Source organism: Nostoc sp. UIC 10890, from assembly GCF_054786515.1.
This window is the reverse complement of record NZ_JBSGKF010000001.1, coordinates 7105773-7163443: the sequence shown is the minus strand read 5'-3', so window position 1 is coordinate 7163443 and position 57671 is coordinate 7105773. Positions and strand designations below refer to the sequence as shown.

At 43.1% G+C, this 57671-nt stretch carries 51 protein-coding genes and 5 pseudogenes (1 of these 56 only partly in view); 15 read left to right on the top strand and 41 right to left on the bottom strand.

Translation table 11 applies throughout. The features are described 5' to 3' along the window. Window positions 1-1441, top strand: partial view of an ATP-binding protein gene (locus ACWATR_RS29735; RefSeq protein ID WP_460339967.1) — the 3' portion only. 242 nt of this gene lie to the left of the window's left edge; 1441 of the gene's 1683 nt are visible here — the last part of the coding sequence; its start codon lies beyond the left edge, outside the window; it ends in the stop codon at window positions 1439-1441. Window positions 1442-1606: 165 nt separating this feature from the next. Then, window positions 1607-4654 (top strand): CHAT domain-containing protein, encoded by a 3048-nt coding sequence (locus ACWATR_RS29730; RefSeq protein WP_460339964.1) that lies wholly within the window; start codon window positions 1607-1609, stop codon window positions 4652-4654. A 441-nt stretch (window positions 4655-5095) separates the two neighbouring features. On the opposite strand, the gene ACWATR_RS29725 is transcribed toward ACWATR_RS29730, so the two are convergent. Then, a complete protein-coding gene (locus tag ACWATR_RS29725) occupies window positions 5096-8728 on the bottom strand; it encodes a WD40 repeat domain-containing protein (RefSeq protein WP_460339961.1) in 3633 nt (1210 codons plus the stop codon). 830 nt (window positions 8729-9558) lie between these two features. On the opposite strand from ACWATR_RS29725, the gene ACWATR_RS29720 reads away from it, so the two are divergent. The 4 genes and pseudogenes from ACWATR_RS29720 to ACWATR_RS29705 form a co-directional block, all read left to right on the top strand. Continuing rightward, on the top strand, window positions 9559-12684 hold the full coding sequence (locus ACWATR_RS29720; protein ID WP_460339958.1) for a dynamin family protein: 3126 nt from the start codon (window positions 9559-9561) through the stop codon (window positions 12682-12684). A gap of 76 nt (window positions 12685-12760) precedes the next feature. Beyond that, window positions 12761-16459, top strand: coding sequence for a molecular chaperone (locus ACWATR_RS29715; RefSeq protein ID WP_460339955.1), 3699 nt, complete (start codon window positions 12761-12763; stop codon window positions 16457-16459). Window positions 16460-16849: 390 nt separating this feature from the next. Continuing rightward, the gene (locus tag ACWATR_RS29710; protein WP_460339952.1) at window positions 16850-18025 is read left to right on the top strand and encodes a hypothetical protein; all 1176 of its coding nucleotides are present in this window, start codon (window positions 16850-16852) and stop codon (window positions 18023-18025) included. 257 nt (window positions 18026-18282) lie between these two features. Then, window positions 18283-18444: pseudogene (locus ACWATR_RS29705) on the top strand (IS66 family transposase); the annotation flags it as partial. A 221-nt stretch (window positions 18445-18665) separates the two neighbouring features. Here the strand turns inward: ACWATR_RS29705 and ACWATR_RS29700 are convergent. Continuing rightward, window positions 18666-19574 (bottom strand): SDR family oxidoreductase, encoded by a 909-nt coding sequence (locus ACWATR_RS29700; protein WP_460339949.1) that lies wholly within the window; start codon window positions 19572-19574, stop codon window positions 18666-18668. 147 nt (window positions 19575-19721) lie between these two features. On the opposite strand from ACWATR_RS29700, the gene ACWATR_RS29695 reads away from it, so the two are divergent. The 3 genes from ACWATR_RS29695 to ACWATR_RS29685 all read left to right on the top strand — a co-directional run bounded on the left by ACWATR_RS29695 (window position 19722) and on the right by ACWATR_RS29685 (window position 21574). Beyond that, window positions 19722-20684 (top strand): helix-turn-helix transcriptional regulator, encoded by a 963-nt coding sequence (locus tag ACWATR_RS29695; protein WP_460339946.1) that lies wholly within the window; start codon window positions 19722-19724, stop codon window positions 20682-20684. Window positions 20685-20761: 77 nt separating this feature from the next. Then, the gene (locus ACWATR_RS29690; protein ID WP_460339943.1) at window positions 20762-20995 is read left to right on the top strand and encodes a hypothetical protein; all 234 of its coding nucleotides are present in this window, start codon (window positions 20762-20764) and stop codon (window positions 20993-20995) included. 261 nt (window positions 20996-21256) lie between these two features. Further along, the gene (locus tag ACWATR_RS29685; protein WP_460339940.1) at window positions 21257-21574 is read left to right on the top strand and encodes a LysR substrate-binding domain-containing protein; all 318 of its coding nucleotides are present in this window, start codon (window positions 21257-21259) and stop codon (window positions 21572-21574) included. 176 nt (window positions 21575-21750) lie between these two features. Here ACWATR_RS29685 and ACWATR_RS29680 read toward each other — a convergent pair whose 3' ends face one another. Further along, window positions 21751-22026, bottom strand: coding sequence for an HU family DNA-binding protein (locus ACWATR_RS29680; protein WP_460339938.1), 276 nt, complete (start codon window positions 22024-22026; stop codon window positions 21751-21753). A gap of 168 nt (window positions 22027-22194) precedes the next feature. On the opposite strand from ACWATR_RS29680, the gene ACWATR_RS29675 reads away from it, so the two are divergent. Next, entirely contained in the window at window positions 22195-22575 is a 381-nt protein-coding gene (locus ACWATR_RS29675; RefSeq protein ID WP_460339935.1) for a hypothetical protein, read from the top strand. Between the two features lie 154 nt (window positions 22576-22729). Here the strand turns inward: ACWATR_RS29675 and ACWATR_RS29670 are convergent, their stop codons facing one another. From ACWATR_RS29670 to ACWATR_RS29545, 26 genes and pseudogenes are all read right to left on the bottom strand, one after another. Next, the gene (locus ACWATR_RS29670; protein WP_460339932.1) at window positions 22730-23302 is read right to left on the bottom strand and encodes an antibiotic biosynthesis monooxygenase; all 573 of its coding nucleotides are present in this window, start codon (window positions 23300-23302) and stop codon (window positions 22730-22732) included. A 69-nt stretch (window positions 23303-23371) separates the two neighbouring features. After that, the gene (locus ACWATR_RS29665; protein ID WP_460339929.1) at window positions 23372-24955 is read right to left on the bottom strand and encodes an iron uptake porin; all 1584 of its coding nucleotides are present in this window, start codon (window positions 24953-24955) and stop codon (window positions 23372-23374) included. Between the two features lie 146 nt (window positions 24956-25101). Continuing rightward, window positions 25102-25743, bottom strand: a complete 642-nt coding sequence (gene ycaC, locus ACWATR_RS29660; protein ID WP_460339926.1) for an isochorismate family cysteine hydrolase YcaC — start codon at window positions 25741-25743, stop codon at window positions 25102-25104. 105 nt (window positions 25744-25848) lie between these two features. Beyond that, window positions 25849-25962: pseudogene (locus ACWATR_RS29655) on the bottom strand (prolyl oligopeptidase family serine peptidase); the annotation flags it as partial. A gap of 114 nt (window positions 25963-26076) precedes the next feature. Next, on the bottom strand, window positions 26077-26370 hold the full coding sequence (locus ACWATR_RS29650) for a hypothetical protein (RefSeq protein WP_460339923.1): 294 nt from the start codon (window positions 26368-26370) through the stop codon (window positions 26077-26079). A 17-nt stretch (window positions 26371-26387) separates the two neighbouring features. Next, window positions 26388-26831, bottom strand: a complete 444-nt coding sequence (locus ACWATR_RS29645; RefSeq protein WP_460339920.1) for a peptidoglycan-binding domain-containing protein — start codon at window positions 26829-26831, stop codon at window positions 26388-26390. 360 nt (window positions 26832-27191) lie between these two features. Beyond that, window positions 27192-27593, bottom strand: a complete 402-nt coding sequence (locus ACWATR_RS29640) for a RidA family protein (protein ID WP_163927113.1) — start codon at window positions 27591-27593, stop codon at window positions 27192-27194. A 78-nt stretch (window positions 27594-27671) separates the two neighbouring features. Then, window positions 27672-28049, bottom strand: a complete 378-nt coding sequence (locus ACWATR_RS29635) for a hypothetical protein (RefSeq protein WP_460339916.1) — start codon at window positions 28047-28049, stop codon at window positions 27672-27674. A 21-nt stretch (window positions 28050-28070) separates the two neighbouring features. Further along, entirely contained in the window at window positions 28071-28358 is a 288-nt protein-coding gene (locus ACWATR_RS29630) for a hypothetical protein (RefSeq protein WP_460339912.1), read from the bottom strand. Window positions 28359-28486: 128 nt separating this feature from the next. Further along, window positions 28487-29278 carry a CPBP family intramembrane glutamic endopeptidase gene (locus ACWATR_RS29625; protein ID WP_460339909.1) on the bottom strand — a complete coding sequence of 264 codons (792 nt, stop codon included), beginning with the start codon at window positions 29276-29278 and terminating at the stop codon, window positions 28487-28489. A 28-nt stretch (window positions 29279-29306) separates the two neighbouring features. Further along, on the bottom strand, window positions 29307-29450 hold the full coding sequence (locus ACWATR_RS29620) for a CPBP family glutamic-type intramembrane protease (RefSeq protein WP_414574147.1): 144 nt from the start codon (window positions 29448-29450) through the stop codon (window positions 29307-29309). A gap of 569 nt (window positions 29451-30019) precedes the next feature. Beyond that, entirely contained in the window at window positions 30020-31069 is a 1050-nt protein-coding gene (locus ACWATR_RS29615; protein WP_460339906.1) for an SGNH/GDSL hydrolase family protein, read from the bottom strand. 223 nt (window positions 31070-31292) lie between these two features. Next, a complete protein-coding gene (locus ACWATR_RS29610) occupies window positions 31293-31670 on the bottom strand; it encodes a nuclear transport factor 2 family protein (RefSeq protein ID WP_460339903.1) in 378 nt (125 codons plus the stop codon). A 65-nt stretch (window positions 31671-31735) separates the two neighbouring features. Next, window positions 31736-32674, bottom strand: coding sequence for a DUF5996 family protein (locus ACWATR_RS29605; protein WP_460339900.1), 939 nt, complete (start codon window positions 32672-32674; stop codon window positions 31736-31738). A 70-nt stretch (window positions 32675-32744) separates the two neighbouring features. Next, window positions 32745-33020 carry a UBP-type zinc finger domain-containing protein gene (locus tag ACWATR_RS29600; RefSeq protein ID WP_096553044.1) on the bottom strand — a complete coding sequence of 92 codons (276 nt, stop codon included), beginning with the start codon at window positions 33018-33020 and terminating at the stop codon, window positions 32745-32747. A 189-nt stretch (window positions 33021-33209) separates the two neighbouring features. Further along, window positions 33210-33578 carry a cupin domain-containing protein gene (locus ACWATR_RS29595; protein ID WP_460339896.1) on the bottom strand — a complete coding sequence of 123 codons (369 nt, stop codon included), beginning with the start codon at window positions 33576-33578 and terminating at the stop codon, window positions 33210-33212. Window positions 33579-33613: 35 nt separating this feature from the next. Continuing rightward, on the bottom strand, window positions 33614-33811 hold the full coding sequence (locus ACWATR_RS29590) for an AraC family transcriptional regulator (protein ID WP_460339893.1): 198 nt from the start codon (window positions 33809-33811) through the stop codon (window positions 33614-33616). 11 nt (window positions 33812-33822) lie between these two features. Continuing rightward, entirely contained in the window at window positions 33823-33948 is a 126-nt protein-coding gene (locus tag ACWATR_RS29585; RefSeq protein WP_460339891.1) for a hypothetical protein, read from the bottom strand. Further along, the gene (locus ACWATR_RS29580) at window positions 33941-34834 is read right to left on the bottom strand and encodes a pirin family protein (protein ID WP_460339889.1); all 894 of its coding nucleotides are present in this window, start codon (window positions 34832-34834) and stop codon (window positions 33941-33943) included. The genes ACWATR_RS29585 and ACWATR_RS29580 overlap by 8 nt, the downstream gene beginning before the upstream one ends. A gap of 353 nt (window positions 34835-35187) precedes the next feature. Continuing rightward, the gene (locus tag ACWATR_RS29575) at window positions 35188-35670 is read right to left on the bottom strand and encodes a lipocalin-like domain-containing protein (RefSeq protein WP_460339887.1); all 483 of its coding nucleotides are present in this window, start codon (window positions 35668-35670) and stop codon (window positions 35188-35190) included. A 30-nt stretch (window positions 35671-35700) separates the two neighbouring features. Further along, on the bottom strand, window positions 35701-36564 hold the full coding sequence (locus ACWATR_RS29570; protein ID WP_460339885.1) for a dioxygenase family protein: 864 nt from the start codon (window positions 36562-36564) through the stop codon (window positions 35701-35703). 145 nt (window positions 36565-36709) lie between these two features. Next, complete coding sequence (locus ACWATR_RS29565; RefSeq protein ID WP_460339883.1) at window positions 36710-37465, bottom strand: SDR family oxidoreductase; 756 nt, start codon at window positions 37463-37465, stop codon at window positions 36710-36712. Between the two features lie 89 nt (window positions 37466-37554). Further along, window positions 37555-38523, bottom strand: coding sequence for a zinc-dependent alcohol dehydrogenase family protein (locus ACWATR_RS29560; protein WP_460339881.1), 969 nt, complete (start codon window positions 38521-38523; stop codon window positions 37555-37557). Window positions 38524-38854: 331 nt separating this feature from the next. Continuing rightward, a pseudogene (locus tag ACWATR_RS29555) lies at window positions 38855-38998 on the bottom strand (SDR family NAD(P)-dependent oxidoreductase); the annotation flags it as partial. Between the two features lie 50 nt (window positions 38999-39048). Next, on the bottom strand, window positions 39049-39774 hold the full coding sequence (locus tag ACWATR_RS29550) for an alpha/beta fold hydrolase (protein WP_460339879.1): 726 nt from the start codon (window positions 39772-39774) through the stop codon (window positions 39049-39051). Between the two features lie 126 nt (window positions 39775-39900). Continuing rightward, a complete protein-coding gene (locus ACWATR_RS29545) occupies window positions 39901-40671 on the bottom strand; it encodes an SDR family oxidoreductase (protein ID WP_460339877.1) in 771 nt (256 codons plus the stop codon). A 163-nt stretch (window positions 40672-40834) separates the two neighbouring features. Between ACWATR_RS29545 and ACWATR_RS29540 the strand changes: the two genes are divergently transcribed. Further along, complete coding sequence (locus tag ACWATR_RS29540; protein ID WP_460339875.1) at window positions 40835-40957, top strand: hypothetical protein; 123 nt, start codon at window positions 40835-40837, stop codon at window positions 40955-40957. Here ACWATR_RS29540 and ACWATR_RS29535 read toward each other — a convergent pair. The 9 genes and pseudogenes from ACWATR_RS29535 to ACWATR_RS29495 form a co-directional block, all read right to left on the bottom strand. After that, window positions 40940-41521 (bottom strand): ester cyclase, encoded by a 582-nt coding sequence (locus ACWATR_RS29535; RefSeq protein ID WP_460339873.1) that lies wholly within the window; start codon window positions 41519-41521, stop codon window positions 40940-40942. The two genes, ACWATR_RS29540 and ACWATR_RS29535, sit on opposite strands and share 18 nt — an antisense overlap. 117 nt (window positions 41522-41638) lie before the next feature. After that, window positions 41639-41836, bottom strand: a pseudogene (locus tag ACWATR_RS29530) (SDR family NAD(P)-dependent oxidoreductase); the annotation flags it as partial. After that, on the bottom strand, window positions 41833-42015 hold the full coding sequence (locus tag ACWATR_RS29525) for a hypothetical protein (RefSeq protein WP_460339871.1): 183 nt from the start codon (window positions 42013-42015) through the stop codon (window positions 41833-41835). The gene ACWATR_RS29525 and the pseudogene ACWATR_RS29530, both read right to left, overlap by 4 nt. A gap of 202 nt (window positions 42016-42217) precedes the next feature. Beyond that, window positions 42218-42775: a DsbA family protein gene (locus tag ACWATR_RS29520; RefSeq protein ID WP_460339869.1), complete on the bottom strand. Its 558-nt coding sequence runs from the start codon at window positions 42773-42775 to the stop codon at window positions 42218-42220. Window positions 42776-42996: 221 nt separating this feature from the next. Next, window positions 42997-43098: pseudogene (locus ACWATR_RS29515) on the bottom strand (LuxR C-terminal-related transcriptional regulator); the annotation flags it as partial. A 194-nt stretch (window positions 43099-43292) separates the two neighbouring features. Further along, window positions 43293-43970 carry an isochorismatase family protein gene (locus ACWATR_RS29510; protein WP_460339867.1) on the bottom strand — a complete coding sequence of 226 codons (678 nt, stop codon included), beginning with the start codon at window positions 43968-43970 and terminating at the stop codon, window positions 43293-43295. A gap of 242 nt (window positions 43971-44212) precedes the next feature. Further along, window positions 44213-44842, bottom strand: a complete 630-nt coding sequence (locus ACWATR_RS29505) for a response regulator (RefSeq protein WP_460339866.1) — start codon at window positions 44840-44842, stop codon at window positions 44213-44215. A gap of 12 nt (window positions 44843-44854) precedes the next feature. Next, entirely contained in the window at window positions 44855-51946 is a 7092-nt protein-coding gene (locus tag ACWATR_RS29500; RefSeq protein WP_460339864.1) for a PAS domain S-box protein, read from the bottom strand. Between the two features lie 1037 nt (window positions 51947-52983). Beyond that, a complete protein-coding gene (locus ACWATR_RS29495; protein ID WP_460339862.1) occupies window positions 52984-53514 on the bottom strand; it encodes a type IV pilin-like G/H family protein in 531 nt (176 codons plus the stop codon). Window positions 53515-53856: 342 nt separating this feature from the next. On the opposite strand from ACWATR_RS29495, the gene ACWATR_RS29490 reads away from it, so the two are divergent. The 3 genes from ACWATR_RS29490 to ACWATR_RS29480 all read left to right on the top strand — a co-directional run bounded on the left by ACWATR_RS29490 (window position 53857) and on the right by ACWATR_RS29480 (window position 55239). After that, complete coding sequence (locus ACWATR_RS29490) at window positions 53857-54078, top strand: hypothetical protein (protein WP_460339860.1); 222 nt, start codon at window positions 53857-53859, stop codon at window positions 54076-54078. 39 nt (window positions 54079-54117) lie between these two features. Then, window positions 54118-54330 carry a hypothetical protein gene (locus ACWATR_RS29485; RefSeq protein WP_460339858.1) on the top strand — a complete coding sequence of 71 codons (213 nt, stop codon included), beginning with the start codon at window positions 54118-54120 and terminating at the stop codon, window positions 54328-54330. 471 nt (window positions 54331-54801) lie between these two features. Beyond that, entirely contained in the window at window positions 54802-55239 is a 438-nt protein-coding gene (locus ACWATR_RS29480) for a hypothetical protein (protein ID WP_460339856.1), read from the top strand. 93 nt (window positions 55240-55332) lie between these two features. Here the strand turns inward: ACWATR_RS29480 and ACWATR_RS29475 are convergent, their stop codons facing one another. Further along, window positions 55333-55644 (bottom strand): YciI family protein, encoded by a 312-nt coding sequence (locus ACWATR_RS29475; protein ID WP_163927096.1) that lies wholly within the window; start codon window positions 55642-55644, stop codon window positions 55333-55335. A 370-nt stretch (window positions 55645-56014) separates the two neighbouring features. Between ACWATR_RS29475 and ACWATR_RS29470 the strand changes: the two genes are divergently transcribed. After that, a complete protein-coding gene (locus tag ACWATR_RS29470) occupies window positions 56015-56251 on the top strand; it encodes a hypothetical protein (protein ID WP_460339854.1) in 237 nt (78 codons plus the stop codon). Between the two features lie 213 nt (window positions 56252-56464). Here the strand turns inward: ACWATR_RS29470 and ACWATR_RS29465 are convergent, their stop codons facing one another. Next, window positions 56465-56704, bottom strand: coding sequence for a hypothetical protein (locus tag ACWATR_RS29465; protein ID WP_460339853.1), 240 nt, complete (start codon window positions 56702-56704; stop codon window positions 56465-56467). A 274-nt stretch (window positions 56705-56978) separates the two neighbouring features. Continuing rightward, on the bottom strand, window positions 56979-57389 hold the full coding sequence (locus ACWATR_RS29460; RefSeq protein WP_460339851.1) for a hypothetical protein: 411 nt from the start codon (window positions 57387-57389) through the stop codon (window positions 56979-56981). Window positions 57390-57671: the final 282 nt, after the last annotated feature.

The window sequence follows — 57671 nt, the reverse complement described above, 5'->3', positions numbered from 1 at the left end:
TAGATTCAAGTACGAACTATTGAGTTCTGCTTCTGGTGGAAAAGTAAGTTCTATTCAGGAAGCCTTGGATTTCTTGCACCTACAGTTACAGAAACTACATGAGGAGTTGTTAGAAAAACAAGTTGTTACTAAATCTGAAATTCAGCATACTTATATATTACCTGAATGGTCAGTGTTTATAGGGCCGGATTCACATCAAGAAGCTCGCCAGCTTAAGGAATTAGTCATTTCCATCGATCAAAAAAGACCTAGGCCAAGAATGACTCTAATTATTTTGAGTACAACTTGGTCAATTCCAGTTATTCTGCGTAACAGTATCCATATTGTAGATTTACCGCTTCCTAATGCGGAAGAACTTTATCAGAAGGTTTTTAAAGTTCCTTTGGAGAAAAAGCTGATTCAGGAAGAAACTGCTAAAAGTCTATCAAAACAAGCCCAAGGAATGCCATTTCAAGCAGCCGAGCAAGCGGCAAGATTGATCAATGTACGACAACTATGGTCAAAACCTGAAGAAGCTGGTCGGTTACTTATAGAAGTCAAAAAACAAGAAATTAGGAAAACTGGGGTTTTAGAATATGATGCACCCCAAGGTCAAGGGTTTAAAAATGTTGGGGGTTTAGAAAAAATTAAAGAGTGGATTCAAGAGCGAAAAAAATGGTTTGAGGAAGATTCCCCCCAACTCAAGCTACGTCCCCGTGCTATTCTTCTAGAAGGTTATCCCGGATGTGGTAAGACCTTTATTGCTAAGGCGATCGCACAAGAATGGGGAGTACCACAAATTAATTTTGACATTTCACGTTTACGATCCAAATATGTTGGCGAATCAGAAGGTAATACATATCAAGCATTAAGAGCAATCGAAGCATCAGCACCTAATATCCTGTTTATAGATGAAATTGAAAAAGCTTTTTCGGGAGTAGGAAACGACGGAGCAGAAGTTTCAACGCGGCAGTTTGGTATGTTTTTATCTTGGTTAAATGATCACAACTACCCCATTTTTGTTATAGCCACTTCTAATGATCGCAGCAAACTTCCAGCTGAATTATTTAGAGCAGGACGCTTCGATGAAATTTTCATCGTTATACCACCCAACACTGAGCAGCGCCAGGATATCATCCGAAAAAAAGCTGAGGATTATAATATTTCCGATATCGATGGAACTATTCTTAATTTATTAGCAAAAAAAACTGAGGGATTTTCAGGAGCAGAATTGGATAAACTCGTGAAGGAAACACTTTATGAGTCTGGCGGTAAAGCACCTATTCAAAATCATTGGGAAAAGGTATTAGATCGAATTAAACCCCAGTATCAAACTCCTAAAATGCAAACTCTCTTAAAGAATTATTCAGAACTAATACGTAGCAACGGCGGAATTCTGGCTTCATCTGACAAAGACTTGAATTTTTTAGAAAAACACCTAATAAGTAGTCAGACAGAATAAATTGAGATACTACCTTTCAAAATTAATGTGTTGGACTACTATCTTTTACAAAAATTATTGAAATTGGTATAAAACTAGCGTCCCATAACGGTTTCAGTGGTAGCGATCGCATTGCAAACATAAATGGATAAAGTTGAGCTAGCAAATATACATGAGCAATTTCAAATGAACATCAACAAACAGCGCTACGAAGCTTATATGCAATTTTTGATGAAGGTATTGCAAGCAACGGATGAAAGCGAGGGAAACCCACAGGTTGTTTATCCGTTGCTGCAAAACAATTTAGAATATTTGAATAAGGATTTTGCAGAAATTTTGCGGCAGTGGGCAACATGGGCAATAAATGTACGGACAACAGTCGAGACAGATGAGGCACAATTCCGTGCAACCGTGATTGGCCAATTTAGCGACCTAATTCAGCAATTTCACTTAGGTGATAAAGCTACCAATATAGAAATTGCCATTGTTGGTTATGAAGCTGTCTTAACTGTATTCACTCGTAACGCCCATCCCAGAAATTGGGCAACGACACAAATTGGTTTGGGCAACGCTTACTGTAACAGAATACACAAAGACAAAGCACAGAATTTAGAATTGGCGATCGCAGCCTTCACCAGCGCCTTAGAAGTATTCACCCACAACGCCTATCCCCAAGAGTGGGCAAAGACACAAATGAATTTGGGATCTGCTTACTTCTACAGAATAGGCGGGGACAGAATTAAGAATTTGGAGTTAGCGATCGCTGCTTCCCGCGCCGCCTTGCAAGTGTTTACCCGCGACGATGCTTATCCCCAAAATTGGGCACAGACGCAAAGTAATCTGGGGACTGCTTACTTATACAGAATACGCGGGGACAAAGCTCAGAATATAGAGGATGCGATCGCAGCTTTTACCGCCGCCTGGGAAGTATTCGCCAGGAATGAGTATCGCTACCAAAGGGCAAAGACGCAAGTGAATCTGGGGATTGCTTACTCTGACAGAATACGCGGTGACAAAATTCAGAATTTGGAGTTAGCGATCGCTGCTTTTACCGATGCGTTAAAAGTTTATCAAACCCATGATGCCTTCCCCGAAGATTGGGCAAAGACGCAAATGAATCTGGGGAAAGCTTACTTGTATAGAACATATGGGGACAAAGCTGAGAATTTGGAGTTAGCGATCGCTGCTTCCACGGCTGCTTTACAAGTTTATACCCCTGATGCTTTTCCCCAAGAGTGGGCAACAACGCAAAATAATTTGGGAATCGCTTACTTTCACAAAATAGAAAAAGAGGACAAAGACAAGGCAGAGAATATAGAATTAGCGATCGCTGCATTCACTGCTGCTAGTGAAATTAGAACCCGCGACGCTTCCCCCCAACAATGGGCAATGACGCAAAATAACTTGGGAAATGCTTACCGTCACAGAATAAGGGGTGACAAAGCACAGAATTTTGAACAAGCCATAGCTACTTACACTCCTATATTGGAAGTTTATACCCGTGACACCTTCCCCGAAAATCATGCTCAAACATTATTTAACCTCGGTCTTGTTTACCTAGATGCACAACAATTTAACTTAGCGTACCAAAACCTTAAGTCTGCTATTGAAACAGTAGAATTATTACGAGAAGAAGTTATTTCTGGCTCGGAAACAAAACGCAAACAAGCAGAACAATGGAATCGCCTCTACCACTGCATGGTGAAAACTTGTCTGGAACTGAACAACATTGTGGAAGCAATAGAATACGTTGAACGTAGCAAAACTCGCAACTTAGTTGAACTTATCCTCAACCGTGATTCTAAAACTATTTTTCCTCCAGATGTCGCCAATCAATTAGAACAACTGCGGCACGAAATTGGCGTAGGACAAGATAATATTCAAAATAGCGAAGCCGAAAATCCAGAAGCTTTAGGGCAACATCTCCAACAATTGCGACAGCAGCGCAATCAATTGCAAGACAAAAAATTGCCAGTAGGTTATGGCTTTAATTTAGAGCATTTTCAAGGAAATTTGGATAAACAGACCGCGATTATCGAGTGGTATATTACCAGTTTTGGCTGGGAGACTTTTATTATTACTCATGACAATATCCAAAGGCTAAATATATGTGTTCAAAATGATAGACTGAGGGTTTTGCTAGGCTATTTTCAAGAGTATATTACAGAATATTTCCAAAACAGAGATGCCTGGAAGAATAGTCTCAACTCTCGCTTAACTCATTTTGCCAAAATCTTACAAATAGAAGACATACTCAAATTAATCCCAACAGCTTGCTCGCGTCTTGTCCTGATTCCCCATGTATTCTTACACCTATTTCCTCTGCATACACTCCCCTTAACTGAGGGACAATTATTATTTGAAAAATTTTCAAATGGTGTAAGTTATGCTCCCAGTTGCCAACTTTTACAACAGATACAACAACGAAAACGTCCAAATTTTGAATCTATCTTTGCCATTCAAAACCCAACAAAAGACCTTGCTTACGCCGACTTGGAAGTAGAACAGATTTTACCTTTGTTCTCTTCCTCCGAAGTATTGTCTAAAAGCCAAGCTACCAAAGCTGAACTATATCAAGCTGCACCAAACCTCAAGGAAGTGAATTATCTTCACTTTGCCTGTCACGGTTATTTCAATCTCATCTCGCCTACAAATTCTTGCTTGCTGTTAGCAGATGCATATGTTTCTTCTGTTCCTGTAGGTGCTGACTCCGAAAAATATCTCAAAAGCTCAAATGGAAGAAACGTAGATTTAAGCAAATGCCTCACCTTAGGTAATCTTTTTGATGGAGTTTTTGACCTTAACCAATGCCGTCTTGTGATTCTTTCTGCTTGTGAAACAGGCTTGATAGACTTTAATAATATGAGCGATGAATATATTGGTTTACCTAGTGGCTTTCTCTATGCTGGAAGTTCTTGTGTAGTCAGTAGCCTGTGGGTAGTAGACGATTCATCTACAGCATATTTGATGATGAAATTCTTGCAGAATCTCCGAGAGGCTTTTACTAGCGGTCAAGATGTTTCAGTAGCAGTGGCGCTGAACCAAGCGCAAAAGTGGCTACGGGATATTACTAACGAAGATTTAGAAAAATGGAAAAGTTTATTGCCACCAGATATTGCTAAAACTAAAACTCGTGAGGCTAGAATAATAAGTTCGCAATCAGAAAATTTTGATCCCAACAAACCATATGCATCTCCTTTTTATTGGGCTGCATTTACTGCTATTGGCAAGTAGGTTGTCATAGTTTTTACCCTCGCCCATTTGTGCCTAGAGTGCCAGTAGCGGTAATTCATGAATTACCGCTACGCAAGAATAAGGTTTTCGGTCACATCTTGCGTAAGTCCTGTAGATTAATACAGCAAATTGCAACTTTATGAGGTACAGATTATTTGAAAGGCACAACATTGTTATGTCCCTATTTGTGTACTTCATTTACCGGAAAAACGCTGAAACTTTTTCACTCTTTTAAAAGCCCATAATTGCTGTGGCAATAGTTTTTTACAAAGAGGGGGAAGGGGAAAGGTAAAAGCCTCGCCCCTTGTGGGCGAAATAATCCAAATTTTATGGGGAAGGTAAAAACCTCGCCCCTTGTGGGCGACCTGTTCACCCCTTTCCCCTTTCCCCTTTCCCCTTTCCCCTTTCCCCTTTCCCCTTTCCCCTTTCCCCTTTAACCTTTTATACTCGCCCATTTTTGCTGATGTGCAGTTCAGTTTCAATCGCCCCTAGAGTTTTAAGAGTGCTAAACGTCGCCTCAGTTAATCCAGTAACTCCGGCGATCTTCATACCCTCGTAAAGTCTTTTACTTCGGAAAGTTCTTATACATTCACCTGTCAAGATATTCCAAATCTTCAGCGTCTCATCTTCACTGCTACTGATTAGAGTATGCCCTTCAGGACTAAAGGTAACTGATAAAACTGCTTGAGTTGCCTGCTGTAAAGTTTTGAGGCATTGACCAGTTTTGACATCCCATAACTTCACTGTTTTATCCATACTACCGCTACTCAGAATTTTTCCATCTGGATGAAAGGCGAGCGATCGCACCCACCCTGTATGTCCTGGAAAAGTTTTCAGGCATTTACCGTCATGGATATCCCATATCTTCATTGTATGATCTCCACTACCACTACTGAGGATTTGTCCGTCCGGGCTAAAGGCGATTGACCACACCCAACCTGTATGTCCTGGCAAAGTTTTCAGGCATTTACCGTCATGGATATCCCATATCTTCACTGTATGATCATGACCACCACTAGCCAAAGTTAGACCGTCAGGGCTGAAGACCAGTGATAAAACTCCGTGGTTTTCTTCATGTAAGGTTCTCAAGCATTTACCGTCATGGATATCCCATATCTTCACTGTATGGTCATGACCGCCACTAGCCAAAGTTAGACCATCAGGGCTAAAGGCAATTGCCCAAATCCAATTCGAGTGTCCTGACAAAGTTTGACAGCATTGACCAGTCTTGATATCCCATATCTTGATCGTCTTGTCTTCACTGCCACTTGCTACAGTACAACCATCAGGACTCCATGCCACTGACCTGATCTCATTGCTATGTCCGATGAATGTTATGAAGCATTCACCAGTGTTCATGTCCCACAATTTCACCGTTTTATTACTACTACTAGCCAGCATTTGGCCATCAGGACTTAGGGCAATTGACCAAATTTGACTACCATATCCCTGCATAGTTTTTAAACATTGACCAGTAGCAACTTCCCACAGTTTCAAAGTTTGGTCATTACTGCCACTTGCTAGGATTTGACTATCTCGACTGAATGCAACTGCTCGGATCATACTATTATGTCCTAGCAAAGTTTTTCGACACTCACCGCTACTGACATTCCATAGTTTGACTGTCTGATCCCAACTACCACTTGCTAGGATTTGACTATCTCGACTGAATGCAACTGAAATTACCCAACCAGAGTGCCCCTGCAAGGTCATCAGACATTTACCAGTTTTAATATCCCATAACTTTACTGTTTTATCGCCACTAGCACTAGCAAGTATGCACCCATTTGGACTGATGGCAACTGACCAAATGCCTTCATCATGTTCTTGCAAGATTCTCAGGCATTGACCAGTGCTAACATCCCACAGTTTCAGTGTTTTGTCCACGCTACCACTAGCTAACACTTTGTCGTCAGGACTCAAAACGACTCCTCTCACCATATTTTGATGTCCTTGCAAAGTTTTCAAGCACTGACCATTAGAGACATTCCATATTTTTACAGTCTTGTCATCACTGCCACTGACCAATATTTTTCCATCTGAACTAAAGACAAGTGACCAGATACCTTGTTCATGTCCTTGCAAGGTATTGAGGCATTGACCAGTTGTGATATTCCAAAGTTTGATTGTTTGGTCTTCACTGCCACTAGCAAGAATACTATTATCATGATTAAAGGCAATTGCTGATACCCAATCAGTATGACCTCTAAAGATGTTTAGCTGTTTACAATCACCAACTTGGTACAACCGAATCTCACTATTCATATCCCCAATAGCTAAAAGTTTTTGATTGGGGCTAAATGCTAATGACAAAACACCACCGAAAGTTTCTGCAAATACAGATTGAGCTAAATTCGTGTGAGTAAAATTTACATTGTGCAAATTCACATTACGTAGATCTGCTTGCCGAACTGTGAGATATGAAAAATCATAATTGCTCAAATCTATCTTCAGAGAACAAAGCAGATTCAGGACGTTTCCCGCTGCATAACTTTGTTCATGATTGAATTTGTTACGCACCTTTAATAAAATTTCGGTTAGTTGATTTTGCAGCTTTTTTTTATTCGCAAAAATAGCGTTCAGCCCATATATAATAGGTTGAATAATCAATCGAAGTTGAATTTCTCTAATATAGTCTTTTGCTGTCGCCTTGATCAAAGCATGATGTCTGAATAAATCAAGATTAAAAGTAGTAATTTCTTCCCAAATATGTTGTACTAATTCATCAGTTATGTATTCCATAACTACAGGTTGCAAAGTAAAAAGTCCAGATTGTTTTTCAACAAGTGTAGGCGTAGCCTTCTCGATTAGGGATCGCCTGAGCAAAGATTCCAGAGTTTCTGGTAATTTTCGAGCTTGTATGGGTGAGATAATATCAGCTTGCAACTCTGATAGTGAAACTGGCTCACGATTAATTGCCAGCCAGTACATTATATTTTTTTCTAAATTTGATAACCGCGAAAACTGTTGCTCTAAAAGTTCGCGGATGTTACCGAAAATAGCCGTATCCTGTTTGATAAATTCAGAAATATTAGCATTAAAAACATCTTGAATTGTCGTCGCCACTATTTTTAAGGCTAAGGCGTTACCTGCATAGCGCTTAACGACTGCTCTCAATTCTGATTCAGAACCAAGCAATCCCTTGAGGGCAAAGATTTTTTGCCCATCCACTACATCTAAACTACTCAGTTGCAATGAGTGAACAGATAGTGCTTGTCCTTCAAGTAAGGCTATGTCTTTTGGTTTTTCGCGAGAAGTTAGCAAAAGGCAACTGTTATGGGCAACTTCTCCTAACCGTCTGATAAGTTGAGCGTATTCCTGATAGCCTTCTCGATAGCTACCAGCGATCGCGCCACTTTGAAGAATAGTCTCAGCATTATCGAGGATAATCAGACAGCGTGAAGAACGCAAGTAATCAATAAGTTGCGAGATTCTGCCGTCTACGCTGTTTGATAAATCAGTTTCTAAAACTTGGGAGTGGGAAAAAAATTGAATTAAGTTAGCCAAAAGCTCGAAAAGTGGTGGAGCATTGTAGAGCGATCGCCAGATCAAGTACTCAAACTGCCCTTGAACTTGTTGAGCTAGTTTAGCAGCCAGAGAGGTTTTCCCAATTCCCCCCATTCCTAACACCGCTACCAATCGGCAACGCTCTTTGATTATCCACTGTTTTAGTGTCTTCAGTTCTGCTATGCGCCCGTAGAATACTGAGACATCAATTGCTTCTCCCCAGTCTGCGTGATTTGGAATTTGGAATTGAGGACTTTGCAAAGAATTATCCAGAGTTTCCCCCATTCCACCTAACTTCAAATATCTGCGCCATCGGCGCTCTAGAGCAGAGTGAAAGTTTTTCTTACTGACTTTCTCGCCCAATACTTGAGTAAGCAGTTTCCAGAGTTCTGGACCGACATGTCGCTTGACATAAGCCACGGAGTAACCAGATGCCGCAGCAATTTGCTCGTAGGTCAGATCCTCCCAAGAGCCTTTTAGAATAGCAATTTCTACTTGAGTCAGCCATCTTCCCGCGTTCACGAATACTGCTTCATTAGCAACTTCCAACGCTTCCTCAAAGTTCATACTTTACTAGGCGAGTTTTATGTAAACTCTACCATATATGTAATTTTACTGGAACTTTACCGGAACTTTACTATATAGACAAGTAATCTTAAATGCTCTAAATTGGAAATTAACAGCTACTACAAACTTTGTTTGAAATAAAAAAAGTAATAATCCGTAGTTTTCATTAGTGACACACTAGAATATCCTTTTTTTGTCAATAAACAATTTTGCTTGAATATGTGGGACTTACACACCATATTAATTGAACACCAGTATAAAAAATGAAATCTGGTTGCTTCATACTGTTGGCAATCGTCTCAGAGGTGTTTTAAAAGTCTTATTTATTTATATTACTTGCGTTGGCGACTAGAAGCCGCGGCTACACAGGAAAAACCCACCTCCGTGGGTTAAAAGCCGTTTATTTTTTATTATTCCATCTCGGTGGACTTCCTTTGTGTAATAGCAAATTTTATGCGCCTAATACTTTTCAAACGTCCTCTAAGAGATAGGTCGTTGATTGATCGCCTATCCAGTAAAAAAAATCAAACTTTAATGCCTAATAAACTCCAGCGCATAGCATACTTGATATTGGCTAATAATGTTTAAACATATACATAATATTCGCTTTTATATACTTACAATTAACTCAATTTATATCTGAATTTATTATTTTTTTATTTAAAACATTATACTAAGTATAAACATATTTTCAGAATGACTTGAATAGATTTATTATTTTAAATGCAAAGTATTTAAACAAGAGTACAGCATAGTTTTCACACAACTTAACTGTTATTTCTTTTCAATTCCATAAAGTTTGCAACTAAACAACATAGGATATTTGTAATATGTTAGAAATATTAGTACCCTTATTACCAGAGATAGCAAGCGATGTACTTAAAGGATTAATCTCCATTGGGTTAGAAAAGTTAAGTCAACAAATACTAAATCCTACACCGGAAGAACCTGGTTTGGGAGAAGAAATTCCAATCCAAGATGCGGAAATTATAGCAAAAATCGAAGAAACATTAAAAAATAGAAATGATATCATCGATAAAATTAAAAATGATAAAAATGAGATGACACAGCTCATTCAAAAGGTATTGAATGAGGTCAAAATCCTATCTCAACGAGATCCTGATTTAAAAGTAGCATCTGGTCAGATAATAATTTCCCAAGTACAGCCTGGAGAAGACATTGAGAAAAGATTGGATGGGATTGCAGCTATAAGACGTACTGAACTCAAAACTGTGACACCTCAAAGAACTGACAACACCACTCCATCAACAAGCCCACAGACTTCTCAATCCAAACAGCCAGGTACTCAGAAAAAAAACCCAGATTCATCAGCGTCAGTTCAGCCAGAAAAGCCGAAAATTATCGAATTCCCAATGTTAGAAAAACTGCACAAACACAAAGAATATGGCGAGGATGTACTCCGCGGACTAAAATCGCTGCAACCATACCAGTCCTCAGCAAATGAAATTCTAGACAACCGCCAACTTAAAGACTGCCTCAAAAGTCTCGAAGATGCTGCTAACAAAACCGTAGAACTAGCATCTTCCCCTGTGAAAATCGCCATTATGGGAGAATTCAGTAGTGGTAAAACCCTACTAATTGGTAGTCTAATTGGCTACGCTGATGCCTTACCAATCAGTGAAATTCCTACAACAGGCAACGTCACAGCCATTCACTTACATCAACAAGAAGGCTTCAAAACCACAGAATTTGATGACTTTATCGTTGAGTATCTTTCTGAGCCAGAAGTTCAACAATGCCTCGACTTTATGTTAGACCAAGCAAAGCAACGGGCAAAAGCATCAGAACTTCCTCCTTTCCCTCAAGCGACCTCAAAAACATTGAATGAGGATACCCTAAATAGTTACAAAAAATGGTGTGAGTTAGCATGGAATCAAACTAAAAACCCAAAACTACGTTCTCTGCTGCGAGAGTTGATCGTTTTTATTCGTGCTTATGTTAACTATGGAGCAGATTTGTGTGGTGAAAAAGGTGAAAGTCTCAAAATAAGTCACACTACAGCTCGTGATGGTTTAAAGCTAACCAGTATGTTGCCTGTAAATCAAGAACTTAAATTTGAAGATATACCTTCATTTGCCAAGCAAGCTGTGAATAAAAAGCGACCCTCATCAGAGTTATTGCAAAACAGCTTTTCACTGATCCGGCGCGTAAACATTAATGTCAAAATATCCAAAGAGATTTGGAATCTGGGAACAACACAAGATACAGCAAAGTTTATTTTGCTAGATTTTCCTGGATTGGGGGCAGCAGAATCGGGAGTCAGAGATACTTTTGTGTCACTACAAGAATTAGCCGAAGTACAGACGATTCTCATCTTACTTAACGGGAGTAGGCCCGGAAGCGATAGCGCCCATGAAATCTTCAACATGATTCAGCAAAAAAGACCACAACAAAACCTCAAGGATTTTATCCTGGTGGGAGTGGGTCGATTTAATCAGCTTTCCATAGAACGCGAACAAAAACTTGACCAATTAATTAATTCTCCTGCCAAGAATCCTTTAACAGAAACAACTGTTTTCCAAGAATTTAGCGGACTCAAAACGATCATTGACCAAGCCTCAGCATTGACCAGTCAAAAAGATCGGATCGTCTTGTTAGACCAACTTATAAGTTTGGCAGATTTAGCAAAACTTTCCAGTGCAGTGAAAGTAGGCTCTCAAGAGTTTTTAGGTAAATTGGGAGATCAAAATGATAGCTCTCTACAAGAGTCTAAGCGGATGCGTGACAAGTGGGAAAATTTAAGCAAGAGACTTTTAGCAACAGACCCACACAGTTCTCTTGGTAAACAGCTTGGTTACTTTGCAGTTGAGGGTGGTATCGGCAAACTGCGGGAGTTGATTCTAAGCCATGTAGCCGAGCACAGTTTGAAGCAATTATATGAAGACACTGACAGCACTGCCAAGCAATTGTATGAACAACAAAATCATCTGAAAGAGATTTTATCAGACTTAGGTATATCTTCAGAAGAAAGTTCAGCCTTGAAAAAGTTGCGCGACGCTATTGATAAAATATATACAACCTACAATAGCTTCAAAGATAATCTAGGAAAACAACCGCTCAAAGATGCAAGAGGACTTGCTATTAGCGATGTCATCAAAGATGAAGTAACTTATAAAATACTCGAATGGAGGCAATGGAATTTGCTGTTCAACAGAGTGCAAGATGGCATAATCATACTCCCATCTGCAACGAACAATCCGCTTGGTGGAAGAAACAAGCCTAATGTTAGCATACCTACAAAGAGCGACGATTTTTATGAGGTATTCGAAAAGACTGTTAAGGAACTAAAGATTTTTGCTGAGGATTGCATTAAAAAGGCAGTTAACCACTTGCTGAAAAATTTATCCAATCAATTAAATCCAGAAATTGAGCAATTAAAGGCAACACTTCGTAAAGAAATGGAAATAGAAATAGAAGAAAATTTGGGCGAGGATCAGGCTTATATATTTTCTTTATTGTATCGAGGTTATAACCCTGAAGAATGGTCAAAACTAGAGAGCATGGAAGGAGCATTTCAAGAAGAAAAATCTATTGAAACAGTAACTGTATTTCCCCTAGCGCGTAAAGACGAAAAACACGAGAATGGTCAAATTTTTGATTGGGCATTAGAATACAGAAAAATTCACATTAACTCCCAAGCTCCTAATCAAGCTCTTCTAGTGCAAAGGTTGCGGAATGAGATAACTGCTAGCATCAGCCTACACATAATCGAGTATGTAAGCCAGATAAATAAGAAAGTTGATCAAGTGATTTTAGATATACTAAACAGTTTGAATACTGAACTATATGCACTGCTAAGAGAAGAGGCGTTGCTAAGATACATCGCAGGTGAAAAACAGGAAACTAATGAAAATCAAGCTAATCCTGTCTTGCCTATTCTCTCGCAAATAGCCTCAATTTCGAGTCATCATATTTCTAATTTAGGAAATACATAATCGTTAGTGATTAACAACCACAAATTCTTAATTCTCAACTCTTAAAGCTTAAACTATGACTGTGAGGGAGATAGAAATGCCTGTTGAAATTCGGGTTTTATCTGACTTCCAGCTAAAAATGCAAAAGAATAACCCTTTTGTTTTGATGCTGCCAGTAATTGAACTTGCTGCCAATGGTAACAACATACCTTACATTCATCGAGTCACTCATTCGGTTGAGGGAACACCAGAAGAACTAGCAGACAAGATTCAAAAAACTTACAAAGACTTTGAACCAGCAACACTAGAATCTCTTAATTATCCAAAACGATTAGGACAAGGTTTTTGTACGCTCAATCAACCTTTGATAAAACCAGTCAATTGTAATTTGCAGGTAACAGTTGAGTATTTTGATACTGACACTTCTGGCAATCCACTACTGTCAGAACCAAAACATATTGAGAGAAAGTGCCATCTTTATTTAGACTTGGAGGCGAAACTATCCGAATTGGATTCGAGAATAACAACATCCAAACCTCAATCTAATACACCCTTATCTCAATCGACACAACCAGAAATAGCTGCGATGGATTCTGATTTGGAGGCGAAACTATCCGAATTGGATTCGAGAATAACAACATCCAAACCTCAACCCAATACACCCTTATCTCAATCGACACAATCAGAAATAGCTGCGATGGATTCTGATTTGGAGGCGAAACTATCCGAATTGGTTTCGAGAATAACAACATCCACATCTCAACCTAGTACACCATTGTCTCAATCTACACAAACCAAGGTAAATACAATGAATTCCGAACCAAACCAAAGCAATAGCAATGGACAGAAAAAACCATATTATCCTGGTTGGTTAGCTATAGATTTTGGTACCTCTAATTCGACTGTGACACTTTTTGATCCAATTGAAGTACCAATTCCAGAACTGCTACCCAAAGAACAACAAACGCGGTTGCTCAATGGTTTAGCAGCATGGTTGCGTTCCTCTACAACTGATGCTTTACCAGGTGTCAATGCTAGCGAGTGGGAAAAGTTTATTGCTGACATGAGCAAAAATTTGGAAATAGAACCAAGTCGCTTGCATGAAGTTTTTCAAGGTGAGAGTCAACAGCGATGTTTAGAAGCTATTCGTCAAATCGAACTGTGTTTAGGTACAAGTGAGCAGTTTCGTAGAGCCGTCAGCAAAAAACTTTACAAGATATATCATGAAGTGTTCCGTGTACCAACCCTAGAATCCCAAAATCTCATTCCGGTTCTTCTGGATATTGACACGCGTAGTGTAGAAATTCTTAGCGAGTTGGAAATTACAAGTCTGACTCCTTTAGGGGTGATGATGGGTACAGACGCAAAGGACAACAAAAACAAAGCGATATCTCAAAGTACAAGCAATTCCTCAGAAGAAATTATCAGCAGGTTTCATCACTCACCCAAACGCTACTTCGGTCAAGAACGGGAATTTTCAGTTACTCTAGAAGATGGAAAACAAGGAAATATTACAGCCAGCGAGTTAATCAAAGCTGCTTGGGGGCATTTAATCGAGTTAACCGACAACTACCGCAAACATCCAAGTCGTAGCTTTTCTAAAGGAGAGTTCCAAATGGCGGTAGTAACTTACCCAACGATAGCACCACCACTTGTTCGCAACCAGGTGAAGCAGCTTGTAGAAGAGCTTGGAATTAAGAATGTGCAAACCGCCTACGACGAAGCCGTGGCTGTGGTCATGTTTTTTCTCTGGCGAGAATTTGGTGGGTATCTAAATATCGGTATTGAGTCTTTTAAAACGCGTTGTCGCCGAAAAGGTCACAAATGGTCACAAAATGTCCTCGTTTTAGATATTGGTGGCGGAACAACTGACTTAGCCTTGATTGATCTGACTTTAGAAGATATCACTCCCTCATTTACGAATAATAGCGACCGAGGTCTTGGGGGACGATATTATCAAATTACTCCTAAACTGTTAGGTTCTTCCGGCCATTTACAGTTAGGCGGAGAATTAATTACTCTGCGAATCTTTCGATTATTGAAGGTGGCAATAGTTGACTGTCTGCTGATAGCTATAACAACAGGCGAGTTGCAAAATGACAAACTCAAGGATTTAATTCTCAATCTTGACGAGCGCTTTCTCGAAAAAGATGAATACAAGCAACGCTCACTTTTAGAATGTATAGATAAACAATACCCAGAACGTGAATCTGCTGCTTACAAAGATGCTTTAAATACAGCAGAGAAGGTGTTATCTACCCATTGGAAAGATGATACCAAACGCTTGCAAACCTTTTATACCCTTTGGGATCATGCTGAAGCTGCCAAACTCAAACTCGGACAAAAGCCACCACAAACCTTTACTCTTTCTGAGGATAAAATTTCTGACTTACTAAAGCAAACTGGAATTGACTACATCCCAAGTGAACAAAACTTTAATAAGTTTTCCGTCACCCTCAACAGTGAGCAATTTGAACGGGCAGCATTTTCAGTAATTAAAGAAGCAATTGGCATTGCGAAAGGACTGATGGAAAGCCGTCTGAATAACAAAAATGATAACCAAGAAAATTTTGATTCAGAAACACAAGATGATAACCAAGAAAATTTGGAGCTAGAAAAAGAAAAAGTTGATTGGTTGATTTTGTCTGGTAAAACTTGCAATCTCGACATAGTTCAACGCGAAATCTACCAAGAATTTAGCAAGTCCGATTACTTCATCTGGAATCCAGAGCGTATTACCTTTGCTCCAGAATTTACTAAGCTAGCTACCTCTGCTGGAGCTTGCTATGCTGAAAAAATGAGACAATTTGAATTTGGAACAGAAAAAGCTAAACCACTGCTGCGTAAGGGTTCCAATCAGCTGCGTATTGATGTTCAAAACTTATTTTATTATCTGCCCTGTAACTTTAAACGTAAAACCCAAGGTAGTTCTGATTTCTTAGACATATTTCAAGCCGGACAAGAGCTTTATCAAATCTCACCCAATGATAAGGTAGCAAAGGTTCGTAGTAAGTGGGAAGGCATACAATTGAGCAACATTATTTACCGTCAAGACTATGAGGGTGGGCAATTGCAACTTTGGGGTAGCTTCGATGGTAACAGTCTATTGCAGAAACTGAATATAAACGAAGCAACGTTACAGCAGAAAATTCAAATTCAGTTTGAAATTGATTCTACGCTCTATATCCAGATTCTACTTTGTCAAAAGGAACCTCATTATTTAATCGATGATCGTGATGGTGATGCCATTGATGTGACACAAGTAACAACAGCAACTAACGCAAATACAGAAATATCAGCACTATTTTCTTCAGAAAAATTGAATCATGGAGATATTGCTTTCAATGTGTTAGAGTCAAACGCTGTAGATCGGCCAAATGATTCTTCTTTAGTTTTTGAAGCTGCCAATGATAAGACTCAGTTCAAACAATTTCACTATAGCAGCGACAGCAAGCAACCGCCAGTAAAAGGTTTAATTAGCAAACCTTTTACTGAATTTCCAGAAAGCGGCAAGCATACATTTTATATCTATGACATAAATACCGAAACAAATCAGAAAAAGTGGCTTAGAATTGGTGAACTGAGCAAACCTTCTGAAATTATAAATTTACCTTGTCAATATCGCGTTAGTCTCGATGAAAAAGGTATTCTCCGATTACACGTGGGTGAAGTTCCATATTGGGAATCAGGCGATGAACAATGCCTCAAAGAAGAGGGATGGGTTTGCCGCACTGAATTGTATTTGCAACCTAACGAAGTTGATAAAGAGCGCGACCCGTTTTGCGGTGTACATTAAAGGATGTTTGTAAATTATCCATTTATACTAGCCTTGGTAATTGGAAGTCTCGCGCCACTTGTTCCACTTGGGGAAACCCCAAGACCGCAGTGGCTTGGCTACACAGACAAAACCCGCCTGCGCGGGTTTAAAACCTTTGATTTTTCCTTAGTCCGCACAGGTAGATTTCTCTGTGAGACGCTACGCGAACATATTTGTGGTGACGAATTACAGCGGTTCCCATTCAGATCCGTACAATATTACATCACCAGGTGTAGAGGCACGGTAGCTGTGCCCCTACGGGGGGTGTACCTCACGTAAACGAGAACCGCTATATATCGCCCAACAAGGGGCTTAAACCCCTTGTTTTAAAACATCCTCTTCACAAACGTCAAACTGGAGGTGATATTTATGCAGCACCTAAGTGAACTTTTGGTAATAGATAATTCTCAAATAGCTAAGTTTTTACGGTCTAGCTTGCACGGACTAGAAGCTTCTTTAAAAAAGACTCAGGAGCAATTTCCACAAGACCCTGGAACTGATATATGCGATAAAGTGCTGCAAGAACTCCAAAATCTTTTGCAACCATCTTCTTCTGATAACGCCACCAACCAAAGTCAGGACACACTTGCAATCCCAAAAGAACATTCTTCTTTGGAAGATACTCAGCACATCAAATCTGAACAGTTAAAATTAAGCTCTCTCCAGGATGCTTTTGATCCAGAAAAAGACAAAGACCTAATTAAATATTTAGGAAATTTCCAACTTCAGAATCTGCAAGATTCAGAGTTGTGGGAAAAAATTCAACATAAAATATTACGGCTTCCAAAAGAAATAGCTAACACTTGGAGACAAAGGGCTTTGAAACTCGCTCAAGAAGCTCAAGCTGAAGAGGATATATCAGAGAATCTACAACTTCCCTTCAGAAAAAATGAAGAGATTTACTCTGGGCTTAAAGGAAGCATCCAGGCTCAGGGCTTATCGTTATCTGAAAAGGCATCCTTAGATTTGCAAGTTTTACAGGGAAATAGATATGAGGATTTGTCTGAGGATCTGAAGTTACTAGCTTGTCTAGTATCTATTTGTATATATTTTGTTCATCGAGAACGAGATTTGCACCATGCTTTGGAAACTGTATATAAGTTTGATACCATGTCTTTTGATTCAAACCCTGAACAGCGCACGAAGTATATTGAAGCTCTCAAGGAACGCTTTCAGCGGACACTAAAAGCTGAGGAAAGTGGAGATTCATTAATGGTTTTAAAAGCTTGGATAAACATGGATGAGGCAATAAACTCTCTGGTGTTCGTGCCACCGGCTGATTCTGATTCATGGTGGGGCGAATTTAAGAAACAATCACGACGCATACTTATTGGAAAATCTAAAAAAGCAAAAGAAGAAGGTCATGATGTGCGAATTCAAGAATTATCAGGAGTATATGCTGATATTCACAATTTATCTTCGGGTTCTAACTTGGCATTGAAGGTTGGGGGTATTCCAGGAGAGGTACAGGCTTGTCTGCGAGTATATGCTCGAATTAACCAAGAAAAGTTTCTCGGAAGAGTTATATATCGCTCATCAAAATAGGGATGATGGAAAACTTTGGAACCTGAAGATGGTCTGTATGAATAAAGAAATATATTAACTGAGAAAAACTCGTACACTTTGATATTTTAGAGCTAGGCAATATCGGGTGGGTTGCTTGAACTACTAAAGTAGCGGCTAAGTTTATCTCCTGTTTGTTTGAGCGCACCTAATAAACTAGCGATAAACTGCTGTCGCTCAGTTGGGCTTTGAGGATAATCAGCTTTTCACCTTCGGGCACGAGAAGCTGGCCCAAGAAACTTGATTTAGCAGGAGCTACAGCAGCAAATCTTTTACGTTCTTTACGGGATAAAGCCTCTCAATGGTGGTATTTCCTGGAAAACCCCGAAGTTCCTCCTGATAACAATCAGGCTGAACGCTCGCTGCGTTTGGCTGTGACAAAACGTAAGGTTAGTGGTGGTGGGGCGTGAGTAGCAATGGATACTGTTGGCGAACTTAATAATTCACCGGAAAGTCTGAGAATTGCAGAGGCATGAAACCAGCAAGCACTTCAGTGATAAAAAAGATTCAAACCACACTTTCCATGTATTACACGGGGAGGGCGGTTAAGTGCGCGAAATTAGAACAAACACTAATTGAATGTGAAGCTTGCCAAAGAATACGAAGTGTTGTAACTGGAACATTACCTATATCCGGTCGCATCAGCAGGTTTACCCGCCTCCTGCACTTCATGAATGTAGCGCCACGCATCGGGTTGAGAGCCATCGAGATCGGTAAAGCCATAAACCTGTGCTAGTTGCCCACTGGAAAGCGATTGGCCATTCCAGCGCACCACTTGTGGATCACCAGCTAGATAAGCAACTGCACGCCCAACATAATGAGGCGTTTCAGAAATGATGAAGTGCGGTTCCTTTGCCGTTGCGTCCTGCCAGTTGGCTTCACTCACTCCAAAATGATCGAGCATGAGTTCCGAGCGCAACCAGCCCGGAGTCAGCGCTACGGCAGTACATTGATGCAGTTTAAGTTCTTGCGCCAATCCCCATGCCATGCGAATAACCGAGGTTTTAGCAAGGTCATAGAACAGTGAGAGCCGATAATTTTTATCGTTATATTCGGCAGTACCATCGGTAATTTCGACCACCAATCCACCGGGTTTCTGGATCAACAGCGGCAATGCAAAGTGGCTAGCGATCAGGTGGGTGTCGATTGCCAGTCTTAGCATTCGTAATCCTCGCTCCAAAGAAAGTTCCCACACGGGCTTGTTGAACTCCGCCAGATATTCTGCACCAATATCGTTGACCAGAACATCCAGACGACCCTGCTCCTGCTCAACACGAGCAACAAGCGCCTGTACTTGTTTTGGGTCTAAATGATCGACTAGAACAGCGATTCCTTTCCCACCTGCCTGGTTTACCAATTTTGCCGTTTCTTCGATTGTTTCAGGGCGGTTGTATTCCGATCGCACAGTAACAGTGGTGCGTCCGGTGACATAAACGGTTGCTCCTGCTGCACCAAGTTCCACAGCAATGCCACGACCTGCACCGCGTGTTGCCCCTACTACGAGCGCAATTTTATTCTTCAATAGCTGCATAATTGACCTCCTTAAATCCTGCGAGGTGGCTTAAAGAAATCGATGACTCTAAACCATCTTTATGCAGCATAAGCTGGACTTCATGACATCCCTTGTCATATTTAGGCAGTAAAGTAAAAAGTAGTTCCGATTGGTCTTGGGATAGTTATGCGTGCCGATCGCCTCCTCTCGATCCTGATGTTGTTACAGGTTCATCGTCAGCTAACGGCGCGGGATTTAGCAGAACGATTGGAGGTATCTGAGCGCACCATCCATCGTGACATGGATGCCCTCAGCAGTGCCGGAGTTCCGGTGATGGCAGAACGCGGTAAAGGGGGTGGTTGGAGTTTACTCGACAGCTATCAAACTACGCTGACAGGACTTAACTTGGCAGAGATTCAGGCGCTGTTTTTGCCAAAGCCCACACACCTGCTAGCCGATTTAGGCTGGAGTCAAGCATTTGAAGCGGCTCTGCTCAAACTTCTGGCAGCAATACCTGCCGCCAATCGTCAGCAAGCAGAAATGGTTAGCCAGCGGATTCATGTTGATCCAACAGGCTGGCATCGGTGGGACGAGGAAATGTCAGCATTTCCAATCTTGCAAACAGCAGTTTGGCAAGAGCGGCAAGTACATCTGAGCTATGAACGCAGTGATCGTAAGTGTGTGGAACGGTTAGTCAATCCACTTGGACTGGTTGCTAAAGGCAGTGTCTGGTATTTCGTTGCCTCGGTAGAGTCAGAGGTACGCTCTTACCGGATTTCACGAGTGCGGAATGCTATGCTTACAGATTACCCCTGTGTTCGTCCGGTTGAATTCAACTTAGCCGACTATTGGCAACAATCGATGGTTGAGTTCAAAGCCAATTTGCCTTACTATGGCGTGACGGTACGTGTTGCTCCAGAGGTTATGCCTCGGTTACGCTATGCCGGATACTTTGCCCGAATAGAACACATTGACTCGCCCAATGCCGATGGCTGGACTCGCGTCTGGCTGAGGTTTGATATAGAAGAAGCGGCTTGTGCTTATGTGCTGGGCTTTGGCGCACAGATGGAGGTAATTGAGCCATTAGAATTACGCGATCGCGTTTTGCAAGCGGCAAAAGAGGCGATATCACTCTATGCTGAACAATGAACAGGTGCATTGCGTTTCGATAACTGTGCGATCAGCCTAAAGGCATGGCTAACGCTTAGGCACCTACAGGTAATAAAATGCCCAGCCCCTGCGGGCTTGGTGCAGTCGCTTATGGGGGAAACCCCCAGACGCTCTCTACGAGACGCTACCGCGAACGCTTAGAGCGAGTCCGCGTACCCTTACAGGGAAGCAAGCTACGCGTAGCGTCTCGTAGAGAAGCTATGCCGCAGGCTTTACGCTGCGCTATCGCCCTACAGCCCTTTGGGCATCCTACGGCGGGCGTCTCCCCTTCTGCCAAAGGGAGAGGTTAGCACCAAGGGAGAAGACCGCGCTGCTTCACCGTAACAAATATATTTTGGCTCAACCCAAGGACTGAGGCAGTCGAGCGTAATATTTGATCCGCTCCCACCAAGGGACATCTTCATTGCCAGATGACGAGCAAGTGTATCGGGACATATAACAGAGAACCATGTAATCCATTTGGTTAGTCTTGGATGCCAGAATAACTTCTTACCACCAAATTTTGAGCGGATACAGTATTACCTTTATTTCAGCTTGGACTGGAAAAAGTTATGATTGACGATTTCAACAAGATGGCGAAGAAGTCCTACTGCCTGCCGGTCAAAGGAAATATCCGCTTAGATAACGGTGAAGCAATTTTAGAAACAGCGATCGCTTCTGTTGGTATTGTCCAGTTATATAACTACGTTGCAGCAGGAGCGATCGCATCTGGAAAACTCAAGCCGATTTTGCAAGAGTATGCACCGCCTGGATACCCTATTTCAGTTGTTTATCCTCAAAAACGTCATTTGTCTGCCAAAGTCCGTGTGTTTGTAGAGTTTCTCCAAGGGCTGATGGCACAGTTAAAGCAGATGGAGATTGTCGAGTAAACTAATGCCTTGGAGTAGCATCCCTAGCTACGACTGTATTCTTATCTGGGAGTAATACCAGAATTGCAGTAACGTTACTCCCCAAGAAGCAGTCAAAGTTTCACAGTCGATTCGATACTTAAATTAATCGATTATGGCTTTGCAGTGATTGGATTGCTAGTGGTAAAACAATTCATCTATGATGCTACTTTTTCTTTAAACTGTTTCCCAGCAGAGAATGCAGGCACTCTAGTTGCTGGAATTGTTATTGGCTCATTGGTTTTCGGATTACGCCCTTCCCGTTCTGAGCGATCGCGTCGCTCAAATGACCCAAACCCAATCAGCGTTACCTTTTCACCATTGGCTACAGCTTCGGTAACAACTGACAAAAAAGCACTGATTACTTCATCAGCTTGCTTTTTTGTGATGTTGGTCTTTGCTGCTACAGCATCCACTAGTTCACCTTTGTTCATAAATCACCCTGAAACATTGCCAGTATTGGAAATTTACTTTACCATTACTACCTTTTGTGAGGATAGGGGGAAAAGGACTAACAATCAAGAGCATACGAAAATTAACAATGCACTGCTACTGCTGTGTCGATTTGGCGTGATAGATAATTGTTATTTTGCCCCAAAACCGTGGTAGTTGGTTCTGACGCGCCAACTGAAAATCCGCGTGTTGAGGAAACGGCTCATGCGCCCTTGAGGGGCGCGTCGCCTTCACATATCGAAAGCACGTCAGAACTTGAAGAATTGCCTACGACAATGGACTGTACATCGCTGACGCTAGTGGAAGCTGTACAGGGTGAATCTGCTTTGTTGTTGGCTGAAAACCAGAATTGTGGTGTTGATCCAGAAATTCCTCATGAAGGTACTTTTTCCGCTGCGCCCGTCGCCCAAAATGAAAAATCTTTAATTTCTGCGATCGCTAATCAAACACAGGAGGAAGTAGAACAAAATAATTCCGCTTCGTTAATTTTCAATAATAACGAATTTACTACGTTTAAGTTTTTGCTCTAGCTAGTTTTGCCACGCTAGAAAGTTTCATGCACGGTTTTATAGCCGAGTCAGAGAGGTGACTTTCTGGCTTAGGCATCCAGTTAGGGAAATATTGCGAGTGTTGAGGTTTGATATCTAATATGATACCAACTTACTACTGAGGTTTTATGCTACTTTAATATAGCCATTTGCGAAATAATTGTGTTAGGCGCGGCATAATCACATAAGTGAGTAGGACGACACCGAGTCCTGTGCTAATCAGTTGACTAAGCAATACAGGCAACCCAGACAACAACGGTGCTAACAAACGATTGAGCTGAGGAAGAGTGAAGAACACTCCCAACCACGTCACTAACATCATTTTGTAGCGGGGTGGTGGCGACTTCATCGGCTTGTTTGAGAGAGTAAACCAAGTTTCCAATCCGGTCAGTGTTTGAAGGGCTTCCGGCTTTTGAATCAAGGGCTGCAATCGCTCAATCCACTCCCGCCTAACATCAGATTCTAGCCAGGTCTTGAGATTGTCGTAGCAATCGAACTTGAGAATGACCACGTACTCCGGATGGGTGTGATCCTGGGGTCGAATAGTGCTGACACCCAGATGCCCCTTGAATTTTCGTGCATCTGCCGCAATGCCATGAAACCATGCTTCGTAACCTTCCTCGCGCCCCGGTCTCACTACATGACAGATCACAGATGTGACTAAATAATTTTCTTCACTGCTATTAATCGCCGATGGTTCATCCAACATAAAATCTAACGTTATAGGTAATTTGATCTTTAAAAAAGAAAAACGGCTCTTACCTTGCCTGTACAGACCCTAAAACTGAAACGTCGTCCGAATGGTGCCAACAAAAATGGTGTCATTATTGCTGTTGTGATCGGGGTTGATAATGACGACCGCACCAGGAGTAATTGAGACATTATCGTTCACTTGCAATCGATATAAGGCTTCAAAATGCAATGAGGTGTTGCGATCTATTACCCCAAACTCATTGCTGATTACTTTGGGGGGTTGTCCAAAGACAAAGCCCAATAGATTGCCTTTTTTGCCCAAATCTGGGAATCCAAAATTAACAGCATAGTAAAAAATCTCAGCACTGGGATCATTGGGGATATCTTGTGCCGATGCTTGGAGATATCCTACCCATCCCCCTAATCTGAAGGTAGGGTTGACAAGCCAGGAAGCTGCAAGACTATAGCTATTCCCAACAATGTTTTTACTGGCTCCATTGAAGGGGTCATTGGTAATGGTACTACTTGTACTGATATCGAGCGCATTCAAAGAACGAGCATAGGTTAAGCCAAAACTTAAGGATTTCGTAGGTTTTAATGTCAGTTGTGCTAGGGCAGAGTAGGAACCATCAAATAATCCAGATCCCGCAGTCGGGTTGTTGGCTTCACTAGCAAGATAAACCAGTGCCAAATTGATGGCTGAGTTGAAGTTATAACTGATACCAATGCCTGTCCCACCTGTTTCTTCACGATAGATAGGGCTGCGAATCCCAAATGCAGAAATAGAACCTTTGCCATCACTTCCCAATAGAGGGTTAATAGTATCGACCACATCAAACAACGTACCTTGAGCGATCGCACTCACCTTAACAGCAGACCCGATGGAAAATTGATAATAGAGTTGATTGAGAATTAACTGATTACCTGTATCACTATCAAAACTGAGGCGAGCCATATTTGTGCCTGTGGCTTCCCTGAAGTTGGGAATATTGCCAGCCTGAAATCGAATTCTCAGTAAATCTTGCCCCGTAAAACTGGTGTTAAATATCAACCGCACGCGATCGCTAAAAATGATATTATCACCGACCTTACCCCTGGAGCCAGGTGTTTCTCCTGCTGGTACAGCTTTATCATCGCCAAATGCACCACTCACCGCAAAAACTACTTCTCCAGTAAATTTTGTTGTCGTCGAGAATTGCTGAGACTCGAATTGATCTGTGCGTGTTGCTAAGGAATCTACCCGTCCACGCAACATTGAGAGTTCTGCTGCAAATTCCTTTTGAAGTCTTTGCAAAATTTGTAAATCTTCTCTCTTAATCATATCTGCTGTCGTACTTTCTAGTAGCTGATTGAGCCGAGCGAGACAAGCATTCAACCCGACAGCAAATTCATAGCGAGTGATTGAGCGTAGACGCAAAGCGGCTTGTCGTAAGACATTGCCTTGAAATTTTTGATCGGGATAACCAGCAATGCAGTCGTAGCGATCAACTAATGCTTGTAATGCTTGTAATACCCAATCTGTAGGCTGCACATCAGTAAGCTGATTCACAGATGTGACTTGCTCGGGCAACGTATCTTCGGCAGTAGCAGACTTAGAAAGGCATTGCTGAGTAAGGCATACTCCAAAGATCAGAGATGACGAGAGAATTAATTGAGAAAAAAGTTTCATTGAGAACAACCACCTTAGAGACACCAGATTGTTCGGCAATTTTTTACTAAGAAGTAGTTGTCACCGCTATGTTTCAAGTAAAGTTGATAACCTCGCGATGACAATACCAACTCAGTTACACACGAGTTAAAATAGACGCTTTCTCATTATTTACTGGGAGATCCAGCACTTGAGTTTGCTGCATAGCTGGTCATCAGGTTTTTGTAGTCAGGAATAAACCTTGCTAAAAGACTACCTAGCCCTTCAATATCGTTACGCCAGTCACGGTGCAATTCACACACAACGCTAAACCAATTGACCAATTGAACTCCAGCACGAGACATTCGATCCCAAGCTGCATAGCGACAGGCTTCATCAAAGGTTCCAGAGGCATCGGTGACAACAAAAACGTCATAACCTGCCTCCAATGCCGAAAGCGCACAAAAAGTAACACATACATCGGTGACAATTCCGGCAATGATTAATTGCTTTTTGCCTGTGGCTTCTACTGCTTTCACAAAGTCCTCGTTGTCCCAAGCGTTGATCTGTCCGGGGCGGGGAATAAAGGGAGCATCGGGAAACTTCTCTTTCAGTTCAGGGATGATGACACCATTGGGGCCATCCTCAAAGCTAGTTGTCAAAACTGTAGGCAGGTTAAAAAACTTGGCTGCACTTGCCAGTGCTAACACATTATTTTTGAAGTCGGCTGCACTAATATCACGCACAAGTGAGAACAGTCCAGTTTGGTGATCGACCAGCAGCACCGCAGCATTATTTTTGTCTAATCGGTTGTACTTGAATGTAGACATGAGTTATTGATCCTAATTTGAGTTATTGGGAATGAAGAATTGCAGAATGCTCTAAATAGCTTATGGCGTAAGCTGTTGCGAGATGGACTTGATTAAGAGCGCCTTCAAGTACTCGCCTGCTGCAATGAAATCGTCGAAGACGTTCTGCTTGTTCTGACGACGACCCGCTTCGTGCCATGCCTTGCCATATTCGGAGCCGCCGCGAATGTTGGAGATCGCCGCGTTTGCCGCTTCTAAAATTGCTTTATTGTTCTCTGACATCTGAATCTCTCCTCTGTTCAAAGCAAAAAAGTGGTGTGAGTTGTTATGCTGTTGCCCCTCACTGGTTTACTTCTAGGAACTGGTCAACGGCTTACATTGAATCGCCTTCACATTTCGCAGATAGTTCAACTGTGGCTCGAAGTCAGTCGGACAGAAGACATAAACATTGTCCTGAGATCGGCTGATGACCAAACGGTAGCTGGGTGGAATCCCTTCAGAACCTTCGATCGCTTCAATTCTGGGAATCACTTGTGAACTGACTTGAGCCAGGGATGGAAAATTGAACAGTAGGAGTACGCCGAACAGAATTGTAATTGCGATTGTGGTTGTAGTTGTGATTTTGATTGAAAGAATCTTTCGGTTCATGAGAAATCTCCTGTGGCTTATGGTTGTGTAATGTTCTGTTGTTTCCAGGGAAGCGGCGATCGATAGGGGTTTTCGTGCATATCCAGGACTTTCCAGGTGGTTGGATTGACTCGCCCTGTAACTGGAATTCTGTATCGTCTCTGGAGATCGCGTACCGCAGACGTTGTGACCGCACCAAAGATGCCATCGACGATCGCCCCTCTTGGATTGCCTAACCTCACACCTGCGGCTCCTAAAAAGCCATTGTCTTGAAGAATGCGCTGTAACAATTGCACGTTTCTGCCGCGATCGCCTTGGCGTAAGGTAGGTAAGGTTAAATCAGTGTAGGCAGTGGCGAGCAGAATGGGGGAGGTTTGTTGTGGAGGAACGCAGCAGCGCTTCGCTATCGCGGGATGAGTGAATGAACCTCCAAGTAATCCTGTTGCGATCGTTAGTACTCCGAAAATGAGTTGAGGTTTCATGATTGCCCTCCTGATGGAGATTGGTTTTATTTCGCATCAATTTGCGTCGGAGTGATTACTCCACTCGCTTTGAGACCTGCAACGAGGTAACGCTTGCTGATGAAATGCAGCGATTTCTTTTCGACCCTTGAGATGTGTGTCCTCTAACGTGAGGAAATCGGCAGTTTTGCTGAACGGGGCAGCAAAGCCTTCCCCGCTACCTCGATTCCAAGCATCAATGGTAAAGGAAAGCACGGATTGCCGACTCGTCAGCATTAGTGGTGGTTTGAGCTGTTTGTGAATTCACACTCTTGAGTTCTCCTTTTAAGTAATAGACCAGTTTTCGAGCAGCATAAATTGTGTTATTAACGCTTGCAAAACTCACGGAACAATTGCAGTCACGCGAATTTCAATCCGCATCGTGGGTAATCCAAGCGCCGCGACTCCTACCTGTGTCCAGATTGGAGCGTGGTTCGGCATATAATGACGAAATAGCTTGGACATCACTTCGTTAACCTCCGGGGGGAACCCGCCAACATGGTAAGAATTAACGTGAACCACATGCTCCCAACCCGCACCAGCCGTCGCCAAGGTTTGCTCGACGTTCCGGAACGCCTGAGCAATCTCGTCTGCAAGCGATTCGGTAATTTGCAGATTGTCATCCCAGCCGCCTTGCCCTGATATCTCCACTCGATTATCAATTTTTACTGCTTGTGAGTAATGCAATTGATTTAACAGATATTCCCCATAACCAGGGGTAACAAAAAACTTTGGCTTATTCATGGTGTTCCTCATGTAGTACGTTTGACTCTATCTCGCGTTGCTGAAACGAGTTTGTTTCGGCATCATCCGATTCAGACCCTAATGTTCAGAATTCACTTGCCATGTAATCACAATGATTTCTGCAAACAGTAAGACAACTATTAGGCGCGAAAACGCTTGTAAAATGGCTCCCATTGCCCAGTTCTGACTCTGAACTTCCCAGAGCATCCAAACAATATTGAATCCAATCACCAACCAGGGTAGAATTACCGCTGAATTCCGCCTGCGATAGAAGCGGATCGCTGTCTCACGCCAAAATGGAAAGGTACTGAGAATACAAGCGATGTAGGACGCTCCTGCACTAATGAACAAGCTTGTTTGAAGACCCGAAGGCAGGTTTGGGTATCCAAGCGCGATCGCCGTCAAACAAACTCCGAGCGCAAGATACAGGAAAGTAAACAAAGTAAATCGTTTCATTTTTTCTCTTTCCAATAAAGCTTATTCTCTGTACCACACACGCACACATTGAAAGCAATTGATTGCAAGACCCTGACTGATCATCACTGGGTGGAAAGCATTACTGGTCGTCACTCCGTAGACATCATCACTTGTGCCTTCAATCCGATCGGGTAGAACAACAGTTTCAACATTGATCACCTGTATCGTTGTACTTGCGATCCACTGATTTACAGCACTAACAACATCAGAGAAGGATTCGTAATCGGAAGCTCCGCCGAAGGGACCCCGCTCAGTAATCCGAGGCGCAAAATCTTTGTACTTAATCATTTGATTCACCACTTTAAAACTGTAGAGTTGAGCATCAATTCAAGTAGTGGGCATCGTCCCCCATTTTTAAAGCCTTTCACGATAAAGCTTTGTGGGCAGTGCTAGCCCTACGAGATATATTCCAAAACTTAAGCCAACCTTGCCAGCAAACCGCTAAGAACAAAGGCAAAAGCATGAAAGCTGATATGGGCTAACATTGCAGCTTCTAGCGAATATTGCCAAAAGAGCCAGCCAAACGCAGTCCCCGCAATCCCATTCAGTAACAACGCCCGAATAATCACAACTGGAGTGAGGGGAACGATCGCGGCAGTCGCTGGCAGGTGTAGTAGTCCAAATACCAACGCGGCTAGAACGATCGCACCCTGGTAAATCCCTTGACTTGGCAACATAACGCCTTGTTTTAGCCCTTTCCACGCGATCCAAACAAGCAGCGACATTAAACCCCAGCGCATCAAAATTTCCTCAGTGATGCCGCCATAGAACATTGCTGTAAGCAAATTCAACCAACTTGGCTCTGTATTATTGGCTGCCCGTAGCGCTTCAGGTAGGACAGGTTGCATCAACTGATCGAGCAACAAGAGAATGATCGCCGCCGCTGCACCCACACCCAAGCTCCACTTCATCTCAACGGCAAAAGATGGAGACTTAGCAGTGTGAAACACCCAATGATCAATCAAATGGGAGCTTAATCCAACACGATAGGCACAAGCAATTCCGATCAGAATGCTGATTGCCAGTAGAACTGTAAGCTGTAGTCCTTGCAGAAGCATTAAAATCCGCAGTGGAGGCACTTTTTCCAGTGTTTCTGGAGACAGTTTCGCCAACTGTTGCTCAATTAATGGAGCCGACGTAATCGTAACCATCGCAATTCCTGCAATGCCCAATACAAATAAAATCCCGAATTGTTTCAGAATTGCCATTGGTTTAACCTCCAGATGATCCGTCCTATCAGCCCATGCCAGCAGCTACCATCACCGAAATTGTGGGCAAGTTGAAAACGACGTGAACAATGACAGCAGTCCAGACCGAGCCGCTGCGGCGGAAGACCTCGGCAGTGGCGAGACCCGCGACTACGGCTGCGGGAAAGACGATGTTGGTATTGAGCCGAGATATAAGTAAAAACCTGCAAGATGGTCTCGAAACTCATACTATATATAGGGTTCAGCCATTTTTTAAGTAAAATTGGCAGGATAACGTAAATCTTGGGTATGTATCGCAACAAAAACTAGAGTATTTATTAATTTTATTTACAGCAAGGACTTTGAGTATCCTTCGCAATGGATTGTCTGTAACTATTACAGGCAAAGGATTATAGCCCAAAATATTAGCCTTCTACCACAGAGTATTTATTAAACTCTTGGGTTGGCGAAAAGCAATTATTGACCCTCAGACTGCAAGTATCTTCAGGCAAAATCCTACTTTCGCTTAAAAAATGTTCAAACTTATATACAGCAGGGCTTTTCAGACCATCTTGCTGTTTTTTACTTGTATCTCGGCTCAATACCTAGATAAGGCCATTACAAATGCCTTAGATGCTGTAACTAAAAAAGACATTATTGGATGGTTCACGCACTGCTGTTACTATATTGCACCCAACTGAGAACCGCTATAAGTTTGGGACAAGCGCGTACAATGAAACCTACTTTGGCACGGTGATACCCTTAGCTACTATGAACTTTACGCCGTAGTAAACTTATTATACCTATACAAGATATCAAAGCTACAACATTTGATGGTTCAGGAACAGTTGGTGTTTTCTGTGTATCTAAGAAATTGGCCATATCTTCACCAATGATTTGATGTACACGACGAGTAGGATGAATCTCGTCGAAGTAATAATAATTATCAGGTGTTGAACAACCAGGCTCTAACCCCCCAGTTGTGTATAAAAGTTTGCAGGCATCATTTATATTGGTAAAACCAAATGTCGCTGGGGTAGAGCGAATTTTGTTGCTAATTGCAACATGGTCATACAGTGCAACTTCGACACCTAATTGCTTATTCAGGGTATCGAGTTGACCGGGAAGACTTTTATTGATAACATCTCTAAACTTAGCTGCCTCTTCTGAGTATTGCTCAAAAAGTGGTAATGCAGCTAAATCTGTAGAATTTACAACAAAAAACTGTTCTGCACCTAGCACTGCAAGTTGTGATATTCCAGAAACAATATTGTTAACAGCAGCATCAGCTAATACATCGACCGAACCAGTCTGATTATTAAAAAACCTTTCTAATAAGTCATTTGTAGATATAAAAATGAAGTATAATCCCTTAGAATCTGGCACGCGATTAACTTCTGCTTTATATTCTTCGATTTGACCGAATAAACCAGTATTTTGATATTTATCAAGCCAAGTACTTAAATTGCCATTACCGCTTTTTGCACCACCCACAGCATAATCTGTTAATTGTAATTTTTTTTGTTTTGCTAGTACCTCAACTGATGTTAAGCCGGGATTATTTGTCCATCGACCATCAGAGTCATACACGTCTACTTGGGGGAATATAAATGCTCCAGGCACCCCAGAGTTAACTGCTGCTGTTGTAATCCGAAGTGCTGCCCCATTATCTGAATAGCTATCACCAAAACCATAAATACGAGAAATAGAGTTGAAAGAAGCAGCATAAGCATTATTAACACTTACACACAAAAAAGCCGCACTACTTACTGTGGCAGTAACAAATGTCTTGAAAGTTGTATTTTTCAGCATAGATCAATGCATTTCCCAATATCTAAAATTATGTTCAAAGGTGTAACCTTTACTTTTAATTCACTATGCTTATTCATGGTGTTCCTCTGTTCAGTAACGATTGTCGATAAGCGAGGTGAAATCGTAGTAAAAGCGAAAAAATTCACGGCTTTACAGCAATTCTTGATTATCACTCGGCGGACTTTCTGCTTTGCAAGAATACATCCTGACTTTTGCAGATGATTTACGCCGCGCTGCTGGTTTCATCCTTGACCTCGGTTTTGATAACGAAAGCCCTTAACTCGACAATATTATCGCCGCGAAAGCGCCAGACATCGCAGTACGAGTAATCAGCCGCTTTCCCGTCTTCGTCCTTCATGGTGATGTCGCCGAGTGCCGTGACGAAATCACCCTCAGCGATTAAGTTAGCGACCCTAAACTTTGGCGGCTCTATGTATGTCATTGCCATCCATTGGCGAACGGCTTCTTTTCCTTTAAGGGTCTTGTCACCTACAAATGTCCATTCCATGTCGTCGGCGCAGAACGACAAGAATCCTTCATTGTTGCCTTGGGCGATCGCCGCGTTTGCCTCTTCTAAGATGGCTTTATTTTTGTCTGACATTTGAATTTCTCCTCTATTCAAGTTGTCTTTGTTTTAACCAACTTGAGTTTAATAAGTTCCAACACTCAACTTTGACTATGCTCCAGCGCAACTCGATCCCAATGTCCTAAATTGGCTGCTGCTTCATAGGTGCTTTGGAAAAAGGCAAGGAGCATTGCATCTGGATCGTCAGCTTGTCTCACGGCTTCATAGGGTAGGATAAACTCTTGCATCTCTGAGCTGTAAAAAGCTTCTGTGGGTTGGATCGGGTAATCACAGAAACCTTCCGGTGTAGGGTAAGCGTAAGCGTAAAAAACAGGCTCCACAATTGACCCACCCCCTGGCCAAAAACCACAGCTACTGACTTCGTGTGAATAGGCTTCTCGTGTGACCCAATCTGCCATATTCGGAACTCCTCCTGGGTGTTCTGGCGCACGACGACCAGAGAAACGAGTCACAGCAAGATCAAAGCTGCCCCAAAAAAAATGTACAGGGCTGGATTTACCAATAAACTGGGAACGGAATAAGGTCATGACCCGATCGACTTGCACAAGAATTTGCCAGAATCGTTGTGCATATTCTGGATCATAAGCTGCGTGTTGATAGTCCTGATCGAACGGGATGGGTTCTGACACTTCTTGCGGCATTGTCCAGATTCGGACTTCGATGCCGATGTCGCTCAATGTAGTTAGCACCATTTGGTAAAAATCTGCCACAGAGCGAGGAGCCAGTGCAATTCTTTTAGTAATGCCGTCGCTAGTGTCGATTTGTAGTTGATGGTCGAGAAAATCAAAGCTAATTTGAAAGTTACGAGTTCCGCAAGGGATTGAAGCGGTTGTTAGTCCACGCGGTGTGACATAAAGAGTAGATTGCCACCAGTGATTGAGTTTAGGTACCAGTGCCAACCGGATTTTACCGATGACTTGCGTCCATAGATGGAGAGTTGCATAGGTATCCTGCCAAGCTGCTAAGGGCAAACTGGGCCAAACGATGTCAATGGGAGTACTTTGATTAGAAACAGCCATAAAAATCACCCACAGGAGGAGAATATGTTGAAGAAATGAGAAGGAAATCTAGATGAAATCAGAATCGCTATCAATAGTCTTTTCCCTGTTCATCTGCAAAACACCATAACCACTGCTCCCCCAATTCAGCCGAACTAACCACTGCATGATTGGTTGCTTCATAATGACGACGAGCATGTTGATGCTTAGAAGAATCGCAGCACAGCATTTTGCCACAGGTTTGGCAAATCCGCAGGTGTACCCAGCGGCTATTTATTTTAATGCACTCTTCACAACGAAATACGGGATAGGCTGCTTTAGAAATCAGGTTTTCCACAGTTAGATTGTTGAGATGTTCGCAGGTCATAGTTTTTTGGTATCCCTGGTAGAAGACAACGGTGAACAGAATGATTGAGGCTGATGTGAAATCTGAAATTAGGGGCGCGTCCTTCTCCTGGGCGTAGTCGCCGAATCACCCCGTTGCCGCTTGTGCAAAATTCACAAAACAATTGCAGTAACGCGAATTTGAATCCCCTAACAGTGAGATTTGCATGAATCAGACTGGTGCATAAATCGTTTCGTCTTCTTTGCGCCAAGCTGGATCAACTAGACAAACGAAAACAATAGGTTTGTTGCCGTAGTTGTGAAGGAACTGGATTGCATTTGGAGGAATGTAAACCGCATCGCCTGGTTCAATGCGACGAACTTCACTGTTGATCGACATTTCTCCAACACCGCTAATGATGTAATAAACCTCAGAAGTCTTTAGAGAATGGGGAATCGAAGTTTTGCCAACAGGTAAGATCGCATACGCCAAACTGTAACGCAAGTTGATGTCTTGTTTGTCAGGATGAAGCAGTTCGCGCAGAACAGTTCCATCTCCAGCGATAATTTCTTCACAGTCGTTTAGTTTTTGGATCAGCATAAGTTTAGGCTTGCAATTACACAATCGGAGCAAGTTCAAAATCTGTAAATTTTGGAGGAGAAATTTGCCTGTTCCACGCGCCGTTGAATTACGTACTGATGGGGTGAAATCCCCATCGTTCGCTTAAACAAACTTGCACAGTAAGTCGGGCTGATGTTAACTACACTTGCTAGTTCGGCTAAGGATAAATCACGATTCAGATGAGCATGAATGTAATCGATCGCCTGCTGCAATTGGCTGTAAGTTAAGCTTCTATTCTCAGGGTAAGACGCTCAGTCTCTAGTAAAAGCTTGTGCAGATGTAGTAGTTTGATTCGTAACTGACTCAAGCGTTGATGTTGACTCATTTGATATTGAGATGGGTTAAGCATGAATCCGTCCCATCCTTCCTGCCTGGTAGTCGTCGATCGCTTGGGTAATTTCAGCTTCAGTGTTCATGACAAATGGCCCGTAGCGCACGACTGGTTCGTTAAGGGGTACACCTGCAATCAGCAGAAGATCTAAAGGACGCTGAACATCAGCAGGGTTGGAGATCGCCACATCTTCTCCATCTTGAGAAAAGAGCACCATCTGCCCATCATCACCAGGCGCTGGCTCTGTCCCAAACAACCCAGACCCCTCCAGTACATAGACAAAGGCGTTGTACTCTTTTGGTACAGGCTGGATCATCGTTGCCCCTGGTTGCAGTGTGAAGTGGAGGTAGGTTATCGGCGTGCGCGTCTGAATTACGGCTTTTGCCCCTAACGATTCTCCCGCAATCACCCGCACCGTCACAGACCTATCTTCGGTTTGAGCTACCGGAATGTTAGCCGCTGGAATTTCCTGATAGCGGGGCGGCATCATTTTGTCTCGTTGTGGCAGATTGACCCATAGTTGAATGCCGTGGAGCCGTCCACCAGTTTGGGTAAACATTGACTCCGGCATCTCGGAATGCACGATCCCGGCACCTGCTGTCATCCACTGGACATCACCCGGATTTAGTAGCCCGGCGTGTCCCGCAGAATCTTTGTGTTCTAACCGTCCATCCAAGACATAGCTGACGGTTTCAAAGCCCCGGTGCGGATGATCGGGTGCACCTTTTACTTGACCCGGCTTTAGATTAATCGGCCCCAACTCGTCGAGGAGGAGAAACGGGTCAAATTCAGAGAAGCTACTTTTGGGAAAGGGGCGACGTACAAGAAAGCCAGCCCCTTCAAGTGTTTCAACACTGTTGATTACTCCGGCAACGGTTCGAGACGTTTGAGTGGGGACAGTCATAGAATTGCCTCTTCGGAACTAGACAAATATGTGTATCATTTGAGCCTGACTCAACGGGGTGAATCACAGAGTTTTTTCACAAGCCAGAAATGCAGCAGATCACTGATTATTCCTGCTGAAGAAAGTTGAGTAACAGGGGATTGATCTGATCGGCGTGAGTCCAGTTAATGGCGTGCGGGCCGCCGGGAATGACAACCAGCCTGAGTGTTGATCGCCCAGCGCAGAATGACGAACAGGTAGGGAGCGGCAATCGATCGTTTGCCAGTGAGCCAGTTTCGTCCGTCGAGATAACCGAGGATAGCGACGTTTTCAGTGAGTGAAAAGTGATCGTACTTGCCTCTACTTCGTTATCGTCAACGAACTTCCCTTGCTATAATGCGTTCCCACAGCAGCTCAAAAACCGCTTCAACACCATCACTCAAGACTGGCGGCGTCACGAGCGTTAGTCGGCTCTCATTAAGAGTAAAGGTGCGAACTAACGTTGTATCAACGCGATTAGGAATTGATGCAATTTTGATCTGGTGAGTTACTGTGTTGCCACTCAACGTATAAGTTCCAGCGTAAGCATTGAATGTTGTAAATGCTCGAGCAAGCTCTTCCATGGGTAAAGATTGCATCTGGGGAGTCAGCGGTGATCTGACCTCCTGACTCAGCGGTGAGCGATCGCTCCTAGAAAACATCACCATCATGTGACCATCCGATGTGTAAGTGATGTAGCCAACCGGATGAGTTCCATACACGTCTGGAGTAACCGTTCCATCAGCGTAAATGGCAGTTGCAGAAATTAACTTCCAAATGCCAATTAGCAGATTGTTCTGGATTGATGGTGTAGACATAATGTGCAACCATTGCTTGATGATTCTCCGCTAGAGAGTAGCGGGTTTCAATACAAAATCAAACTCAGTCGTGTAAAACGGTTTACTTTGATTGTGTGCCTTGAGTTCGTCTGGTGCTTCGTGCTTTTGCAATTGAACGACCGCCGATCGCACTGCAAAGGTTGTATCTGAATCCAGGTGAGGATCGCCAGCAATAAAAATTTGTGTTGTCAGTGGAGTATACTCCAGAGCACTAAGTTTGAAATGGATGTGAGCCGCCCGCCAGGGATGCCGTCCCAAGAGTCCCAGCAACTCGCCACATGGACCACTGCTTGGCACTTTGTAACCTAGTGGCACGACGGTTTCAAACATATACTTTCCACTCTCGTTTGTTTTGAAACGCCCGCGAAAACTCCCCAACGGCTGAGATGGCTCTTGGATGTCATACAATCCTTTGGAATTGGGTTGCCAAACGTCAATCAGAGCATTGGCGATCGGTTGACCGTTCAAATCTAAAACTCTGCCTGACAGGAAAAGCGAATCTCCTTCTGTATCACTACCCAAGCGATCGCCCATCTGTCGTTCTGGTGCATTCGGCACATACAAGGGTCCTTCTAAATTGCTTTCTGTGCCGCGATGAGCATCGCCCAGCAGTTCTACCAACTCTGAGATTCCGAGTAGATCGGTTAACGCCTGCATTTCTCCAGCGGGAATTTCCTGAGTGTGATGACTGACCCGGTTGAGAAAATTACGCCCCTGCTGCAATTCTGATTCAGTCAGATTCACCTCACGCACAAAGTCATGCAAATGTTGAACGAAGCTGGTGTAAATTTCATGGAGTCGCGGGTGAGATTTGCCGCGATCGCCATGATTAATGACGGCTTCAGTGATAGTGTCAAGTGCGATTTTCTGCACATCAAACTCCTTTTTAGTTACGTAATTAATGATGGTTGTTTTACGGTGAATATTTTGGCTTATAGTCTGTGTCCTAATCTAATTGGCTACAGCTATACCAGTGCAACTTTGCCTGCAAGTGTTGTCATCTCGCACTGTCGTTCGACTACTGCGCTACAAACCCACCATCTACCATCAACGTTTCACCTGTTATGAACGATGCCATCTCAGATGATAAAAACAGGACTGCATTTGCAACTTCAAGCGGTGTTCCAACCCGTCCGATCGGGTGAAGTCCTGCCATGTAAGCTTTGGCTTCATCCTGCCCACCTGTAGCTGCTTCAAACATATCTGTTTCGATAGCTGCTGGTGCAACGACATTGATGCGAATCCCCGCTTTGGCATATTGGAGCGCAGCAGCTTTTGTTAAGCCTACTACCGCATGTTTACTCGCGGTGTAGAGGGGTACGCTAGGAAGTGCAACTACTCCATTTGCAGATGCCGTATTGACGATTGAACCACTTCCCTGCTTCAACATCTGAGCGATTTCATATTTCATCGACAACCAAACGCCTTTGACATTGACGTTCATAATGCGATCGTATTCAGCTTCTGTTTGCTCAATCAATGAGGGATTTTCGCCGACAGTTCCTGCATTGTTAAAGGCAATATCTAACCGACCAAAAACGCTAACCGCTTTATCAAGCATTGCTTGAACATCGGCTTCTTTCGTAACATCTGCTTGTACAAAAATCGCCTCTCCGCCAGCTTCCTTGATCAATCGAACCGTTTCTTCCCCTTCATCCATTCGACGACCAACTACCACCACCTTTGCTTGGTGTTTGGCATAAGCGATCGCAGTTTCTCTGCCAATTCCCGACGTTCCCCCAGTGACTAACGCCACTTTATCTTGCAGTATCATCCTGTTTCTCCTAATTTCAATCAAAATTGACCTTCAGCACACAATCAAACTCCGATCCGTTTAGCAATTACCAACGCCGTAAAGCTGGTCTAATTTTCTGTAAACTTCAGCACAATTTTGCCCCGTGTTCCTCCCTTCTCTAGACGCTGATGTGCCAGAACGACCTGATCCCAAGAAAATACTGAATCAATCACTGGGCGAAGCTGATGACGCTCGATGAGTTTTGTCAAAGCCTCTAATTTTGCTCGGTACTGGGGTGAAAAAACAAAATGAATCGTCAGATTCTTACCCCATGCTTCAAGAAGCGATTGCGGTATTGCAATGTCTACAATGCTTGTAAGCCTACCAAAGGGACGAATGATTTCTAAACTACGCTGAATTGTTTCTTTGCCAATCGTATCTAGAACTAAATCCACACCCAGTCCATTTGTTTCTTGACGAATGACTTCTACGTAATCTTCATTTTTGTAATCAATCACCCGATCTGCGCCCAGTTCTGTCACGAAATCTCGGTTTCTAGAACTACACGTCGCAAAAACGTATGCCCCTATCGCTTTGGCGAGTTGAACTGCGATCGAACCCACTCCACCCGCACCCGCATGGATGAGAACTGTTTCACCAACTTGTAGATTGCCCCTAGTCACTAGACAATCCCAAGCAGTTCCGCCTGCAAGCGGAAAAGAAGCTGCTTCAATGTGCGATAGATTTGCAGGTTTCAATGCAACAATCGCTGCATCAGCCACATGATACTGAGCGTAGCTACCGAATTCTCCGAAAATTTGCGGCGAGTAGTACACGTTGTCTCCCACCTTGAAATCAGTCACAGCTTCGCCAATTGCCTCAATCACCCCTGAAACATCGACTCCAAGGATGGCGGGTAATTGAACCAGTTCCTTGTAATCACCACGACGAGTTTGGTAATCGACCGGGTTAATCGAGGTTGCACAAACTCTGACTAACACCTGATTCGCCTTCAGTGTTGGTGTGGGAACAGTTTGAATCTCAAACTTCTCAGCATCACCAAACGCAGTTAATACGGCTGCTTTCATAGATTCCATCTGTGCCAACTCTCCTTGATTTAGAATAAACAGTGACGGATTTCAATACCATTCAGCGTAGGTAAGTTCTCCCTAACTACCGCGTGTAGAGTATAAATTGACAGACTTTGGCTCTCGCTTCGTTGAAATTCTGGATGTTATCGACAACTTGGAGAAATATCGTCAAAATCGGTGCTAAATCCTTGAGGTAGGGATTTTGATGCGTGAGTTGAAACGTAACCTAACCGTCTGTTTGTTCTGCTCAAGTTTAGCCGTCATCCGTTCCACACCTCACATCACCCAAAACGCCCAACGGCTCAAATCAGCGGCGGCAAAGAAACTCGAACGCAGCACTAGCATCAAGTTCACTCTGAGGACGACCTGTGATAAAGACATAAGCACCTTCGGCGACAAATCGCTTAGCAGTGGCAAGTCCGATGCCGCTGGTGCCACCAGTGACGAGTGCAACTTTTTCTGAGAGTTTTTGAGAAATCATGGTGTCCTCTGAATTTCTTTGAATAAGGCAGAAATGAAACCATTATGTTGCTAGTCCCGTCCTGCCACAACAATCTTTTCGGCTAAACCAATCGGGTTAGAAAACATCACCTCATGGCTACCGGGCATTTGCACGAACCGAAATTGCCCTAAGCGGCTAGACATCCTGGGGTGCCATCCCCACTCGCCTTGAGGTAAAGCAGTGTCTTCTGTACAGTAGAGGTAACTTTTAGGAATGGGCAGCGAGTAAAACTGCTTCAAGTCCAGCTTGTCAACCCACGGTTGATACGGTTCAGGGGATAGTTGTGCGTAACTTGATCGAGCCAAATCGAGGTCAGCATCGTTGAGAAACGCTTCTCGCCACATCTCAAAAGGTATGACCATGATCTGATCGCTTGATTCCCTAACTAGCTCGTCGGGTAATGTTTGAAGATGCGGTGGAACGTTATCTCTAAGGCTTTCTCCATCGTTGAGGACAAAGGCATTGAAGAAGATGAGCCGTCGAATGCGATCGGGAATCGCTTCAGCAACTTTCGCAATGATTGTTCCGGCAAAACTATGACCTAAGAGAACAATATCGGTTAAGTCTTTGCTCACAATGTAATCAACGATCGATTGGGTGCATTGAGCATGGTTAACATTTTTATCTACGCCTTTCCCATGACCCGCGATCGTAGGAGCAAACGCCAGATGTCCTTTTGCTTCTAAATGTTCAACGACTGCTTCCCAAGCAGAACCATCATGCCAGGAGCCGTGAACTAAGACAAAAATTGACATAGAATTCCTCTAGTTGCGATCTGAAAATTAAGCCTATTTGTTCTCTCTTGAAATGGATCGGTTCGCTGTGAGTCCATCATCAAAAATCAAAAAACTGTATATCCGCTTTTGAGCATTGCCGATCGACTACTGCGCTACATACCCACCATCTACCATCAACGTTTCACCTGTTACGAATGATGCCATCTCAGATGATAGAAACAGGACTGCATTGGCAACTTCAAGCGGTGTGCCAGCTCGTCCGATCGGGTGAAGTCCTGCCAAGTAAGCTTTGGCTTCATCTGTAGCGGCTTCAAACATATCTGTTTTGATTGACCCTGGTGCAACGCCATTAATGCGAATACCCGCTTTGGCATATTGGAGTGCAGCAGCTTTTGTTAAACCTACTACCGCATGTTTACTCGCGGTGTAGAGGAGTATGTTAGGAAGTGCAACGACTCCAACCGCAGATGCCATATTGACGATGCACGTAGTGCCGCCAGAGGCGATCGCACCACTTCCCTGTTTCAACATCTGAGCAATTTCATGCTTCATCGACAACCAAACACCTTTGACATTGACGTTCATCGTGCGATCGTATTCCGCTTCTGTTTGCTCAATCAATGAGGGATTTTCGCCGACAGTTCCGGCATTATTAAAGGCAATATCTAACCGACCAAAAACGTCAACCGTTTTATCAACCATTGCTTTAACATCGGCTTCTTTCGTGACATCTGCTTGCACAAAAATCGCCTCTCCGCTAGCTTCCTGAATCAATCGAACCGTTTCTTCACCTTCATCAATTCGACGACCAACCACCACCACCTTTGCTTGTTGTTGGGCATAAGCGATCGCGGTAGCTTTACCAATGCCCGATGTCCCTCCCGTCACTAAAGCAACCTTGTCTTTAAGCATCATGATAGTTACCTCTTGTTGTGAATGGTTATGTTACTTGCGTCAAAAACTCAATGGGCAGCAATACGTGTAGGAGCCAGCAACAAGAAGCGCCTCGATCTATAACCAGGATGAGTAACGATTCTGGTTGTAGGAGCCGGGTTTGAGCATTGCTCTAATTCACACGATGAATTCGATGCCGTACTTGGGTGCTACTGCCAAAATTCACTCGATCGCTTCGGGAGTAGCTGGGCGGGCGCGTCCGGGTATTGATGTTTGCTGGCTCCTACACTTAGTCGCGCTCGATTAGTGTGTTTGAAGGTAAGTTGGGATCGATCGCCTTACGCGCACTGTCAACGCCCACAACGGGAAGTGTACCCGGATCGAGCAAGCCGACTTGAACCAATACACTTGCCTGATCCCAGTAAATGTGTTCGTGGGCTAATTTGCCGTCACGGAACTGGACGATCGCTACTACTGGCACTTCCACCCGTTTTCCGGTGGGAGCAACGCCGGGTAATATCCATTCCATCCAAACAGTATGAGTGAACTTAGCCACCATTTCATCCACGAGTTGATCTGTCCCGATCGTGCGCGAGATTGGGGTCAACTCCATGTCCGGCGGCATCTGTGGAATCAAGTATTTGGAATAAAACTCGCGCAGTGCTGGTTTCCCGACTCCCCCAGTCATTACCGGGATGTGGTTAACGTAAGCATCTTCAACCATCGTAGCGAGGGCATCTTCAGTACTGTGAGTGCCAAACTCGTACTGTAAATGCTCTTCCCAAAGTGCTTGCAAAGACTCCTGGGCTGGTGTCAAATTGGTAGTTGCTTGTAAATTTGCTTGTCCGTCTACAGTTTGCTCTTTGACCATGATTAAATATTCCTGGTTCTATCTATCTAAAGTGTCTTGAGTTCCAATGCTTGACTGCTTTCAGATTCTTAAAATGATTTGTCAGATTCTTGTGATGTTAGTGAACTTGTTTCAATGGACGTATAAGCATTCAGCGCCTGTTTCACGAATCAGTTTGGCAGTTTTTTCACCTTCTGCATCGCGTCTGCCTGAGAATACTACCTTTGCTCCAGCAGCACCGAAGGCGATAACTTCGTTAAGCTTCGCTAACGCCGTTGTTCTACCAATTCCCGATGTGCCGCCTGTAACTAACGCCACTTTATCTTGCAGTATCATTCTGTTTCTCCTGTTTCAATTTCGTCAGTTTGTATCGGGTAAGTTTGTCTCAGCAACTCAGTGACTTCTTGCGCGATCGCAATCAGGGCATGATTAACTGAGGAGTCGCGAAGAGAATCAGTCTGAGGTGTACCTTCATGCCCAGAATTATTCTTGCCTTGTACTAGTGAATGCGTCATAGAGCTATCCTCAATGAAATACTGATTTGTAATTCACTAAATCAATACGAAGGAATTCAGTTGTTGGCATGGTAATTTTTGGCATGGTTCAAAAAGCGGCAGTTTTGTTCGGCGAAACAGGCAAGATATAGCTATCAAAATTTGATAGCTTATAGCACTTACAGACAAGTCAGATATGAATTGAGAGCAAAGATCGGGGAACTTAATGACTTGCAGCAATCATGGCAGCCATCAACTCCGTCGTGTTCCAGCGCCCGGTATACCGAATTCCATTGATAAACAGAGCTGGGGTAGTCGTCACTCCACTCTGTATTCCGCCTTCGATATCTTCATTGATGCGATCGACATGCACTTGTTTAGACAACTCTTTGAGAAATTGAGGAATGTCAAGCCCTAAATCATTGGCATACTCGACAAGATAACCGTTCTCCAACCTTTGTTGATGGGCAAATAAAGTATCGTGCATTAACCAAAACTGTCCTTGGGCTGCGGCGGCTTCGGCAGCTTGGGCTGCCCGTTGAGCATTAGGATGAATCTGTGTTTGCGGAAAATGGCGGAAGATAAAGCATAAATAATCCTCTCCAAAGGAAGCACGAAGCTCCCGTTTGATCCCTTTAATCAGCTTGTAAACGTCTGCACTTCTAGGGCATTGATAGTCTCCATACATCACCAGTACTACCTTGGCACTCAGCACACCCTGCATCCGATCTTGGGTTGAAGGCGGGACAAGTAAGTAACTGTGGCTGCGATCGTCGTTCATTTTTCTACATTTGCAGCAAGCATGGAACCTTGCAATTAACTTGCTCAATCCATTGACTGCATCTTTGTTTGCATACATTCAATGTAGGAAATCGCTTTCAAGTCGTTGTCTATAGCGAGTTAAAACTTTTACAGTACAGATTGATAGAGTAACTATGCGACCGCAAAGTAGAAAGCTGGTTATAACTCAAGTTAGAATCCGAATTCAATCGAAGGTACAGCCTACAAGCAGACAATGCCGCGTTTAACGGCAACAATCACAACTTGGGTGCGATCGCTTACATCCAACTTATTCAAAATTCGATTGACATGAAATTTAACAGTATGAGCCGCCCATTGCTGCTTTGCATGATGGGTGGGGTGTAAGAGGGGCAGGAGAAACACCTGCCTCGACCGGATTAGCCTGCTTGTTGGGGCGTTACGGACACTCTTATCGGAAATGCGGGGCGAGGAACTGATAACCAACTCCTCACCTTCCCTTTTTTTATTTTGTGCGTGCGCGTTGCAATTAGGTGCTTTTACACAGGTACCATTTGCCGATCGAGCTTGGTCTCTAGTCCATCTCGTTGCACGGATTGAGCTTTGTCATAGCTCTCCATCAGGACGCGGTAAATCGGCATGAGGTCAACCATGACAGTGGCAAACTCCATTGCGTCCGGACGGTTCCACGTGTTCATGAGTTCGCCGATTACTGCGTAAGTGTCGATGGGCATGGCTCCCGCCTGGACGACGCGGGACAGAGTGAGGTCGGTCGCCATCTGGCTCCAGTTGCCGGAAGCGTCAATGATCGTGAAGACCTTGTAACCAGCAGCCAGTGCGCTCAGCGTCGGAAACGCCATGCAGACGCTGGTGAGAGTTCCGGCGATGAGAAGAGTCTTTCGCCCGGTCTTCTCGATAGCATCTACCCAAGCTGGGTTGTCCCAGGCGTTAATCTGTCCTGTGCGCGGAATGTAAACCGCGTCAGGATTGTGCTGGTGGATTTCGGGAATCAGGGGACCATTGGGACCATCGGGCACCGAAGCAGTCGTGAAGGTCGGAATCTTGGCGAGTTGGGAAATCTTGGCGAGTGCCGTGACATTGGAGCGGAGGACTGGAAGTTCGATGTCACGCACAAGTTGGAAGAGTCCGCTCTGATGATCAATCAGCAGCAGCACGGCGTCGTTGGGATCGATCATTGTGTCGATGGTGTTGCTCATGGGTTTGTCTCCTTTTTCATTCAAATTCAGTCAATGTCATTTTTTCCTAGCTATCTGGGGCGTGTCCAGTTCTAGTACTCAGCTTCTTTCGGAATAAGTTCAATATAGGAGATCGCCTTCAAGCTGTCGTCTATAGTGAGTTAAAAGTTTGACAGTAGAAATTGATAGAGTAATCGTTCCATCGCAAAGTAGAAGGCCGGCTCTAACTTAAGTTAGACTCTCAACTCGATCGAAAGTACACCCTACAAACTGACAATGCCGCGCTTAACGGCAACAATCACCGCTTGAGTGCGATCGCTGACATCTAACTTATTCAAAATCCGATTGACATGGGATTTAACAGTACCTTCACCGATGCTCAAAGCAGCCGCAATCTCAGCGTTACTCATCCCCTGCGCCAGTGAGCCGAGTACTTCTAGTTCTCGTTCACTCAGTTCTGGATTGCTGAGGCGCTGTACCAACTTTGCTCCTACATCGGGCGGAATATACTTCTGGCCCCGATGAACGGTACGAATAGCATTCAGAAGCTCGTCAGGTTCAGTTTCTTTCAACAGGTATCCTTTTGCGCCTGCCTGCAATCCCCGATAAATATCTTCGTCACTATCATACGTGGTCAGTACAATAATCCGAGCAGATTTAACGATCGCACAAATTGCACCAATGGCGGCAACTCCTTCCACTTCAGGCATTCGCAGATCCATTAGCGTTACATCTGGTTGGTGTTCCCAAAATAGAGCGATCGCTTGTTCCCCATTTTCGGCTTGTGCAATCACTTGCATATCTGGGTCACGGTTAATAATCGTGGCTAATCCTTGCCGAAAAATGGCGTGATCGTCCGCAATCAGAACCCGAATGGTCGTAGCTTGGCTCATTGTAATGCTCACTCAAAGGTTGACGGTGACAATAATTTCTGTTCCTTGTCCAGGTTGACTCCTAATCGTTAGTTGTGCGCCGATGCGCTCTGCCCGTTCGCTCATGCCGAGTAAGCCAAAACCCTCAGAGGCTGAAATACTTCCAACTCCAAAGCCCTGTCCATTGTCTCTCACGCGCAAGCAAAACTGGTCGCGATCGTAGACTAGCTCCACTCGAATTTCGTCAGCATTGGCGTATCTAATCGCATTAGTTAATGCTTCCTGCCCAATCCGTAGTAAGTTATTCTCGACTTCAGTGGGTAGAGAATACACTGCACCCTCAATCTCATAATATAGACTGACATCCATTGCGGCAGTTCTGATTTGAGCGATGAGACGATGTAGAGCGCTCTGTAGACTGCCTTCCTCCAAAAGCTGAGGACGGAGCGCAACGACCGATCGCCGCGCTTCAGTCAGCCCAGTCCGCGCCAATTCTTTGATCAGGTCTAGGTGTGCCTGAGCTGCTTCTACATCATCTGTTAGCACCTGTTTTGCCGCTCCCACCTGAGCCAGAATACCTGTAAACGCCTGAGCGAGTGTGTCGTGAATCTCGCGTGCCATGCGGTTGCGTTCATCCAAAATTGACGCGGCTTCTGCTTGCTTAAGAGCCGTAATATCTCGCGACAGCCAAATCACCTGATCGTGACTGATTGGAGCAATGCGAGCTGAAAACCAGGCTTCTCGTCCATTTAGAAACGCACTGTACTCGACTGTAAGGATTTGTTGGGTTCTTAGCACCTGCTGAATATAACTTAGAAATTCATCGGCTTGTTCCTCTCCGAGTTGATGCATGGTTTTACCAATCATCTCCTCAAAGGGTTGCCATAGCAGATTTGGCTCCTGTACGATTATTTCAAGGAATCGCCCTTCAGCAGACAGTACAAACAATGGATCGGGAATTGCCTCAATTAGAGTCCGTAGTTTTGACTCTGAGGCTTGTAAGGCTGCTTCTGCCTGTTTGCAATCGTCGATATCCGTAATAACTCCCAACGCTCGGATGGGTTCACCGGATTCATTCCAGGTAACAATTTTGCCGACAGAACGAATCCATTTCCACTGACCATCCTGGGTTCGACGGCGATACTCTACTTGAAAGTTGGGTATTTCTCCAGTAATACAAGCATGGTAGGTTGCGACAACTGATTCTCTGTCATCCGGATGCAAATGAGCAATCCATTCAGGAATGGTTTCGTGGAATGTTGCTGGATCGTAGCCCAGCATTAAAGCGTATTCCGGGTTAACAATTCTTTCTTCAGTCTTTAAATCGAAATCGTAGAGTCCTTGATTTGAAGCGGTTAATGCTAAGCGTAGTCGTTCTTCACTCGTTTGTAGAGCGGCTTCTGCTTGCTTGCGTAAGCGAAGCTCGTCGTAGACATCGCTAATATCCGCAATCACCCCTTCAATGTAGTCATCGTCTGCATTCAGATAAGCAGAGAAAAGTCCCCAAAACACTGTCCCATCTCGTTTTCGCCCCTGTGCTTCATAGCTTCGCACTTCCCGATCCCGCTTCAGCACCTCAAGGAATTGTTGGCGATCGCTGGGATTTACATAGTAGTCCGTGGCGTGTTCAATCCCAATCATCTCCTCTGATGAATCAAAGCCAAGCAGATTGGCATAGCGTTGATTGGCATCGAGAAGTAATCCATCCGAGAGGCGGGTGCGGAAGATGCCAACCTGTGAGTTTTCAAAAATATTGCGGAACTTAGCTTCACTGCGTTGTAATGCCTCTTCTGCTTGTCTACGCTGGGTGGTGTCATTGCCCACCGATAAGATTTCAACGACATCTCCCTGTTCATTGAAGATGGCTTGATTTGACCAAGCAACCCAAACTCGCCGACCGTCTCGACACAGGTTTTCACCCTCGCCTTGCGGGTACGCTTGAGGATTGCGAAGTAAATCATGAACCATGGGTCTCACATCGCGTCCAGAGAGTTCGACTTCTGGAATGATGGTTTCAAATAAGGTTCGCCCTAAAATCTCATGTTCTTCATAGCCCAGGAGTTTTACCCCATAATCGTTGATGTATCGAATTCGTCCTTGCGGATCATAGCGAATGATGACTGAATTCGCGGTTTGTAGCAGGTTGCGGTAATTGGCCTCACTTTGTCGTAACGCAGCAGTTCGTTCTGCGACCTGTTGCTCTAAAGTGCAGTTGTAGTCAGCTAGGAGTTTCTCGGCTTGTTTGCGCTCTGTAATATCCTGAAAGGTAGCGATCGCATAAGTGATATTGCCCTGTCGATCGAAAACTGGTGTTCCCCGTGCCTCAAGTAGAATTGTGACCTGATCTCGACGAATTTCTATATCTTCAGTCCTAACGCGTTCGCCCCTTAATGCCCGCACAATAGGCAAGCTCTCCGCTGGATAGATTTGATCCGTTCCCGCTACATAAAGTTGATAAGCCTCTGATATCTGCTCCGGTGCGATGGAAGTATCAGTTTCTTTGCCTATGAGTTGATTGCCGCATTGGTTGGTATAGTAAGGGCGACCCATCGCATCCACGATCGCAATTCCCACCGGAATCGCTTCGAGGAACTGGGTGATCTTGCTTTCCTTAGCCTGTAGTTCTGAGTAAAGGTTGGCATTTTCGATGGCGATCGCTGCTTGAGTCGATAATAGCTGCAAGACCTGCGATCGCTCTGGTGTAAATACTCCAACTGCTAACCGATTTTCTAAATACAATACACCGACCAGCTTGGCTTGATTCAGCAGCGGCAAACAGAAAATAGATTGAGGCTGGTTCTGTTGAATGTATGGCTCATTAATAAAAGCACCTTCACGAGTCGCATCATTTAAGGTGACAGGCTTTAGAGTCCGAATCACATATTGAATGATTGATTCTGGCAATTGATCGGCAATTGGAATAGACTGTAACACCTGAGTCGCACAAGCATTCTCATCGGCATTGAGTTCACAAGCCGCTTCAATCGACCATTCTCCTGAGTTTTCTAAAATCAGATATCCGGTTTGTGCGCCAGCATTCTCAATTAAAGTTTGCATCAGCGATCGCAGCAATTGCTTCAGTTCAATTTCACGAGAAATCGTCTGTGAAGCTTTCATCACTGCTGCTAAATCGAAAGCGGTATGGAAGGGATTAGAGATAGTTTCAGCAGTAATAGGAATTGATGTGGAAGCGGCTCTAGACGACTGAGAAAAGAACTGTGGATAGCGAGTTTCTAAGTCTTTAACTTTAGCGATTGCGCCCCAGCGATCGTAGCAATAGTGCGCCTCTTTCATATAAGTTTGAGCAATTTTTGACCGACCTCGCGCCAGATAATGTTTAGCCGCTAATTCATAAGCTAATGCTTCTTCCTGGATATACTCATTTTCAGCAGCACCTGCGATCGCTTGTTCATAAAACTCTTCTGCCTCAAGCACCTGACCCAAAACTCGTGCTTTCTCTGCCTCAACTAGGTGATATTTGTGCAAATAATTCATTGGCGCATGATATGCCCAGTGCTTCATTTTTTCCTGGCTGACAGCAACTTTTTTGAGAATTTCTGACCGCACTTGAGTACTGCTTTCAGAATAGGTTGCCAGTCTTGCCAAAGAATCATAGAGATAGTACAAAGGCTCAGGGGTTGCGCCAGTTAATCGGATCAAATAAGTTTCTGCTAGGGCTGCGTTTTCAACGGCTTGAGCATATTCAGAAAAAAGGTAGCATAGGAAAAGTTTTTTGGAACGTACACTAAAGATAGCGCTTTCATCATTTGCAGTTTCATACTGTGGCAGTTCAATTTCCTCATTGTAGAATTCGCCGACGAGGCGGGTTGAGTCGATCGAACCTCCCATTAAGTTGATGACGACTTGTCGAAGGATTTGATTCCAAGTAAGTGCTGTTTTTTGTTTGATGTGATGGATTGCTTCGCCATAGGTCACCATATCGCGTTCAACCTCTACGAGTTCTTTTCCATTGATGTAGGATTGAGAACAGTGAGTATGAGCACAGTAGGCAGCAGACTCTAAATCTCCAGTTTCTAGCCCAATTTGATAGCCTTCAAGTAACGGCTGCAATAATTCTCTAGTATGTTTTTTCCAGTGAATGATGAAGTTATTGACAATCAGCAATGTTCTAGCTTTGAGTGCGTGATTATGAGACTGTGACAATAGCTTTAGAGCAAGCTGTCCAAATTGATAGCCAGTCTCGATGTTTCCGAACCTTCCACAAAGGATTAACCCAAAGGTGGCGTAGGCAAAGGGAGACACAAATGCATTACCATACTGGATCGATAAGTTAACTTGTTTAGCCGCAAGCAGAGGTATCAAATTAGAAGCAGCAATTTGGGCAGCGATTGTAATACTGGATAAGATTCGCATCGCCGCTAGCTTGCTCGGTTCAGTCATCTCTGGTAAATCGATCAAGCTCTCAACCTCTTTCTCATTGAAGAGAGCGGCGATCGTATCTAGTTCAAGACGAATATCCGATTGACTGGGTGTTTTAGGGAAATTAATTTCTAGTTGCGGCAACACTTGTAATGCTGTATTGATTGCTTTTAATGGCTGGTTCTGTGCAATATCGGTTTGAATTTTGACTTCGTAAACTTTTACAGTGTCGAGAACCGTTTTAGCTTCTTGCAGGACGATCGCTGCCCAGTATTCTACCTGTTCAAACTCGCCACACAAGTAAGCAACTTCTGTTGTTTCTACATATAACTCTGAGGTCAAGTCATAGTTCGTTTGCCAGCTAGAGTCTTCTAGCCATTGTCTCCCTGTAGCTAAATAGTTTCCTGCCGTACTATACGCGATCGCCCCTTTTGCTTTCTGACCTGCCAATAGATTCAGTTTGGCAATTTCATCTCGCTCTGCCTGATCACAGACAAGCTCAATTCCATGATTAAGATGATCGACAATCTCAAACAACCGCTCTGATAGCTGTTCTGGTAACGGTTTTTCGAGGAGATTACGACCAATTTGCAGATGAACCAATTGTTTCTGCGACTCATCAATTAAGGCATAAGCAGCTTGCTGTACCCGATCGTGCAAAAACTTGTAGTCTTGAACTAACAAGTTTTCGTCTAATTCAGATAGAGGTTGAATTAATCCAGCATGTATTGCAGCTAGTAAATCTAGAGAAATTACTTTCGGCGATTTTTCACAAGCGATCGCTAACGTTTCTAAATCAAATTCAGCTCCAACACAAGCGGCTAAACGAAGAATTCGCCGTGTTTCATTTGGCAATTTCTTCAACTGGTGAAGCAGCAACTCCACCACATTATCGGTAATATTTTGGGCTTGAATTTGAGCAATATCCCACTGCCAGCTTAACTGTTTCGTATTAAAGATTAACAGATTTTCGCTATACAGCATTCGCAAAAATTCACCGACAAAGAAAGGGTTGCCTTCGGTTTTACATAACACTAATTGGGCTAAAGAACGAACGGTGTCAATATTGCGACCTAGGGTCTCGGCAATCAGTTGACTCAAGGGTTCGAGCGTTAAGGGTGCTAAGGTAATCTCCTGAAGTACTGCCCCTTGGTTTCGTAGTTCTAAGAGCGTTAATACTAGTGGATGCGTTGGATGCACTTCCGAGTCTCGGTAGGCTCCAATCAAAAATAGATATTGGGTTTTCTCGTCGAGTAATATTAACTCGATTAACTTCAGCGTCGCGGAGTCGAACCATTGTAAATCGTCTAAGAAGATGACCAGGGGATGTTCTTTTGAACAAAACACCCGCACAAAATTTTGAAAGATTCGATTAAAGCGATTTTTAGCTTCAGTTGCTCCAACTTCGGGTACGGGTGGCTGTTTGCCAATAATTAATTCAACTTCAGGAATGACATCAATGATGATTTGCCCATTGCTTCCTAAAGCTGAGAGCAGAAGTGATCGCCACTGTTGCACTTGCTCATCCGGTTCCCCCAGAAGTTGCTGCACCAACTTTTGCAGGGCATCCACAATGGCGCTGTAGGGAATATTGCGCTTAAATTGGTCAAATTTACCCGATATGAAATAGCCGTGCTTTGCTGTGATGGGTTTATAGAGTTCTTGCACCAATGCTGTTTTGCCAACGCCAGCGTAACCAGCAACGAGTATGAGTTCGACATTGAATTGAGCATTTTCTATGCCTGACTCTAGTTGACAAATTTTGCTAAACGTCTCTTTTCTAACCACTCTGTCAAACGCCGCCAATAATGCTTTAGTCTCCGCTTCTCGTCCATACAGTTTCTGAGGAATGCAAAACTGTTCTGAAACATCTTGCAGTCCCAACGACACGGCGTTGATCTGACCCATTTCTACCAGTTGCCCGGCGCAGCGTTCTAGATCCGCTTTGATGCCCCAGGCACTTTGATAGCGATCCTCCGCATTTTTCGCCATCAACTTCAAAATTATGCCTGAAATGGGTTTGGGAATCGTGGCGTTCAATTCATGCACAGGAATCGGCGGTTTGGCAATATGGCAATGAACTAGCTCCAGGATGTCTTGAGTGGGGAACGGTAGCTGTCCAGTTAACAGTTCGTAGAAGGTTACGCCTAGCGAGTAGAAATCGGTGCGATAGTCGAGCATCCGGTTCATCCGCCCGGTTTGCTCTGGCGACAGATAGGCAAGCGTGCCTTCTAACACATGGGGACTTTTGAACGTCGGATTCGTGCGGTTAAATTGGGTCGCAATGCCAAAGTCAATAATTTTTACAACGCCAGTATCTAGATTAAAGACTATGTTTCCAGGGTTGATATCTTTATGAATGACATTGGCTGCATGAATTCTGCCTAAAATGTCGCTTATAGCGATCGCAAGACCTAGAAAAGTGGATAAAGGCATGGGGCAGAAGATATCTGGGCGCTTGTGCATCCATTGCTCTAGGGACTCTCCCCCAAAATCTTCTAAGATAATCACCAGAGTGCGTTGATAGTCTTGCTGACTGTATGCCTTCACCACTCCCTCCAAGTTTAGGGAACGGATAATTTTATATTCCTGTCTGTAGCGGGTTAGTTCTTGGGGAGAGGGATAATCAAGCTTGAGCATTTTTACAATTATACCTACTCCATCGTCTCTGATGCCCTGGTACACTAGAGAATTGGAACTTTCGTATATTTTGTTTTGAATGTCAATACCAGGTAGAGCAATCATGGAGCAACTCTTGAGAGGATAATCTGGCAATACCTCAAACTATACAGCAATTCTTATTCTGAGAATAATTACTTGCTGTTTGCTCCCATCAAGAATAAGTTTGATGAAATAAGAAATTCATAACTAAACTTTAATTTCTGACTTCAAAACATTCAACACTTTTTCTGCCAAAGCGTTTAAATAAGGTCGATTTAGCTTACCCATCGACTCTAAAAAGTTCTACATTAATTCCTTTAGCGTGCCCAAATATACTTAACTAATGTGATCGTCGGCAAGCAATCACTCCTAGAGAAATGCCAGCTATCTACATCTTTCATCTTCTGAGGTTTTATTTGGTTTTGTTCATTTCTAGCCAGTTGTAGAGTGGGAACTGAACTCTGTTGAGCGCTGTATCAATCATGTAGAGGAGTTCTACAGCACTCAATTAAACAACTGGCTCCGACTGGATATCAAGAAGCGGGAAGTTTTATCTTTGCCCTCGTACAACTTCTTCACTGTCCCGTTGTGTTCCCTGGCTGTCTAATCAGTATATTTAAGCTTATCGATTAACGATTTTGCTAGGATTCAAGCTTTCAAATCTATTCTTATATACCGATAAGACAGTCGAATCTAATCTCCATCTGGCTGTAGCGAAAAGTTGACTAAGGTTTATTTGTGTATCTTTGGTTTTATATAAATCTCTAGTCTGGTTAGAAACGCTTATAACTAAGCTTAAAAAAATCAGGGCTATAATATATGGGTTTATCAAATTTTTCTTCATAATATTTCGCAAGATTTAATCTGCTCAAAGTAATGGATGCCATAAATAATGCAATAGTATTCGGGGTTTCTTTGAAATAGCTCTTAAGTCATTTCCTAAGTTAATTTGTCTCCAATCATTCTTCTTCATCTGTCACATCATTGAATGCTGAATCATCCACAGCCAATACAGGCTTGCCCATAGAAGCTTCAATTTTGTCAAGTATCATCAATATAGGAGCATGATTATGAATCCGATAAATCCTCCTAAAAACTTCATTAATTGTTTGTATACTATTTTATTTGATACTTTCAAAACCGATAGGGCAGCTAAAATTACCTTGTTTAAAAATAGGTCGGGGAGGATAAGCTAAAGTCTGTTTTTCGGAGCGACAAATTATTGAAATAGTAGTTTTATTTTTTTGCTCGTAAGCAACTGCACCTATTAGGCTGTTGAAGCCCTGTTTGGTCAGTCCTAATTGAAGTACATCAGTTGGGAATTCTTTTATCGGAGTTGCATATATAAAGGACTTATCCTTACTCATGTCTACGGTATATCGATAGCGGCTTGTAGCTGTTGGTGCATCTCCATCTGCAAGCTCTAACAACCTATACGATTGAGCAAAAGCTGATTTCTCCGAGAAATATGCTTGTTGTGCCTTAATAAATCTTCCAACTGTAGCTTTACTGCTATCACCACAGCCACAGCTTGGTGGAACTCGAATGAACATAATCGGAATCCCAAGTAATAATCCTCCAGTTCCAATAATTAACAAGATTTTTTTAAAGATATTGTTGCTATGGTTACTTGGCTCATTTACATCAGACATATACAACTTTAAAACTAATAGTACATATTTCATAAATAGCCGCATTTTACCCTTCATTGGGATAGTATTCCTACTGAGTTTAATTGTTTCAGGCAAAACGAGAAAATTTTGTTATCTTCATCAGCACGATTGGACAGAGATATATTTAAGGATGTTTAAGATTTTGCAGTCAGCGCAATAGTTTTACTAAACTTTCAATTGTATTTTTCTACAAGTTGTTGAAAGGATAGTAAAGTTTGTTGATGGCGTTCACCTGCTATTCAAATAAAATCATCATGTTCTGCTTGTGCTATCCAAAGTAGACATTTTAGATTCTAGTGCAGCTTCAAAAAGTGCTTGACCATGTTTAAAAGTAATTATTGTCATGCGATTGCTGCTGACTTAACCCAACCTTGGTCACGTCTACTTTTACAACAAGGCTTTGACATTAACATACCCACAATTGATTTGATAATTGATTACATTTTACAAGCTGAATATAAAGGTAAATTCAGTCGTCGCTGCATTCCTATCCAAACCAGCCAACTGACAAATGAACAGCTTGAGACTGAGGTCTTCCTGTAAACCTCCTCAAATCGCTCTCGGTTTTCAACGGCTTGGGCGTTGAACAGCAATTTTTCTAAGGAAGCTAAATCTGCATCGGTCAGGGAGATGTTACACTTGAGCTTGGCGATCGCCCTTTTGGGAAAACTTTTTGGTTTGCTGAATATGTGCTACGGGTTGCACGGTACAGTCTGCGATGTCTGCGGTGCGCCTGTATATACCTATGCTTCGTTTGTTGTTGAGAATGGTCATCCAGGTGCCAAATTAGACTAGTATTTAAGTTTTTGCGTATTCAAATACGGTTGCTTCAACTCTCCCAGGTACTCCAACATAGCACTTGGGGCATCTTCCAAGCTTTCATTTTCCCGCAACCTACTGATGCGTAGGCTAGCAAGAACCGCAGGAATCGCTAATTAACTGCATCTGCTCACACTCGGCAGGCAAGTATTCGTAAGATTTCAGATGTTGCAACCCAACCGTATATTCTCCATCCCAGGTTATGACAGTGCAGCTAAATTCTACCCACATGGTTGACTATGCCCCAGCAGCCACCTTTACCCCCAAGTTCCGGGTTGTCTTTTACAAGGATTCGGCAGACACAAACTCACCTTAATGTCAGTAGGAGCTTGCTTGACTAGCAGTTAGCAATATTGAGGCTATTATACTGGATGGCGGGTAAATAAATATACTAGTGTCTTACAGCAAACTAAGATAGTAAACTATTCGTACATTAAAATTTAGCTAATGAAAAAACTATTTGTAACTTTTAATCTTTTCGTGTTTTTATTACCTGTAACTGCTGTAGCTAGCAGCACAAATGACGATTTGTCATTCTTCGGGGGCAATAATAATTTGATTATCGCACTGGATAACAAGACTAATACTGCATGTTCTTTCAACACCGAAACTAATTCAGTCGTTAAGATGTCTGGCGTTAAGTTTACTAATACCCGAATGGTTGGGGCCTCTTACTGGTGGGGAAAACTAAGCGGCAACTTGAACCATTTCCTTAATCCTAAAACATTAAAGATTAGCGAAATTAAAGGTAAATGGAGCGACAACAACGTAATGTTAATCAAGATACAACATTACAAAGACTACGGTACTTACACTGAAAGTCTCGGTGCAACTTGTGTTAAAGAAGGCGGGTTAAACAAAGTAGCTAAGAAGATGAGAAGGTAACTGAGCTTATATTTAATCTCAATTATGAGAATTTTATACTGTGTGTTTATCTGCTTATATCCAACTAATTTAGCAGTTGTTGCTTCTACGTATTCACACGGGAGCAAAACGATCGCGTCCAATGTGAACTTCCCACTCCACAACTCTAGCAGAGTCCGCTAGCATACCATCTCGCACACGAGGACTGCTGTTTACAACAGCTTGAGCCTGTTCAAGATTATCCGCCTGGATTACCCAAAGCCCAGTTCCATCATGGGGAAAAAACGGCCCACAGCACAGTAGTGTTCCTTTCTCATGTTGCTCATTAAACCAAGCGAGTTGATTTTGGTCATGCTCTGGGTGAGCCAATTTATAGTCGTAATACTCTGGAACGGTTGCAACCACAACGGCAAAAAGTTTAGACATAATGCTCTAGTTGGTGATTTGAGATGAGGTTCAGATTGTATGACCCAAGAACAAGAAATACTTTTGTGCCATGAAATAGCGACTGTATGAACGCCAGTGTATGTTCAAAAATCAGTTTTAAATCTGCCCTAATCTACAATCCCATATTCTTGTTCAATAAAACCTAATAGTTCAGGACTTACGCAACTGGCACAGCGCGATCGCCTTATTGTAGTAGATATGTACTATAAAGAAGTGACCTATGTTGAAATCCAACCGATTTCAGCATCCGAATTTTTGATTCTGACGAATTATCCCTGATCGCTGAGGTTGTGCGATCGCAGATGCCAAACAACTGACTGATTTCCCACCAGGAGAATAGGAGGAAACTATGAAGGTGAACAGGAAAAACAGTTATTCTCCTTCGAACCGATTTAAATATCTAGCAAAATCATTAGGCGTGTTCATCCTGACTCTCTGTTTTGCGATCGCTGTCTTTCCCACATCAGCACAAGCCAGAGTTATGCAATACCAGAAAGGTAATCCTGCTGATGTGAATCCACTCTTATCTGGGATGGTCTATGACTTAGGCGGTGGGGGGCGTGATGTTGATCCGGCAATTCAGTAGATGATCAACTCGGATTATCAGCCGCACGGGTGGGATATTCGGGGAACAAAAGTTGTACTACAGTGCGGAAACAGCTTTGAGGATTGGGTTAGAGTGGTTGCGGGATGAACGGTAATGAGTGCGTATTGCGATCCAAGGTCAGCATTAATGGCAAGAGACAATCGTTTTTTCTGAAGGTGAATTGCTCAAAATTTACCCTCATGCGATCGCATCTCAAGAATGATTTCGAGCAATGTAGATCAGCAAAAAGTCACTAATCTTTATTGCCCTATCAAACATCTGCTGACAAGTTTTTTGGAGGACAGCATCTAGGTATTCATTATCGGCAGGTTCACCCAGGTCAGTAAATTCTGGATGATCCGCAAAATGATCCATGTAAAATAGCCAGATATCGGATAAGTCTGCGTCATTTGTGAGTTTTCGCTTAAGTTCTTGCAATCGGTCGATATTCATATTGTGAATATTAAGGAGATGGTATAAACAGACAGCACTGTTAAAAAGTTATCAATTATTTTTGCATTAATGGGGGATAAAGAATCGCCACCAAAGGTTTCTAGAAAATGGTGGGGGACTTAGATCACGGGATAAATAGACCACTGATAACTTGTTCACTGTTAAAAAGCTACCGAGTCCGATCGCTCAATAAATAGGTTGGGAAATATTATCAACGTTATTTGCCATAAGTGTTTAGAGCTACCAAACAGTTGCAAGTGTTTTAGCTGAGTGATTACTGTGTAACAGGCGTACCGTTTAAAGTCATCACAGGATCGCGATCGCAAAGGCTAATATCAGCTTTCCAACGGGAGGGAAATTTTGAATCAATGAAAGTGACTTTAAATCTGCCCCAATGATAAGTAGGTTTACCATCTGCCCCTTCTCTATAGGTATCACAACGTACCGATGAAGACTTTTGTACCCAATAGCCATTGTATGAACCTCGGTCATTAAACACTCCTGCTAAACCATCAATGAAGATTATTCCATCGCGACCATAACGCCACACGGCAGTTTTATTACGATCTTCTTGATAAACCACTTTATATTCTTCCGTTTTCCAAACCTCATCTGCTATAGCTTTTTGAGGCGCAGCAGTGCAAATCAATAAAGCTAAGGTCAGGAGAACATAGTTCTTTTTCATAAAATTGACTTTGATCAATTCAAAATTTGGCATGAATTACGAGGTCAATTTTCTCACAAGTTTATGCGCTTATTACGAAAATCAAAGGTTTTTAGGCCTAAAACGCACATATTGTCGCAAGATTAGATTATGAAGTCGGTATATTCTATTTAGAATACCGCAGCTATTTTCTAATCTAGAACTTAAAATAGTCGTTAATACTGTTTGCGGGACTTTGGTGCGACTTCCGAACCTAGCCTGTAACGCTATCCTAGCTTGTCGTGTCGTCATTCCCCGAACAGT

Excerpts from the sequence above, each read along its gene's own strand:
- ACWATR_RS29730 (WP_460339964.1), top strand. The coding sequence starts at position 1,607 with ATGAACATCAACAAACAGCGCTACGAAGCTTATATGCAATTTTTGATG.
- ACWATR_RS29725 (WP_460339961.1), bottom strand. The coding sequence starts at position 8,728 with ATGAACTTTGAGGAAGCGTTGGAAGTTGCTAATGAAGCAGTATTCGTG.
- ACWATR_RS29720 (WP_460339958.1), top strand. The coding sequence starts at position 9,559 with ATGTTAGAAATATTAGTACCCTTATTACCAGAGATAGCAAGCGATGTA.
- ACWATR_RS29715 (WP_460339955.1), top strand. The coding sequence starts at position 12,761 with ATGCCTGTTGAAATTCGGGTTTTATCTGACTTCCAGCTAAAAATGCAA.
- ACWATR_RS29710 (WP_460339952.1), top strand. The coding sequence starts at position 16,850 with ATGCAGCACCTAAGTGAACTTTTGGTAATAGATAATTCTCAAATAGCT.
- ACWATR_RS29700 (WP_460339949.1), bottom strand. The coding sequence starts at position 19,574 with ATGCAGCTATTGAAGAATAAAATTGCGCTCGTAGTAGGGGCAACACGC.
- ACWATR_RS29695 (WP_460339946.1), top strand. The coding sequence starts at position 19,722 with ATGCGTGCCGATCGCCTCCTCTCGATCCTGATGTTGTTACAGGTTCAT.
- ACWATR_RS29690 (WP_460339943.1), top strand. The coding sequence starts at position 20,762 with ATGCCCAGCCCCTGCGGGCTTGGTGCAGTCGCTTATGGGGGAAACCCC.
- ACWATR_RS29685 (WP_460339940.1), top strand. The coding sequence starts at position 21,257 with ATGATTGACGATTTCAACAAGATGGCGAAGAAGTCCTACTGCCTGCCG.
- ACWATR_RS29680 (WP_460339938.1), bottom strand. The coding sequence starts at position 22,026 with ATGAACAAAGGTGAACTAGTGGATGCTGTAGCAGCAAAGACCAACATC.
- ACWATR_RS29670 (WP_460339932.1), bottom strand. The coding sequence starts at position 23,302 with ATGTTGGATGAACCATCGGCGATTAATAGCAGTGAAGAAAATTATTTA.
- ACWATR_RS29665 (WP_460339929.1), bottom strand. The coding sequence starts at position 24,955 with ATGAAACTTTTTTCTCAATTAATTCTCTCGTCATCTCTGATCTTTGGA.
- ycaC (WP_460339926.1), bottom strand. The coding sequence starts at position 25,743 with ATGTCTACATTCAAGTACAACCGATTAGACAAAAATAATGCTGCGGTG.
- ACWATR_RS29650 (WP_460339923.1), bottom strand. The coding sequence starts at position 26,370 with ATGAACCGAAAGATTCTTTCAATCAAAATCACAACTACAACCACAATC.
- ACWATR_RS29645 (WP_460339920.1), bottom strand. The coding sequence starts at position 26,831 with ATGAAACCTCAACTCATTTTCGGAGTACTAACGATCGCAACAGGATTA.
- ACWATR_RS29640 (WP_163927113.1), bottom strand. The coding sequence starts at position 27,593 with ATGAATAAGCCAAAGTTTTTTGTTACCCCTGGTTATGGGGAATATCTG.
- ACWATR_RS29635 (WP_460339916.1), bottom strand. The coding sequence starts at position 28,049 with ATGAAACGATTTACTTTGTTTACTTTCCTGTATCTTGCGCTCGGAGTT.
- ACWATR_RS29630 (WP_460339912.1), bottom strand. The coding sequence starts at position 28,358 with ATGATTAAGTACAAAGATTTTGCGCCTCGGATTACTGAGCGGGGTCCC.
- ACWATR_RS29625 (WP_460339909.1), bottom strand. The coding sequence starts at position 29,278 with ATGGCAATTCTGAAACAATTCGGGATTTTATTTGTATTGGGCATTGCA.
- ACWATR_RS29615 (WP_460339906.1), bottom strand. The coding sequence starts at position 31,069 with ATGCTGAAAAATACAACTTTCAAGACATTTGTTACTGCCACAGTAAGT.
- ACWATR_RS29610 (WP_460339903.1), bottom strand. The coding sequence starts at position 31,670 with ATGTCAGACAAAAATAAAGCCATCTTAGAAGAGGCAAACGCGGCGATC.
- ACWATR_RS29605 (WP_460339900.1), bottom strand. The coding sequence starts at position 32,674 with ATGGCTGTTTCTAATCAAAGTACTCCCATTGACATCGTTTGGCCCAGT.
- ACWATR_RS29600 (WP_096553044.1), bottom strand. The coding sequence starts at position 33,020 with ATGACCTGCGAACATCTCAACAATCTAACTGTGGAAAACCTGATTTCT.
- ACWATR_RS29595 (WP_460339896.1), bottom strand. The coding sequence starts at position 33,578 with ATGCTGATCCAAAAACTAAACGACTGTGAAGAAATTATCGCTGGAGAT.
- ACWATR_RS29585 (WP_460339891.1), bottom strand. The coding sequence starts at position 33,948 with ATGCTTAACCCATCTCAATATCAAATGAGTCAACATCAACGCTTGAGT.
- ACWATR_RS29580 (WP_460339889.1), bottom strand. The coding sequence starts at position 34,834 with ATGACTGTCCCCACTCAAACGTCTCGAACCGTTGCCGGAGTAATCAAC.
- ACWATR_RS29575 (WP_460339887.1), bottom strand. The coding sequence starts at position 35,670 with ATGTCTACACCATCAATCCAGAACAATCTGCTAATTGGCATTTGGAAG.
- ACWATR_RS29565 (WP_460339883.1), bottom strand. The coding sequence starts at position 37,465 with ATGATACTGCAAGATAAAGTGGCGTTAGTCACTGGGGGAACGTCGGGA.
- ACWATR_RS29560 (WP_460339881.1), bottom strand. The coding sequence starts at position 38,523 with ATGGAATCTATGAAAGCAGCCGTATTAACTGCGTTTGGTGATGCTGAG.
- ACWATR_RS29550 (WP_460339879.1), bottom strand. The coding sequence starts at position 39,774 with ATGTCAATTTTTGTCTTAGTTCACGGCTCCTGGCATGATGGTTCTGCT.
- ACWATR_RS29545 (WP_460339877.1), bottom strand. The coding sequence starts at position 40,671 with ATGATGCTTAAAGACAAGGTTGCTTTAGTGACGGGAGGGACATCGGGC.
- ACWATR_RS29540 (WP_460339875.1), top strand. The coding sequence starts at position 40,835 with ATGAATTCGATGCCGTACTTGGGTGCTACTGCCAAAATTCACTCGATC.
- ACWATR_RS29535 (WP_460339873.1), bottom strand. The coding sequence starts at position 41,521 with ATGGTCAAAGAGCAAACTGTAGACGGACAAGCAAATTTACAAGCAACT.
- ACWATR_RS29525 (WP_460339871.1), bottom strand. The coding sequence starts at position 42,015 with ATGACGCATTCACTAGTACAAGGCAAGAATAATTCTGGGCATGAAGGT.
- ACWATR_RS29520 (WP_460339869.1), bottom strand. The coding sequence starts at position 42,775 with ATGAACGACGATCGCAGCCACAGTTACTTACTTGTCCCGCCTTCAACC.
- ACWATR_RS29510 (WP_460339867.1), bottom strand. The coding sequence starts at position 43,970 with ATGAGCAACACCATCGACACAATGATCGATCCCAACGACGCCGTGCTG.
- ACWATR_RS29505 (WP_460339866.1), bottom strand. The coding sequence starts at position 44,842 with ATGAGCCAAGCTACGACCATTCGGGTTCTGATTGCGGACGATCACGCC.
- ACWATR_RS29500 (WP_460339864.1), bottom strand. The coding sequence starts at position 51,946 with ATGATTGCTCTACCTGGTATTGACATTCAAAACAAAATATACGAAAGT.
- ACWATR_RS29495 (WP_460339862.1), bottom strand. The coding sequence starts at position 53,514 with ATGTCTGATGTAAATGAGCCAAGTAACCATAGCAACAATATCTTTAAA.
- ACWATR_RS29490 (WP_460339860.1), top strand. The coding sequence starts at position 53,857 with ATGTTTAAAAGTAATTATTGTCATGCGATTGCTGCTGACTTAACCCAA.
- ACWATR_RS29480 (WP_460339856.1), top strand. The coding sequence starts at position 54,802 with ATGAAAAAACTATTTGTAACTTTTAATCTTTTCGTGTTTTTATTACCT.
- ACWATR_RS29475 (WP_163927096.1), bottom strand. The coding sequence starts at position 55,644 with ATGTCTAAACTTTTTGCCGTTGTGGTTGCAACCGTTCCAGAGTATTAC.
- ACWATR_RS29470 (WP_460339854.1), top strand. The coding sequence starts at position 56,015 with ATGAAGGTGAACAGGAAAAACAGTTATTCTCCTTCGAACCGATTTAAA.
- ACWATR_RS29465 (WP_460339853.1), bottom strand. The coding sequence starts at position 56,704 with ATGAATATCGACCGATTGCAAGAACTTAAGCGAAAACTCACAAATGAC.
- ACWATR_RS29460 (WP_460339851.1), bottom strand. The coding sequence starts at position 57,389 with ATGAAAAAGAACTATGTTCTCCTGACCTTAGCTTTATTGATTTGCACT.